Genomic DNA, 57,671 nt, shown 5'->3' on the forward strand with positions numbered 1-57,671 from the left:
CGCGTGCACCTTCCTTCTTCCACCTTATGGATAACCAACAGGTGTGATGTTTTTTTAAAATATATAGTAGTGGTCAATACTTTTGAGTATAATGAGGAATAAAATAAATAGAAGAGAAACAAGAGGTGTGTACATATTGCAACGTGTCATGTCTGTGCTGCAAAGCGTTAGTGACTATCCAGGGATACGTCGTGCTCTGTTTATTATACTGTTTATATGCTTTGGCGCCACTGTGTGGAATATTTCTACTGTTGAGAATTGGATCATCTTCAATTGGCTATTTCTAGGGCTTTTGTTACTGGATTTCAATAAAGATCAAAAGGACGTACCCTGGCTCTCTTTTCTTCCGAAAGGCGTCTTTTTGTTGTTCATATTATATTATATTTACCGAAATGCGCCACATATCTGGTATGTGCTTGCCTCCTATGAAAAGGACCATATTAACCATTGGTTTAACTGGAATAACCTGTTCCGTAATATTCCGTTTAATGATGCCGCTATCTTCCGCCTCTACCAGCCGGAATGGTTTACCATTTTCTTACGCTGGGTGTATGGATATGGCTTCTCACTCGCACTCTGGGTAGCTGTTATTCGCAGCTTTTTGGCACGAGATGCGGCTAAAATGCTACGTTATGTCCTGTCCAGTCACACATTTCAGCTTCCAATTATTGTACCATTTTATGCCACTGTCCTGCTACAGGAAGTATGGTACGTGCTCGGCCATCCTGACGGCATGGCACGCAATTTTACACCCGAGCAGGCAGCAGTATGGTCATTGAATTGCTTTCCTAGCATGCATACGTCTGTTTCCTTCGCAATTTTACTGCTTGCACTACGGGAAAAGGGAAAAATTTTCCGCCGTATCATGGTTACGTATTGTTCATTGGTTATTTTCTCGACAATGTACCTGGAAATCCACTGGATTATCGATGTTATCGCTGGTATGGCGCTGGGATATGCAACCGTTAAGCTTGTAGATAAGCTATATGAAAAGCTGGAGAAGATGATGGCAAAAAAACAGCTTCAAGCACAAGCCCGCGCCTCAAAATAATAAAAAGCCTGCAATCTTCAAAAGGTTGCAGGCTTTTTGATGTCAGTTCACTTTTATGAATCAGAAAGTAGAACATCTGCGGATACGCTTCCCGCTTTGCGATTATTTATATCGGCTCCAAAATCGCAACAACAAACGGAAGGGCCAGGGAATCCACCAGCCGGCGCGTTCAGACTGCTTTAAAAAATTGACAAAAGCCGCCCCCACTCTCCGCTGCTCCTTCAATTTTTCCTCATCTCCTCGAACAGTGAACCTGTATCCATCTTTTAGGCCTTCCACCTTGAACTCGAAACGGCCACGTCTTTCCGTTGCCTGTTTGTATACTTTTTCCTCTCCATTTTCTTGATTCATCTTCCCTCACCTCTGTTCCATGTTTTTCCTTCCTGCTCTTTCAGCAATTTGCCCGCTTTGCGGTACGATAGAAACCATTGCTGCAATGCGAGCGCTGTTACCCCCAGACTGACATATGTCTCCAACGGATGACCCGTTATCCATAAAACTAGTGCACCACCCCATCCCGCCAGCGTAAAGGCAAGTGTGGCAAGCTGCTTGTTGCGATAATGCACAAGCCATTGCTTCGTTTCGCTTATACGTCGTTCCCTATATTCTTTTTCAACAGACATATCGATGAAACGGTTTACCTGGCGGGGCAAAGTCGCCATTTCCCGGGCAGCGTCCCGCAGCAATTGAACAGCCAACCGACGATTGTTCTGCTTGTTCTCCTGCTGATTCAACCATTCCGAGACAACGGGCCGTCCCACTTCAAGAAAGTCTACATCCGGCTTAATGGTCGTCACCACACCAACAACCGTACTGACTGCACGCCCGAGAAAAGCATATTCGGCTGGAAGCTGAATCGGTTGTGCCCGCACAAAGTCCTGAATTTGCAATTGTATTTCTTCAAGCATTTCATCATCAAGCGCTTCAAAGGCCCGATTTAAATACATCTCCAATCCAACTTGTAACGCTATTTTAACCTGCTCTCGATCGGCCTGTGGCGTCAAAAAACAAAGAGCATCCAATGCTTGCACCATTAAATCATAGTCTTTCAGTACAACCGCCTGAATGAGCGTCTGAATATGACGGCGTGCTGCCTGTTTAATTTCTCCAACCATACCGAAATCCAATAACACAATAGTTCCGCTGGAACGAATAAAAATATTTCCCGGGTGCAAATCCGCATGAAAAAATCCATGGAGAAGTACCTGCTGCAAAAACAAGTTGGTTAGCCGTTGCACTAAAACATCGCGATCGATATGATGAGCCTCCAAAAAGCTATGATCGGTTACTTTGGCACCTTCTATCCATTCCATGACCAGAATCCGGCGCGTCATCCACTCCTCATAATACCGTGGCACTTCTACTGTTGTGCTACCTTCATACATCTGGGCAAAGCGTTTAGCATGCGCGTATTCCTTGCGAAAATCCAGTTCACGTGAAATCGTACGTTCCAGTTCACGATATAAGGCATCTAAATCCATCGTTTTACCGAAGCGGGTAAAGCGCTTGGCAAGCCGCACAACGACACGTGTCGCCGCAAAATCAGCATCAATGATTTTTTCAATGCCCTTACGCTGTACCTTCAGTGCAATTTTTTCGCCGTTTTTCAAATACCCTTTATACACCTCACCGATAGAGGCAGAAGCGATAGGTTCTTTTGACAGCGAAACAAAAACATTTTCAACAGGCTGGTTCAATTCTTGTTCAATAATGGCCTTGCTCTTCTCCCAGGGGACGGAAGGAACACGATCTGTCAAATCTGACAGTTCAGATGTAAACGCACGCGGCATAATATCCGCACGCGTGCTGAGAAACTGGCCCATCTTAATTAAAAGCCCACCTAGCTTCAACGCCGTATGCTTATATTCTCGGGCCTGTTTTTCGACAAGAGCTTCCCACTGTTCCTGAACATCTGTTCTGCTGGCACCTCGATGTGTACGATGAAACCACCAGACCTGAAGGAAAAAGCGTACCGTCATGGAAACAATAGCAAAGATGCGATAATAACGGTTATGAATCATACTCCATCTCCTGTTTTTATCATATACTTACATTATATATACCAACATATATACTTTTCCACGCTTCACAGTCCATTATATCAACGAAATGACAACAAAAAAGAACCGCATAGACTTTTCTACACGGTTCTTCATACAAATTGCAGAATAGGTTTACTTTTCAATGATGTCTTTTTCCATTGGAAGAAGCTTTTCGGCAATAGCCTGAATATCTTCATCTGTTACATTGAATTCCTTCAATGCCGCAACCAGATGATTTACAATGGCCATAAAATCCTCATGCTTAATATTCATACCTTCGTGCGCTTTTGTCATAGCTTTTCCCGTATATTTATGCGGACCGCCGACCGCAAAAGAGATGAACATCGTTTGGTGCCGACGCTGTTTTTCCATGTCAGTATTTTTGAAGAAATGATTTACCGTATCGTCTGCCAAAATTCGATCATAGAACACATCCACTACCTTAGCGATGCCTTCCTGTTCACCCAAACGTTCGTATAAACTTTGCTGTGTTGTGTTCATATATATTCTCTCCTTTTTTGTTTCGGTTTTCTTCACATACCTAGTATAAACTGAAAGGAAAGTTAGAGATATGACATTTATCACTGACAATAACTTTTTTATATAGTATACCCTAATAACTATTACATTTAAAAAATAAAAACAGGGTGAAGATTAATATCCTTCTCCCTGTTTTGTATTTCTTTACTGTCTTTTTATTTTTGAAATAGCGCTTGCAGATTGTCTGTATACGGTGCGCGTACAATTCCTTTTTCCGTAATAATCGCCGTTACATATTCATGTGGTGTTACATCAAATGCCGGGTTGTATACTTTAATGTCGGCTGGAGCCACTTGACGGCCCAGCCCCCGAATAATCTCATCTGCTTCCCGTTCTTCAATCGGAATTTCCTTCCCGGTAGGTGTCTTTATATCAATGGAGGACAATGGAGCTGCGACATAGAACGGAATATTGTGAGCGCGTGCCAGTACAGCTAGCCCGTATGTGCCGATTTTATTGGCGACGTCACCGTTGGCCGCAACGCGATCCGTACCGACAATGACTGCTTGCACCCAACCGTTTGACATAACTTTTGCAGCCATGTTATCGCAAATAAGCGTTACATCAATACCTGCCTGCTGCAATTCATATGCGGTAAGGCGGGCTCCCTGTAGAACCGGCCGCGTCTCATCGGCGAACACTTTAATATTCCAGCCTTTCTCGTGCGCCAAATACATCGGGGCTGTTGCTGTGCCGTATTTGGCAGTAGCGAGTCCGCCTGCATTGCAATGTGTCAGCAAACCTATGCCATCCGAGAACAAAGTCAACGCATGCTCTCCAATTGCGCGACATACAGCCTCGTCCTCCGCTTGAATATCTTGCGCTTCACTCAATAATATCTGCTTTATCCCTGTCATGGATTCACCTTGCACGGCAGCAGCTTTTGCTCGACGCACCATCCGATCCAGCGCCCAGAATAAGTTTACCGCTGTCGGGCGCGAAGTTGCCAGATAATCTGCCTGCTTTTGCACTTCGACCAACAGTTCATCTACTGTAGCGGCCGCAAAATCACGTATTGCGACATACACGCCATAGGCAGCGGTTATGCCGATAGCTGGCGCTCCCCGGACCTTCAATCGTTCAATCGCATCCCATACTTGTTGTACATCCTGCAGGATTAGGAACTCGGTCTGCTCCGGTAACCTGGTCTGATCAAGAAGAATAAGCTCATCATTATCCCAGCGTACGGATTGAAGTGGTTCATACGTTTTCGTCACTTTTTCTCCCCCTTATTATGACGTTGTTGAATAATCTTCTTACCCGGATGCGCTCCTTGAAGTCCGTAAAACGAACGGGCTTCCACCAGTTTATCCACCTGTTCATCCGGCAGTTCGCGCACACTTCCCAGCATGCGTGCCGTAAACAAAATCTTGGCACACATCTCTACTGACTCCATCTTAAATAGCGCTTCTGTCAAGGTCCGTCCCATCGTCACAGCACCATGATTAGCCAACAGAATCGCATCATGCTCTTCATAAAAAGGACGCAACGCCTCCGGCAATTCATCCGTTCCTGGGGTGCCGTATGGCGCAAGTGGAATCGTTCCCATCGCAACGATCAATTCTGGCATGGCCAGCTGATCAAGCGGAATCCCCGCCACTGCAAAACCTGTCGCAGTCGGAGGATGGGCATGTACAATCGCCTGAACATCCGGCCGATGCTTATAAATATCAAAATGCATAGCTCCTTCTGTAGATGGACGTCCTGCTCCGTCAACAACTTGTCCTGAAGCGAGATGTATGAGCAGCATAGAATCAGCTTCCATAAAACCTTTACTAACTCCACTTGGCGTAATCATTACGTGTTCTTCATCGACACGTGCACTAATGTTGCCATCATTTGCAGCAACGAAGCCGCTCTGGTATATACGCCTCCCCACTTCTACAATCTCATGGGCCAAGGTAATTTTGTTCATAAATCGTTCCCCCTCCAAACGGACATGCACAAATTTGTAAAACAGGGAATAAATTCGATGATATTGGGTAAACTAATAAAAGAGGTAAGTGAAAAATTCACCTATCTGAAAAAGTACGCTACTAATATACTTCCTACAGTTTACTCATTGAGTATACGTTGATATAATCCAAACTGCAAGAAAGGAGCGGGAACAATGGAGCAATCTGAATGGAGTGAGTGGGAGTTTCCGAGCGTATATGAGATTACCCGATTAATTACCGAAGCCAAAGAACAAGCTTAATCTTCTCAATGATAGAGGCTGTCCCCAAAAGCAGAATTTTGGAGACAGCCTCTTACTTGATGGCTATAGAGATAGCCCCTTATTCTTCCTGTTTCTCATCCTTTGCTTCAAAACAAGGAAAACACAAAAGATTACCTGCTTCTAGTACAACCCCGCCAATAAACCCATCATGACAGTATACTTGCGCTCCACATTCCATACATGTTCCAACGTATTCGCGCATCGTAATCTCACTCCTCGTTATAACGCAAATTTCTCACCTTGACGGACAATAGAATCAGCCAATCCATGCAATTCATCCGCACTGTTTGCAATATTCTGCAAAGCCATAGCCTGCTGTTCACTTGCACTGGCTAATTGAGCCGTTGATTCTGCCATCTCCCTAGAAGACAGGCTAATATCTTCAATATAGTGTAGCAATTGCATTTTTTGTGTGTTCATCTTTTCCACCAGTTCACCGGTTTTCTCTGTAAACGCTTCTATCAATAGCATCCCTGCTTGCGTAGCATCGAATACCTGCCGCGTACTAAGCTGTTCTTTCTTCTGCTGTTCGAATTGGCTCTCGGCCGCCTGTACTGAATTGACCGCATCCGTTACTTGTTTCTTCATCTCTTCGATGAAATGCTGAATTTCAAGCGCAGAATGCTGGGATTGTTCCGCCAGCTTACGTACTTCTTCCGCTACCACACTGAATCCTTTTCCTGCTTCGCCTGCACGTGCTGCCTCGATGGATGCGTTTAATGCCAGCAGATTGGTCTGCTCAGCAATTCCGCTAATAACGCTAGTAATTTTCTCTATATTACGCGACTTACAAGCCAATTCCTCTACTACGTCTTCAATTGTTTGGAACAAGGCATAGCTTCTATCTGTGGCTGCAGCCAGATTGCCGAGTGCCTGTACCCCCCGTTTTGTAATCTCTCCCTGCTCCTTGACCTTCTCATCCGTCTGTTCTGTCTGAACTGTAATCTCATCCATATCCTGCTGCCATTCTTGCATCAGTGTAGCAAATTGACGACTGATATCTTTCTGATCGGCTGCGTGACGTGCAATCGAATCGATGCTGACAGCCGTTTCCTGACTTTGCGATGAGAAATGCTGAAACACTGTTGTTAAATTAGTCGAGGATTGATTCACCACCTGTGCATCTTGATTCAACGACTCAATGATGCTTCGCAGCGCTCGGCGTACATCATCAAATGCTGCAGCCAGACGTCCAAGCTCGTCGCCGGAATACCTCCCGCTTTCCCCTCGCAAGTCACCTTGCTTTAATCGTTCAGCAAGCTGCAATAACAGCTGGATCGAATTCTGAATTCCCCGATTAATATAGAGCATAAAAAGGACAGTAAAAAGAACAATGAGACCCGTTACCACGGGCGGCAGCCACTTCATCACCATGATAGCCGCTTTCTCCCTGTTTTCCGCTGCCTCGTAACTGTTCTGTGCAGTTTTTTGAATAGAGCTGGCAAGTGGCCCCATCTTATTAGCTGCATCATGGTACATTGCAATCATAACTTTCTCATTTTCCACTGTATAAACCAGCTTCTCATACGCTTGCTCGTACTGCTCTATCTGTGGGGCAAGCTCAGGTGCCGCTTGCTTCATCTCTGCCAGCGCTGCTTTCATTTGCACCGTATTCTTCTCTTCCTGTTGATACAAATAATCGCTCTCTAGTTTCTTTATGGCCAACAAAGGACGTACTGCCGGCTGGTTCTTTGTCTGAATGATTTTTCTTCGATTTGCATAAGCAGCGTCTGATAGACGGGTTTATTTTTTGTCTCCCCGACTTTCCCTAGGCTCTCCTCAATTTGATAGACACCGCTAAAAAAACTTTTGTACGTTTCTATTAATGCTAGAACTTCTTTCAACACTTTTTGTTCGTCTGGGCTTTTCGCCTCTTTCTGTATGTTCACAAGCGTTTGGCGTGCTTTGTCTACTTGCTCCATGACTTTATCTGCTTTTTTACTGTCAGGAGCTAACAATGTCTCAGAGGCACTGCGCTGCGCTTCCGCCATTTCCAGCACGACTGTTTGCGTCATTCTGATTTTCTGACTAGCATGGTCCTTTTCCGCCGAAGCGGACAACAACTGACTTTTTGACCATTCATTGAGTAGGAGCAACAACGCAAACCCGCACACCACTACAAACAAAACGGAGAACAGCTTTCGTTTCACAGACCAATTATTCATTCTGTACATTCCTTTCTCCTAACAAACATCTCCCTAAGGCCTATATCAACCAGTTCGACGAATAAGAATATTTTCCTGCTCTCTTCGTTTTCGTTTTCATTTTTGTCAAATTGGGGTACTTCATACATAACAATAACCGATAGGGGGAACTACTGATGAGCAACAACACAAGCAATACATCCGCTAATAGCTACAACCGGTGTGAGGACGCTTCCGTCGAACGTGTCGAACGCACCGGGATGGCAGAAGATGCACGTAGTACAGATTGGACACAGGCAGAAAAACGAACAGTAAAAAAATCAATGAACAAGCTTATCTGGGGAACTGTAGCCGGTGGAGTACTTGGTGCCACAGCGATTATTCTTGCAGACAAAACAACACGCGAAGATGTTTTCCGAAGTACGGCAAAGGCTAAAGACAAAACAATAGAATTCATGTCTTCCAATCGTGTAATGGAAATAGTGGAAGATGCGAAAGAAAGCATGCGCAATGCAACATCAGAAACTTCAGATGAAGGGCGAAACTGCATCCACTACGACAATTAATTATATGGACGATAACATCACTTCTGATCGTTATACAAATTAAATGAATAGGGTAACACAACACCTGTTGATTATCTATAAGGTGGAAGAAAGAAGGTGCACGCGTCGGCGTGTTCCCTCGTCTTTCTCACGAGGAAGAGACACGGCCGCTTTGTGGCGCCAGGGCCGGACCGGCAAAACATCTGGGTATTACGGGGCGGGAGACGAACCGACGCCCGTTTGGGGCACGGTGTGATGACGATCCTCTCTGGATCATATTGGATAATCAACACCCTTGGGGTAACACATCAAAAATGGAGTAGCGTGCCGCTACTCCATTTTCATTACCATTGCTTCTCCTTCAACAACTACCTTTTGTTGTTGATTCACGAGATTGGTACGCAATTTAATAAGTTTCTTATCGTCTCTTTTTTCTACCACTTCAGCGATTGCAGTAATCGTATCCCCGATTTTGACCGGAGCTTTAAATTTTAGGTTTTGTGACAGATAAATTGTATTGGTACCAGGTAATTGAGTACCTAATACAGTGGATATGAAGCTGGCAGTCAACATTCCATGGGCAATTCTTTCTTTAAAAAACGTCTTCTTCGCAAACTCATTATCCAGATGAATCGGATTAACATCACCGGTAAGCTGAGCGAATGCCACAATATCCTCATCCGTAATCGTTTTTACTACCTCAGCGGTATCTCCAACATGAATATCAGCGTACGAGCGCTCAACTACGTGCTTGGATTTTTCATATATATCCATTTCTATATTCCTCTTTCTTTTTTAACTTGATTTCTTGACATTTTTCGACAAAATAAGCAAGGAAAAGCCCCCTGGCTATCAGGGGGAGGTGTTTACTTTAACAAGCTTATCGTGTTATTCTTATTCGCTTCAAAAGAATCAACTACGCCTTTCTGTGTTGCTTTTACCTGTTGCAAAAAATTATCCATCAGCGATTGTACTTCTTCCCGAGTTCTTTGCTGCTGGGCAATTACGTTTTTAAGAGACGCTTCAAGCTGCTCTTGGGACTTATTAACTACATTCATATTAGCTTTACCCGGTGTCCACGTTAGTTGTTGAATCCGTGCCGCAATCTCTTCAAGGCGTTGAGTCCATTCTTCGAAGGTCTTGCTTATTTGCTCGCCGCCAATATTTTTTACGTTGTTTTGATAATTAACTTTAATGTCTTCGAGGAATTTTTTCATCTCCTCTTCCATTTTATCCATATTTTCTGTTGTTTTAGCCCAGATTTCTTTTTGGCGTTCAAGAGTCTGTAACGTCAAATTCTCCATTTCACGCTGATAGGCGTACATCATCTTAACACCGTTCATCCAGCCGTCCCACACAGCATCGATTACGCTTGAAGCCGCACTCCCCTGGCTTTGCGCCTGCACAATCGTCGACTCTTTTTCGTTTTTCTTGTTAATAGCCATCTGCTCAATTCCTCCTTATAAACATGTGTAAAAGAAAAATGTTTATGGTAAGTGCAGCATGCTGCAGTACCGCCATAAAAGGCTACTTTTCTTCTTTTTTTTCCTTGTCCGTCCGGTACATATCCATTGACGAAGGCATAAAAAATCCCGTATACATCGTGAAGAATCTATCCAGCATCGATTGGTATTGCTCAAGCGAGGAAGCCCATGACTTCAAATACTGTTCCCCGGCGTCCGTAAGCGAATAAATCCGTTTGGCAGGTCCGCCGGTTGAAGTATCCCACTCTGATTTCACCATATTATCTTTTTCTAGCTGTCGAAGCGTTCGATATACGTTTCCCTGATCGATAGAGGGAAATCCGAATTTAATAAGTTGCTGTATTAGCTCATACCCATGGACATTCCAGCCTCGCAAACTCAGAAGCAAAAAAGGAACCATTAAATTTTTGGGCGCTCCGCCTATCGTTTTTTCGTCTTTTGATTGAGCGCCTGAGCGAGAATTTTCTTCACTCGCAGACATGTGCATCACCTACAAATCTGTAAATATCTCTTATGTGTAATTTACACCTATAAAATCTTTTTGTCAAACCTTTCCTCTTAAAATTTTTCCAAATCATTTTTCTGACCGTAATCCCTTCTTATGCATTCTGTCAATAGTTGGCAGGCAATAAAATACCTATCTTCACTTAAACTTCATAAAACCTTAAAAAAAATGACGTAATTTATCGAATCTTTTTATTTGAGTTCCTTTGTTTTGTTGACTATACTTTTACATGAACTACCTTTTACATACATAATTTTCTCCCAGGCCCATATATTGGTGAGGTGGAAAAAAACAAAAAAGGAGATGAACCAGTGAGTAAGCAAAATCCGTTCGACCCTTTTTCAATGTGGAAAGACGTATACGACAAAACCGAGTCCCACTGGAGTAAAATGTTTAATGAATCGATGAGCAAAGAGGATTTTTCGGCGTGGATGGGACAATTTCTAAATGTATATTTGCAGTATCAGAGCATGATACAGCAATCGACAGAGAAGTATCTGGCCCAGGCAAACATGCCTTCCCGCACCGATCTTTCCAATCTGGCCTCTCTGCTCGTCAACCTTGAGGCTAAAGTCGATAATCTGGAAGAAATGATCGAAGAAGATCTTTCTCATCAGATTAACAGTCTAAATGTCAGCCGCGAAGTCAACAAACTAAAATCCGATATGAAAAATCTTGATAAAAAACTTGATCAAATCTTGGATGTACTAAAAAAACAGGCAGAAACGAAAGAAGCATCCGTCAAAGAGGTAGCTGCTGCCAAGGAGAACGAACAAAGCAAAGAAACAGAGCAAAAAGACGCATAAGCTTGTTTATCCGTGCTATTACAAGAGATTTCTAGGTATGATTTCGATTCATCATTTTCTTGATAAAAATTGATGTCAGCTAAGGGGTGTTATTGTTTATGGTGAATGTAAACGGTAGAGTAGCGATTGTAACAGGCGGGTCTCGTGGAATTGGCGCAGCAATTGCAAAGGAACTGGCAGCAAACGGTGTAAAAGTGGCCATCAACTATAACAGCAACAGCGAAGCCGCAGATGCTGTCGTTCAAGAAATTGAACAAGCGGGTGGCGAAGCATTTGCAGCACAGGCAGACGTATCCGATCCGGCGCAGGCACGCGTGCTGGTAGAAGAAACCATCAATAAATATGGCAAACTGGATATCCTAGTAAACAATGCCGGCATTACCCGTGATCGCACTTTCCGCAAAATCACCGAGGAAGATTGGACAAATGTTATTGATGTCAACTTAAACAGTGTCTATAACATGTCAACAGCAGCACTTTCCCACATTCAATCATCGGACGCAGGGCGCATCATCAACATCTCCTCTATCATCGGTCAAGCGGGCGGCTTCGGACAAACGAATTACGCTGCAGCTAAGGCCGGTATGATCGGCTTCACCAAATCCCTCGCGCTCGAACTTGCAAAGACAGGGACAACCGTGAATGCAATCTGCCCCGGATTTATCGATACAGAAATGGTGCAGGCGATTCCAGATGAGATTCGTGCTCAAATCGTAGCAAAAGTCCCTGCACGTCGCTTCGGGCTTCCAGAGGAAGTTGCACGTGGTGTTCTCTACTTGTGCCAGGACGGCGAATATATTACAGGGCAACAATTAAATATAAACGGCGGGCTTTATATGTAAATACATATGAACAACGTATTTACGAAATATTTTATGTGTATCACTCTGCTCTATATAAATTACACTTGATATTTTGACAAAGTAGCGTGGTTGGAAGTAGGAGATTCGTAAAAGAGAAGAGGTTGGATGCGCCCTGCGCTCCGGCTCCCGCCCACCGCCCTTCCTTTCTTCTTACCTCCCACCACAAAAATGTGTCGATTTATCAAATCTGATGTATATAGTTGTATAAAGAGAACATTTATTTATGTTGGAGGGGAAATTGATTATGTCAGCTCCAGTGACCAAAAGTTTGGAAGATTTGCTTGACTCTATGCCCCAAGAAATGCAGCGCACATACCGACGCTTCAAAAAGGCTTCAGAAGTATTAACTACGGAAGCGGAACCGGAAGTCGGCTTGACGCCGAAAGAAGTAATCTGGACAAAAAATAAAACAAAGCTGTACCGTTATCAGCCAGCACTGCCGAAAAAACATCGTATTCCATTGCTAATGGTATATGCCCTCATTAATAAGCCTTATATTCTCGATCTTGCCCCTGGTAATAGCCTTATCGAATACCTGGTGAATCGCGGATTTGATGTATATTTGCTCGATTGGGGTACACCTGCACTCGAAGATCGGCATATGAAGCTTGACGACTATATTATGGACTATATTCCACGTGCTGTACGCAAAGTGCTCAGAACCTCGGGGGCTGAAGAAATCTCTCTGCTTGGCTACTGCATGGGGGGTACAATGACTTCCATTTTCGCCGCGCTGCATCCGCAGTTGCCGATTCGTAACATTATTTTCATGACGAGCCCGTTTGATTTTGCCGATGCTGGCCTGTTCACAAACTGGCTCGACGAGAAATATTTTAATTTGGATAAGATGGTTGATACAATGGGAGTCGTTCCGCCAGAAATGATCGATTTCGGCAATAAAATGCTGAAACCGATTGTCAACTTCTACGGTCCTTATATAAATCTTGTAGATCGGGCGGAGAACGAAAACTTTGTAAACGGATGGAAGCTGATGCAGAAATGGGTCAATGACGGCATCCCATTCCCTGGTGAGGCATTCCGACAATGGATTCGTGAATTCTATCAGCACAACAAACTGCTCAAGGGTGAACTATATATTCGAGGACGACAAGTTGACTTGAGCAATATTAAAGCCAATGTATTGAACATCGCCGCTGAGCGAGATCATATTGCGATTCCGCATCAAGTAGAAGCCCTGATGCCGATTATCTCCAGCAAGGATAAAACTTATATGGAGATGCCAACCGGACATGTATCGGTATGCTTTGGCCGCCAGGCGATTAACAAAACATATCCTTCCGTAGGCGATTGGCTGGAGCAGCGTTCAAAATAATCGTATAGATATAAATAAAAATAGAGCGGCATCCCGCTCTATTTTTATTTATCCAATCTTGTTTCTTCCTTCAATTTAGAAGAAATCCTGATGCTCCGGTTCTTCAGCCACCGGATCAATCCAGATACTCTCCACTGCAGCAACGGCCTCATCCACGAGTCGTTCCACATCTAACACTTGTTCAAATTTTTCTGCTACTTCAGGCTTTGGACGTGTGACTGGTGATTTCGGAACAAATACCGTACAGCAATCCTCATACGGAAGAATGGATGTTTCATACGTCTCAATTTGCCTAGAAATCGTCATAATCTCTTCTTTATCCATCGCTACCACCGGTCGCAGAACAGGTGTATTGATCACATGATTGATAGTATACATGCTTTCCATTGTCTGTGAAGCGACCTGACCCAGGCTTTCCCCTGTAGCAATCGCAAGCGCACCGTGCTTTTGTGCCAAACGTTCTGTAATCCGCATCATAAAGCGGCGCATAATCGTAATCGTATAATGCTCCGGACAATGCTGTCGTATCTGAGTCTGAATCTCTGTAAAAGGCACGATATGCAATTTCATTCCACCGCTGTACTGTGTCAGAATACGCGCCAAATCGATAACCTTCTGCTTGGCCCGCTCTGAAGTAAATGGATAACTATGAAAATGTACACCTTCAATGCGAACACCACGCTTCATTGTCATCCATCCAGCGACAGGACTATCAATCCCTCCTGAGAGCATAAGCATCGCTTTACCGCTGCTTCCAGTTGGAAGCCCTCCCATACCGCGAACGGTACGACACGAAATAAAGACACCTTCAACACGAATTTCTACTCTGACTTCCACATCGGGTTTGTGAACATCGACTTTTAGATCGTCTGTATTACGTAGTATATATCCCCCTATAAGATGGTTCATCTCTTGTGAACGATGTGGAAACTGCTTATTGGGCCGCTTTACAATTGCCTTGAATGTACGTGGTGCCGGCTCTACGTCTAACACGGCTTCAAGGGCCGCGTGCTGAATTGCTTCCAGGTCAAACGTCTGTAAGAAACGCGTTGGACTGAATGAATGGATACCAAACACCTTTTTTAGCTTAGCTTCTACCTGCTCATACGGTTCTCCGTTTAATACAAGATACATCCTACCGTATACACGCTCTACCTGCACCTTCGGATGTGCTTTTAAGCTTTTTTTGATATTGCGGACAAGCTGCGACTCGAATTCTCCTCGATTACGCTTCTTAAGCGCTAACTCACCATAACGAATTAAAATATGCTCATACTGCATAATGTTTACACCCTCATTATCTTCACTAGATTTGGCACAATTTCTTCGATCGCACGCACAAACGCATCGACCTCTTCTTCCGAATTATCAGCAGAAAAACTGACGCGCAATGCGCTTTTGGCTCGTTCTTCCTCCACTCCCGCGGCCAGCAGCACACGGGACGGCTTATCCGTCTTAGATGAACAGGCGGAACGGGTTGAGACGTATATATCTTTCTTCTCAAGCGCGTGCACGACCACTTCTGCTTTCACCCCAGGAAACGAGAAATTAACGATGTGTGGCGCCGCGCACTCGTCATCTTTACTAGGGCCATTCAGCTTGCAGTATGCAAGCGGCGATAATGCATCTATTAAACGATTCCGCAACCTTTTCATGTGTGAACGGCTCGCCTCCAGGCTGTCCCGCTGTATGCGCATCGCCTTGGCCATAGCGACGAAGCCAGGTACGTTTTCTGTTCCGGAACGGTAGCCGGACTCCTGTCCTCCACCTATAATAAGTGGAGCTAACATTACACCACGACGGACATATAGAAGTCCGCAGCCACGCAATCCATGAAACTTATGTGCAGATAGAGATAGTAAATCCACGCCCCATTTACCTGGAAGGAGCGGTAGCTTACCGAATCCCTGTACGGCATCAACATGAAAGTACACTTTCGGATAATCAGCAAGCAGACGACCAATCTCTTCAATCGGTTGTACAGTTCCCAGCTCGCTGTTAACATACATAACTGATACAAGGATTGTATCATCGCGTAGAGCACGTTGAACATCCTCAACACGTACCCGGCCTTTCTCATCAGTCGGCAGATACGAAACCGAATATCCCTGCTCTTCCAATTGTCTGCATGTTTCATAGACAGATGCATGCTCTACACTGCTCGTAATAATATGTTTTCCACGCGACAGATGCTGCTGTGCCACACCTTTTAGAGCGGCATTATTACTCTCGGTACCGCCGGACGTAAATACGATTTCACTTGATCGTACTCCAAGGCAATCAGCCGCAACTTTATGCGCCTGTTCGAGCAGCTGAGCCGCTCTTCCTCCTAGATGGTGAAGCGAAGAGGGATTGCCAAAATACTGAGCCGCCACGTCACCAAACGTCTTCAGCACATCAGGATACGGACGCGTCGTTGCACTATTGTCAAAATAAATCATGCTTTTCCCTTCTTTACCCTACAAATTCTTTACCATAGTATTACCCGTACAAGTAGAAAAAAGTTCAAATTTTATCATAGCATATTTGTTTTCATTTCGAAAATAGTAATCTTTCGTGAACAAATTATAACATTCTAAAATTTCCTTCTACTTGAAAACGATTACATTCGAAAACCCTATTTACAAATAAAATAGGGCCTGTTATTATAGTTTTCAATAAATTAAAAATACGTCGACAACTAAGCAAATTGTATAGAACAATGAGCGTTCAAAGTCGAATGTTAATTTTTCAGAATATTAAAACAAAAGGAGAGATTAACATGACTGTGACAGTAAAGGTAGAGAAACTTCAAAAGATGGAGGCAGAAATCGCCAGGCTACAGCGTGAATTGTATGCCCTGCAAGCAAAGTCAACACAGGGCTTTGAACATCTTGATACGGATATCTTCTTGACTGAGGTATATAACGGATAAATATACGAATAAAAATAAAGAGAATAAGATGGAGAGATAAAAGGCCGACACTTCTGCAAATGCAAGAGTGCCGGCTTTTTGTTTATGTCATGCTACCCAAAAATCGTTTTGCTTTTTCGCCGAAAAAGGACGAACGAAGAAGCACATGATTTTTTCCTAATTTTCCTATCCCGCAAGCGGAATTTGTGGCATTTGAACGGACGTATAAACCATAAGAAGCCCTAGCGTAATTGCAAGTCCGAAATATGCCAGGCCATACACCCAACGGGTACGTGGCGATACCTCATAGTACTTGTCGTCTCGAATCATCCCTTGTTCTTCTTCATACGGCTCCACTTTCATTTCTACGGACATCTTCACTTGTTCTCCGACAACTTCCGTCATGACAAGCTGTACATCATGCACAAGTCCGCTAGTGTAGTTAAATGTTTTTGTCTCTTCAATTCCGGGATAGCCAATTATTAGCATATCCTGCTTTTTCTCTACGTCACCAACATGCATAAACGGCAAAGCACGACGATGTTCCGTGGCCGGAATAAATAATCCTTTCTCCTCGAATGATCGCACAGGTACCCATAATAAAGCATGCTCCATCTTCAAGCGAGAACCATCTTTATCCTTCTTCTTTTTCCGAACATATTTACTGTATAATTCCCATGCGAATATGCCCCAGAAAATGAGAAAAATAATCGCTTTAAGATATACAATAACGACTAAGCCGCCGATTAAACCAACCAACCATAACCAACGGGAGATGGCGGTAACGATGCGGCCTCCATCCAATGGATGAATCGGCAGCAGATTAATTAAATTAAGAAAAAAACCAATCATAGCGATAGCATACAGTACCGGATAACCAGTCATAATGCCGAGCAACAGCACTACAACCGCTCCCAGCGTACCCAACAGCGGTCCTCCCAATGCCACATAGGCTTCTGTTTCCGCATCTTTCGGCTGTTTTTTCATCATAATCAATGCGCCAAGAAACGGAAGAAAGGCTGGAGCGGAAACGGGAAGGTTTTTGCGCTTCGCGGCCCACACATGCCCCATCTCATGGATGAATAGCATCATAACAAGACCAAGCGCGAATGTCCATGGATATATCAACATATATGCCCCTATCGATAATACCATTGTCCAAATGGTCGCACCGAATTTTCCCATTTTCAATAAGGGAAGCAGAAATTTCAGCTTACCGCCGAAGAGAGCGAGAAATCCTAGCAATCCTCCGGCCGCGCCCCAGCCGCGTTTTTTCTTCTTTATTTCAGCCAACGGTTGTTGCCTCCTTATTTGTAATATCTTTACTTTATGCTTATACGGGAAAGCTTGAAGGAAGTTTCAATATTTCTATTGTATGGTTTGCCACAACAGCACAGCTACAATTCCACCCAATACGACAATCATAACATTAAAGTGGGGCAGACTATGGAAGAGCGCAACCGGTTCTCATCTATCCTTCCCTAGCCATAGAAAAAAGCCGGATGCTTATCCGGCTTTCGCGGCCAAAATGAGGGGTACAGCAAGGCCGCTCAATTAATAGAAAGGACGCAGCAGCAAGGTGAGAATCACCGCAACGGTGGACAGCCCCATCGCCCATCGCCCGGCCTTCGAACCCCGTGCAGCTGCAATATATCCGGCAATAAAACCGGAGATACCAAGCACGATTGGCATCATAAAAAAAGCCAGGATAGCCATTATTAGCCCAAGGATGCCGAGCCCTATTCCGCCCTCTTTCTTCCGCTCGTTCGCCTCCTGATACTCCTGCTTGTTCCGTCGTTTTTGAATAATATACCGACGCAGTGGAGTCTGTGCATGTGCTTCGCTTGCAAATTCTTCCCGAAACGGAAATGGAATGACTTTGCCTGATTGCTTTGGCTTTTTCATACCGGTTCATCCCTCATCTCCGTAAAAGTATGGTTCGGGTTATCCTCTGTTCTTCGATTTGAACGTATGACAGCATGTCTGACCCGAATTGGAAGCCTGTTCTTGGCGATCAGAAGAGATGCCAATTTCTCCGATTTCTTCTTTATAATTAGTATTGGCATGCTGATCCACATCAACCATGATTACTTGTGCGCTACAGTTATTTCCCACTGCATAGTATACACAGTTCGATACACTGCATTTTACACCTTGCGGCACAAAAAAGCCCCCCCTTTGATTTGCTTAAGAAGGGCCGCTGTATAAAAGCAGCCCGCCCTTCCCTGCTATATAGGGTCTACGCTGCTGCTTGCACGTATTCGTCTATTTTTTTTCCAAACGACTCGCACGTGTTACCGTTGCTGTTCCAAATATTCAAGCGCAATGCCAGCCAATAACTTACTACCAACAGGGAGCATCTTCTCGTCAATCGTAAAGCGAGGGTGGTGATGACTGTAGATTGCTTGTTCATTACGAATGCCAAGGAAGAAATATGCACCCGGCACACGTTGCAAATAATAGGAGAAATCTTCTCCTGCCATGCTCGGCACAGCCGGTCTTACATTCTCTTTACCCAAAACCTTACATCCTACTTGTTCCACAATCGAATTCATACGTGAATCATTGACAACAGAAGGGTCTCCTTTTACATATTCGAACGTGGACACGGCTCCAAATGATGCGCACACTCCATTTGCCAAACGCTCAATAAGCGGGGGAACCTCATCCTGTACATCCGGATGAAAATAGCGGACCGTGCCCTGCAACTGTGCTGTGTCAGGGATAATATTGTATGTATCACCCGAGTAGATTTGCCCTACACTGATGACTGCCGGATATAACGGATTAAGCGAACGACTCACTACTGTTTGCAATTGCGTTACAAGATGGGATGCGATAACGATCGGATCGATAGTGAGATGCGGCATTGAACCGTGCCCGCCTCTCCCCTGAATCTTAATAGTAAAAGAATCGGAACCAGCCATAATCGGACCGGCGCAAGTCTCTAAAAGCCCACTATCTACATTCTGCCACAGATGCAGGCCAAAAATGGCATCCACATCGTCGAGCGCGCCAGCTTCCACCAGTTCATTTGCTCCGCCCGGTACAACTTCTTCGGCATGTTGAAAAATCAGTTTAATTTTGCCGGAAAAAGGCATGTTTGCACTTACAAGCGCCCGAGCCGCCCCGAGTAAAATTGCCGTATGACCATCATGTCCGCAAGCATGCATAACGCCTGGATTTTGTGAAGCAAAAGGTAATTCAGTCTCTTCCTGAATCGGCAGCGCATCAATATCGGCACGCAACGCAACCGTTTTACCCGCTTCAGTTCCTTCTATATAGGCTACAACATCTTTTCCAGTATAAGAGCGGGTGGCAAGCCCCATATTTTCCAACTGTTCTCGAATATAGCCTACAGTCTTCATCTCATGATGTGACAATTCCGGATTTTGATGAAGATGGCGACGTGCTTCCACTATCCATCCTGTATATTCGTCCACGAGCGGGTTTATCCTTGCTTGCTTGTCCGCATGATTATGCGCATGGTTTACGAGCTTGCTATCCATGTAAAATCCCCTCCGCTTCCTTCTTGTTATTATATATAGTAGAAGATGGAGAGGATTTTGAAAAGACAAAATTATAATGTAAGTCCGCCATCCACCGACAAAACGGCTCCATTAATATAAGAAGACTGCGGGGAAGCGAGGAACACATAGGCTCGTGCGATGTCTTCCGCTTCACCTATACGTAGAACCGGAACTTTTTGGCGCATCATTTCCAAAATTTTTTCCGGCACAGCATCTAGCATGGGTGTGCGGATGAAGCCAGGTGCTACTGCATTCACCGTAATACCTTTTGCGCCAAGTTCCTTAGCCCACGTTTTCGTCAAGCCAATAACCCCGGCTTTGGCAGCGGCGTAATTCGTTTGACCGATGTTACCATAGAGCCCGACTACTGAGGATGTATTGATGATGCGTCCGTATCCGTTTTCCAGCATAAGAGGGATCGCTGCTTTCGTACATACATATACACCGGTCAAGTTAATAGCAATAACTTGATCCCATTTTTCTTTTCCCATCTTATGCAACATGCCGTCACGGGTAATGCCGGCGTTATTGATAAGGATATCAAGCCGTCCGATCTTCTGCCTAATCCCTTCTATTAGTGTCTGTACAGATGCTTCATCAGCTACATTCACCTGAATGAAATCCGCTTTTCCACCGTTTTCTCGCAATTCAGTGACCGTCTGTATACCCTTTTCTTCATTCACATCGGCAACAATTACATGGACGCCTCTTTCGCAGAACAGTTGTGCTGCTTTTCTCCCTAAACCGCTCGCTCCACCAGTAATCAGCGCGCTCTGCTTCTCGAATTCCATCCAAACCCCTCCTGAAGATGGCTTTCTACAGTTTATTCGCCTATAGGCGAAATGTGACACGTATTGTCAAATGCACAATAAAGTATTTTTTCACTTAGCAGAGAGCAGGGATTGGGCTTATTCTGTCAAACCTAATGAACAGGAGGTGAATGGATGAAAAAGCTTCAAGATAAAATTATTGCTATTACTGGTGCTTCCAGCGGAATCGGAAAATCGTGTGCCCTGCTTGCAGCAAAGCTCGGAGCTACCCCTATACTATTGGCCCGTTCTGAAGATTCACTGCGTGCAATTGTGGAGGAGATTAAACATAAAACGTCAAATATAGGCTTTCATTCATTAGATGTAACAAACATGGAACAAATTGATGACGTTGTGGCAAATATTCATGCCCAATACGGACGGATTGATATGTGGATTAACAATGCAGGCTACGGAATATTTTCATCATTTACCGATACGACACTGGAAGATATACAAGGAATGATGAATGTAAATTACCTTGGCACCGTTCGTTGCACAAGAGCCGTATTACCCTATATGCTGAAACAAAAAAGTGGACATATCGTTAACGTCGCTTCGGTTGCCGGCAAGCTGGCTACTCCGAAATCAAGCGGCTACTCCGCCAGTAAATTTGCCGTTATCGGCTTCACACAAAGTTTGCGTCAGGAATTGAAAGGCAGCGGCGTATCCGTCTCGTCTGTAAATCCTGGACCTGTATGTACTCCCTTCTTTGATCACGCCGATCCTGCGGGCGACTACCGACGCAGCGTAGAAAAATTCATGGTAACACCGGAATCTGTAGCACAGGCAATTCTGCACACTATCCATACCCGACAAGGAGACATCACCATTCCCCGCTATATGCAGATTGGGGTCGTTTTGTCTCACCTGTTTCCACGCTTTTTCGAACGGCTTATCGCTCCACTTTTAAACAAAAAATAATGAACGCTTTCTGGGTGTTTTCTCCTTTCTGATTATCCATAATGAAAATGGACATAATGAAAATACAGGTCTAGAAAGGAGATGAAGAAAGCATGGATCGCTTAGCTCTCATTCTTGTTATCGTCGGGGCCATCAACTGGCTACTGGTAGGCTTGTTTCAATGGGACCTTGTAGCAGCGTTGTTTAACGGTGAAAGCTCGTTCTTAAGCCGTATTGTATATTCTCTCATCGGCTTAGCGGGACTATACTCCATCAGTTTGTTGTTCCGTGAACGCCGAACGGCTTCCTGAACCAATACAAGAAAATAAACAGTCCTTAACAAAAAAGCACCGAATCGAACTTCATTCGGTGCTTTTCCTTATAATTTCTTTCCATATAGGCTTATTGAGTTCGTTTCGCAGTTCGTCTATGGTTTTATCCAGCTTCATTTCCCGCTTCTTATTATCCAAGTCCTGCATCTTATCCGGGTATTTATCCACGTGCGAATCACTCCTTGGCACTAGTATACCCGGATATTATGAATTTGAAACCAAAAAGTAAAGTGCTTAGCAGGTTTTATATACGATGAGAATACAACTAACCAGCTCGCTATAAATATTATATTTTATGTCGACAAGCTGAGCCTCCTCCAATCCGGCCAAAAACTCGTTTATCCGCCGCTCTGCATCTCCGCCACGCGCATACATAAACTCTTTGACCTGAATCATTCGGCTTTATCCCCTTTTCTTTTTATATTATGCATACACCAAACAAGTCAGACTTATAAATTTATGTGTAGCCCACCCTAAAAACGGGGTAAAGAATAAAAAACAAATCCAGGCTATCACGGCTAGCTTTCCTGCGTATGCCGTCGACACAGCGAAGGAAACGGAGAGGATATTCAATATGAACCCCGTAAAAAAGAAACGTTTTTTTCAGAAGGCATGGTTCTGGATTCTTCTATTTATTATCGCATTCTGGCTAATTGTTCGTGAGATGTCTCAACCAACAATGTAACTATATAGAATTTACTTGATGTATTAACAAATGCTTGTGGTTAAAGATAGAAGAGTCAGGGAAAGTAAAGGCTGGATGCATCTGCGCTCCAGCAGAAGAAAGGCAAATGTGCCTTTTCCCAGCCGCTCCTTTCCACTGCAAGCATTTGTCGATTGAGTAAATCAGATATATATATTTCGATGGCACACACATCTGTCAAAAAATAAAATAGCCGCTATTCATTAAACATAGAATAGCAGCTATCCAAGCTCGCAATCGTTTACCATGGGAATTTACTATGGAAGCTTTGGCGGTTCCACAACTGGCACCTCACCGCTTAACGCCTCCAAGAAAGCGACCAATGCATCAATCTCCTGATCGTTTAAGTTAATAGGCTGCATTAAGGGGTCTTTGTTCGGATGGGCACCTCCTCCTTTGTTGTAATACTCAATGACCTCACGCAGTGTCTTTATGCTGCCGTCATGCATATATGGAGCAGTATGGGCAATACCTCGTAAAGCTGGTGTTCTGAACTTCCCTTTATCCGCCTCCTGTTTTGTCACACCGTAGCGCCCATCATCTCCTTCTATGCCAATGTTATGGAAACTTTGATCCGAAAGCGTCGGTCCTGCGTGGCACGACATACAATTTGCTTTCCCGGCAAACAGCTTCATCCCTTCAATCTGTTGCTCCGTTAATGCTCCTTTATCGCCCTTTAAAAAACGGTCAAACTTTGTATCGTTAATTACAATTGTTCTTTCAAATGTCGCAAGCGCCTTCGCAATATTTTTAGCGTTAATCTCATCATTGAAAACTGCTTTAAATTCATCTACATAAGCAGGAACAGATTTTAGTTCTTTCACTAATACATCAAGATTTTGATTCATTTCTGCCTCGGATTGAATCGGACCTAGTGCTTGCTCTTCAAGACTAGCTGCACGCCCGTCCCAGAAGTTAGACGTATAATAACCAGCATTGATAATGGTTGGACTGTTACGCGCTCCTTTAAATCCTTCAAAGCCTACAAATGTAGGCAAGTTATCGCCATAACCTGCACCCGGAACATGACATGACATACAGCTTGATTTATTATTGCCGGATAATCTCGGATCAAAATATAATTTTTTACCTAACTCTACTTTGTTTGCACTCATTGGATTGTCTGCCGGAACCGGCATTTCGCCCAACGGCTGGAATTTTGCCAGCAAAGCCTGCAATTCCGCATCTTCCTTAGACGCTTGTTTTACTTGTTTATCCTGTTCGATTTTAGTCGACGCTTCCCCTTCAGCATTATTAACAGGGGTATTATTGCACCCCGCCAATAATACAGTTACCAAGACTCCTACTCCTATGGCTTTTAGCTTCTTCATTACCTCATCTCCTTAACAATCGTTATGAAAATGCATTCCTTCCATTTTTTCTAGTATTTGTATTACCTTATATTAATTATATATTTAAAACAGTTACAATAAGCTGAACGAGTTTGAATATATTGTGAAATATTTCCAATATATCATATACACCGTTTTTAATATAAAAAAATTATTCATTATAAAGCAAAGAGGTTGCTGATAATCAGCAACCTCCTTTCAGACCCACTTCTTTTCCCCACCCCTTTATCTCGTTCACTCCTAATGAAATAAGAATAAGTAAAAGTGCGGCAATGTCACTCCATTTCAAATGTTCATCTAAAAATACAGTTCCAAGTATGACACCGAACAATGGAACAAGATAATTAGTTAGGGAAGCAAATGTGGCCCCTGTACGATTAATCAAAATATAATAAAGCATATAGACGATTCCAGCCTGCACGGTTCCTAATACAATAACCGCAATAGTTTGTTGCAATGTCAATCTTATTGTCCATGGTGCATCGAATATGAGAGACAGAGGGATAAGAATAATCGTAGCGATAAATAACACATTACGCATAGCTAAGACGGAGGAGATCGGTGGTAGCCGCTTAATCAAGATAAGTGAAGCCGCAAAGCTAAGTGCCGCTCCCAAAATTGCTGCGTCTCCAAGTAAACTATTATGCAAACTGACTGAAGTAATCCCGGGACCTATAAGAATACTGAGTCCAATAAAACCAATAATGATGCTAAACAGATTTTTTATATTTAGTTTTTCATCGGGAACAAAGAGTCTAACCAGAATAATGGTGAAGATTGGGGTTGTTCCTATTAGAATTGCTGAGATACTGCTAATAATTCGTTGATATAATATATGTTAAAATCTTACACAAACTTACACGATACCAAATTTAACATATAATTCATTGTTTATCGATCCATTTTTGCATATGATTGGTTTTGTATTGACTATTATAATTCGTGAAAACGAACGGCATGAAAACAGCAGGATGCTTCCTTTCTTCTAATCGTTTTCACCAAAAAGGAGTGGAGTAACTGTGAAAATTCCTGTAGGGATTTCGAATCGACATGTCCATTTGTCACGTGAACACCTTGATATTTTGTTCGGTAAAGGTTATGAATTAACGAAAATAAAGGATTTACGGCAAAAAGGACAATTTGCTGCTGAGGAAACAATTGATATAGAAGGACCAAAGGGGAAAATTAGCCATGTACGCATCCTCGGTCCTGAGCGTAACAAAACCCAAGTTGAAATTTCAAAAACGGATGGCTACGTTCTTGGGGTAAACCCTCCAATGCGGGATTCTGGCGATTTAGCAGAAACACCTGGTATAACCATCATTGGCCCCAGAGGACAAGTAATGCTTCAAGAAGGATTAATTATAGCAGCACGCCATATTCATATGAACGAAACCGATGCTGCAAAAATCGGTGTAAAAGACAATGAACATGTAAGTGTACGTGTAGATGGTGAACGCTCCTTAATTCTTGAAAAAGTACTTTGTCGGGTGCATCCTAGCTTTGTGCTTGAGTTCCACATCGATACGGACGAAGGGAATGCAGCCGGGCTAAAAAACAGTGATGTAGTTGAAATTATTCAGGTTGACTCCTATCATCAGCTTGAAGTGGTGGAAGAAAGACAAATTCTTCTCTTCAACTGCGGCAGTTCATCTATTAAGTACAAACTATACCGTATGCCAAACAAGCAGTTGCTAGCTTCCGGTGTTATCGAACATATCAAGAAAGAGGAGTATGGACAACATCTACTCCAAATTGCACAAGATATGCAGCTATACCGCATTGATGCAATTGCTCACCGCATCGTGCATGGGGGAGAAGAATTTGCGCAATCTATCATCATTGACGAACGTGTAAAAGCCGCTATTAAAAAGCTGACTCCGTTTGCACCGCTCCATAATCCGGTAAACTTGCTAGGTATTGAATGGACGGAAAAGCTGTTTCCCAACTTGCCTCAAGTGGCTATTTTCGATACCGCGTTCCACCAGACGATGCCGCCTTCTTCGTTTATTTACCCAATTCCGTATGAATACTATACGAACTATAAAATTCGCAAATACGGCTTCCATGGTTCCAGCCATCGGTATGTCATGGAGCGAGCAGAAGTCATGCTAGAAATGCCAAAAGAAAAATTGCGTCTCATTAGCTGCCATATCGGAAACGGTGTATCCCTTACCGCGATCCGGTACGGAATCTCCTACGATACAACGATGGGCTTCACTCCAATTTCTGGCGTCAGTATGGGCACACGTAGCGGAAATATCGATCCGGGTATCATTCCTTATCTAGCGGAGATTGAAGGGACGGATGTTCATGGGGTCGTAGAAAACATTTTAAACAAAAAAAGCGGATTACTTGGCATTTCTGGAAAATCAAACGACATCCGGGATATTCTTCAGGGCATCCGAGAAGGGGATGAACGTTGCAAGCTAGCCATTGACGTGTTTACGAAACGAATCCAGGCGTATATCGGGCAATATTTAGCTAGACTCCATGGAGTAGACGGCATTATTTTCACTGCCGGAATTGGCGAAAATAGCGCTGAAATCCGTGAAAGAATTTGTGCTGGATTTGAACACGCAGGTGTTGTCATCGATCAACATGCCAACCACCGTGCTACAGGAGAGCGTTTCATCAGTACTCCTTTCTCTCCAGTTAAAGTCATGGTTATCCCAACGAACGAGGAACTGATTATGGCTCGCGATGCTTATCAGCTCGTAACACAAATGATCAGTGTGTAAAAACTCAACAATCGAATAGGATTGCTCCCGTACCTTTTACATCTCTGTATATACCAATTGATGTACGGCGATTCGGCTCATAATAAATAAGCCGCCAAGGACACGACTCCCTGGCGGCATTTTAATAAAGACGGATAGAACCTATATAAGCTACACTCGGTATTTTGACAGGGGAGTGTGGCTGGAAGGAGGAGATTCGGAAAAAGAAGAGGGTGGATGCCCCTGCTCTCCGGCAGAAGAAGGGCCAGCGTGTGTTTTTCCGACCGCTCCCGTCCACCGTCCTTCCTTCTTCTCTTACCTCCCACCACCAAAATGTGTTGATGTATCAAATCAGATGTATATATAATGCTTTAGCTTACTGATTTGTAGGCTAAGCTAGACGAAACACAATCCCATGCCCGCCCTTTGGATACTCCCACTTAATATTCTGATACGGACAGCCAATGCGGCAGCTTCCGCACTCATGACAGCCCTCGTAGCCAACCGCCATCCGCATCCCTTCCCACTTATATACCTCAGCCGGACAAAATACCGTGCAAAGCTTATCCGGACAATTCGTAGCACACACATCATGATCTAACACATGCAGATGCGACTTTGTATCCGCCCTGAACCGAACCAAATACTGCTTCTCTTCAATCGTATTCGTATGTGGTACAAGAGTCATTATTTCATCACCTTCCATGCGCGATAAATGTCTTGAACCATGCCCAGCTTACTTTTACCTTCCGTTAACCTTTTGAAGATTTTTTTCTGTTTCTCCCGTTTCGGTATACCATCCACTGTGAAGAATTGACTGGCCGCTTGATTAATCATTGGAATATATTCTTTAAAATACTGTGGATACGATTCAAATGTATGTGTAGCATCTTTGTATTTTTTCAAATCCTGGCCGACAAAACTCTCAAGCAACCGGATACGATACGTATCAAGCATGTTTGCAGAGAAGTCGTTCGCCTCTTTTGCAAGTACAATCGTTTCGGCTGCCAGACGACCGGACGTCATCGCCATATTGCTTCCTTCACGGTGAATGCTATTAACCATCTGACCTGCATCGCCTACGACTACGACTCCATTACCTACGATTTTTGGCATCGAATGGAAGCCCCCTTCCGGAATGAGATGCGCCGCATATTCCATCGGCTCACCTCCACCTATTAATGGGCGTACAATCGGATGGTTCTTCAAATAATCGAGAAGGTCATACGGACGAAGCTTAAGCTTAATCATCCCAGATAATGTCGTCCCAACACCAATATTAATGCTTGTTTTATTTGTATAAATAAATCCGGTCCCGAGAGCTCCTTTAGTCGCATCACCGAAAATTTCAATTGTTGTGCCCTGATTCGGCTCCAAATTGAAACGGTCTTCAATTTTCTCCGCTGGAAGATTAATAACCTCCATGACAGCGAGAGCTACTTCCTCTGGTTTGAACTCTTTATGGAAGCCAAGTGATTTGGCAAGCAACGAGTTCACACCATCTGCCAGTACGACAACATCGGCGTATACATCACCATCCGGGCGGTCTGTACGTACGCCGATCACCCTGTTATCTTCGACAATACATTCAGTAACAACGGTTTCGTTAATTAGAAGCGCTCCGACTTCCACAGCCTTACTGGCATACCACTGATCGAATTTGGCACGCAGCACCGTAAAATTATTGTATGGTTCCTTCGCCCACTCCAATCCCTTATAGCCGCTCGTAAATACCGAATCCTCACCCAGCATCCAGAAACGCTGCTCCACTACAGGGCGTTCAACAGGGGCTTCCTTGTAAAACTCCGGGATCATCTCCTCCATCTGATGACGGTACAATACTCCGCCCATTACGTTCTTAGCCCCGGGATATTCTCCTCTTTCGATTAGCAATACATTCAAACCGGCTTTTGCCATAGTATATGCGGCTGATGTGCCCGCAGGACCTGCACCGACAACAATTGCATCAAATTTCTCAGACATGGACCGCTTCACCGCCTTGTGTGACTTTTTTGAACGCTTCAATAAGCTTAGGCACCACTTCAAAGGCGTCACCAACAATGCTGTAGGTGGCAACACTATGAATCGGTGCATCTGGATCTTTATTAATCGCAATAATAAATTCGGAATTTTGCATACCAACAATATGCTGGACAGCGCCTGAAATGGCGATGGCAAAATAAATCTTCGGCGTCACCGTCACACCTGTCTGCCCAATCTGATAGTGATGGTCGATCCAGCCCGCCTCCACCGCATCCCGGCTTGCACCCACGCTCGCGCCCAGCACCTCGGCCAGGTCGTAACAAATCTGAAATCCTTTCGCATCACCTAACCCTTTGCCGCCAGCGACGATAATATGCGCTTCGTCCAGCTTAACCTTATTTCCTGTCTCGCGTACAATTTTCAGCACTTTCGTCTGCAAATCATCCTCATGTATACCGAGCGGCTCATGAATTAACATTCCCTGACGGCCTGGTTGTGGCTCCAGCGTTTTCATTACTTTCGAGCGGACCGTCGCCATCTGCGGACGATGATTTTTACAGAGGATCGTCGCCATAATATTCCCCCCAAATGCGGGACGACTCGCTTCAAGCAAACGCTTTTCAGGATCCACGTCCAGCATCGTACAATCCGCGGTCAAACCTGTTGCAAGATCCGTAGCTACAGCACTCGCCAGGTCTTTGCCATTAGTGGTTGCGCCATACAGAATGATTTCCGGCTTGTATTTATTACAAAGATCGGCAGTTCCCTTCATATATGTTTCAGAACGATAGTTCTTTAATACCGGATCATCAATCATATAAACAATATCAGCACCGTATTCAAAACAGGTCTGAGATAGCGGCTCGATTTGGTATCCAAGCATAAATCCGGCAAGCGGCACGTTCAACTTATCGGCAAGGCGGCGGCCCGCTCCCAGCAACTCAAGCGATACGCTTGCAATCCTGCCGTCCGTTTGATCAATGAATACCCATACCCCTTCATGGTCAGCGAATTCGTCTGTGCGAACACCCGACCTCGGCTTTGCTTCGATTTTCGCTTCAATCGCCTCATTTGAAGCGACAGCAGGCGTTTTCGCCTCTTCTTTCTTCGGTTCAGAAACGGCGGGAGCAGGCGGTGGTGGAGCCGATTTTGCTTTCGTTGGGTTTGGCAGACTAATTGCCTCTGTTGGACAAACTGGAATGCATTCCTGACATTCCTCGCATTTTGCCGTGTCTACTTCACATTTGTCAGGCCCAAGGTACAGTGCACTGACGGGACAAGTATCTACACATGTGCCACAGGAAATACAAGCGGCAGAAATCGTAACGGCCATGTTATTTGCCTCCCTGTACAAGTAATTCGCGCTTTTCTTTTAGCAAAACTTCGACCAGTTGGCTCACCTGTTGCTCTGCTGTACCTGTAAGGCGTTTTCCTCCCTCCGGTTTCGGAGGGCTGAACATCTTGCCCACGATAGTAGGTGAACCTTTTAGACCGAGCTGACTACGGTCCACATCTTCTAGATCATTAACTGTCCAGACGGTGGGCTGATAGCGAGCCGCACGGATCATATTGGGGAGCGGTGAATAGGGAACTTCGTTAATTTCCTTCTCTACCGTTAGCAGGCAGGGCAACGGAGAAGTCAGTACTTCATAGCCGTCTTCGAGTTTACGATGCACAATAATTTTTTGGTTTGCCTCATCCACTTCCTCCACTTTTTTCACACCTGTGAGGGGAGGAATGTTCATACGCCGTGCAATGCCAGGACCTACCTGTCCGGTATCTCCGTCAATGGCCATTTTTCCACATATGACAAGATCGATTGGCTCTTCTTTCATAATACGGTTAATTGCCCGTGACAACGCATAGCTGGTCGCCAACGTATCCGCACCAGCAAATGCGCGGTCGGAGATTAAGTAACCCTCATCCGCACCGATTTCCACGCACTTTTTAAGCGCAGCTACGGCCTGCGGCGGCCCCATGGATAGAATGGATACTTTGCCGCCATATCGGGCACGCAGGCGTACTGCTTCCTCAACAGCATGTGTATCGTACGGATTCAAAATAGCCGGTACACCTCGCCTGTCAAGCGTGTTTGTTTTTGGATCGATTTTAATAATTTTTGTATCCGGTACTTGCTTAACGCAAACCAGAATGTGCATAAAAAAGCCTCCTTGTGCAAAATGAATGTATTGTGAAAAAAATTACATACACAGGATGATCATGGTGAATAAACTAGGCGGAATGAAAAAGAATCTGAAAATAAACTGAGATGTATCTTGGAAGAAAGAAGGCGGAATGTTCTGATTTTAATTACTATATTAATAGTATTTATGGTGAAAGTGATGGGAATATGTATCTGTGAAGTTTGTTTCATTTTATTATATACTTGGTATTCGTCATCCCTCAAAAGATTCCTGCTTTCTTTTTAGAAAAATCACAGGAAAGAGACAAAACGGCAAATTTTCATCGAACTGCCGCTTTGCTGCATTTTTTCTATACAACTCCTGCACTGCGCAACTGATGAATATCTTCTGGTGTATATATCTCCGTATGCTCCCCCAATCCGGGTGCCGGATTTTCAACGCATCCGGGCGTGGACCGGCCGATACCCTCGCTAAATCCAAGATCCGAATCCCTTCCAATGCCTTCATCTTTTTATCTGGTGATATTTAATTAAAAAAATTCTCAAATAAAAAAAGGCTTCCCAAAATGGGTAGCCCTCTGTATTTTTGACTCATCAATATAAAATTTACTTTACGCCTGCATGTTCATCAAGCGCCCAATAAATTTTTTTAATTTCATCGGTACGTTCTTTTGACGAAAGACTGGCATCAAACGTAATCTGTCGAATTAATTCAAGGACAAAATGTTGCATGTTGCCATTTTTTTGTTCATTTTCAGACAACAATTTCAAGTATCTTTCCATGGGTGACTCCCTCCCATAACGCTAATAATACATCAAAATGGTTCTTTTATTATTATACCATTGTTCAAAGAGAAAGTGGGAAGGATTTCCTGATATACTACACTACCTGCAATGCGATTTTTGCGCTTGTTTTTCTTATTCTTTCCACATATCGTTTAGCTTTTCATACGTAGCAGGATATTTGGCCTGATACTGTAAAAAGCTCGGAATTGGATATCTCACTCCACCTTTATGTGTGCCAGCAAATCCCTCTATCACATTGTCTGCTATACGGTACGGGAAAGAAAAAGCCATTTCATGATCATATGTCTGACCGAACACTCGGTCACCATAGCACGGCAAAATAACCTGCGGACTATCCATCTGTATTGTACGAATGATAATATCCGCACAATCCGCTCTGGCTGAAAACTCTGAGGAAATAGAGCCTCCTGTTTTAAATAACGTCGCAGCAACCATACGCATAACCTGAGCCGAATTGCCATATACCACTACTACGTCCGGCTCGAATGTCGCACGGCTCAGCGGACTGACAACAATCGTCCCGCTCTCTTCTTTACTGAACTTCGGTACCTCTTCCTCCGTTAGTTGCGCACAGGCCAATGTCTCCGCATACATACCGTGTGCCAGATTTCCTTCCGTATAGAACGAAACCGGCTCTTCAAAGTGAAATGCCGCTTTTGCGATTGGACAGGATAAGTCTTCCCCGCCCATCGCAATAGCCCAGCCATAGCGACGTGACATCGTTATTCCCTGACAGATACTTACCTGCACTTGCAAATCATGTACAGGGCGCTTCGCTTTAGGTGGTATCTCCTCTCCCGGACGTAACACCCGAATTGCCAAGGGAAATGTATCGGGTCTCACATGTTTTTCGATTTCGCGATTCAGCAACGCAAGCTTATCATTACGCAGCAACTGTTTTGTCTCACTCATATTTTTCATCCTTTCTCATATAAGTTTGAATATTTATTATATTCTTCCTAATTCTTCTTTTCCCTTTTCAGATTGCAACTTTTTTATGTTTAAGTTGCAATCTTTGAAGCTGCCTGTCAAAAATAATAGAGAAGGATGGTGGTTTCATGTCAAATTGGGATGTTATCGTTATCGGCGGAGGACCTGCAGGCTTGATGGCCTCTGTAGCTGCCGCTACGAACGGTGCTAAAGTAATGTTAATTGATAAAGGCAATAAATTGGGGCGAAAATTAATGATTTCCGGTGGTGGGCGTTGTAATGTTACAAATGCTAAACCGTTGGAAGAACTCATAAAGAACGTTCCAGGTAATGGGAAGTTCCTTTTCAGTGCACTTCATAGTTTCGGCAATCGTGAAATTATCGATTTTTTTACCGGACTTGGCATTGCATTAAAAGAAGAGGACCGGGGACGTATGTTTCCTGCTAGTGACAAAGCAAAAACAGTGGTGGACGCACTGCTTAATGAAGTGAGACGACTCGGTGTTCTCCTTCGTGTAAACGAACCTGTCAAACAATTGCTATACAGTGAAACTGATATGGAAGGTGTCGAGCTTTCATCCGGCGAAATCATTCACTGTCGGCATGTTATCATCGCGACAGGAGGCTGCTCCGTACCGACTACCGGTTCTACCGGCGATGCTTATCCGTGGGCGCGTGACGCTGGACATACTGTAACCGAGCTGTTTCCTACTGCTGTACCGCTTAATGCAAACGATGCCTATATTAAAAAGGCTAAGCTGCAAGGCTTGTCATTGAGGGATGTTACCCTCTCTTTATGGAGTCCGAAAGGTAAAAAAGTATGCACTGAAGAAGGGGATATGCTATTTACACATTTCGGTATTTCGGGGCCTGCCGTCCTGCGTGTCAGCCACTATGTATCTGTAACACAGCGTAAATTCGGCCCTGCACCTCTCCTGCTTACCGTTGACATATTGCCTGATAAAACGACGGATAATATTGAGCGCGAAACACAGAACATGATGAAAAAGGAACCAAAAAAAGCGGTTAAAAATGTGTTGCGCACGTATATACCGGAAAGGTTACTCCATCTTATCCTGGAGATGGCCGATATAGAAGAGAATACGACATACGCTCATATTTCACACACCAAATGGCGGGAAATGGCACAGCTTATGAAACAATTTCCTGTAACAATAACCGGTACGCTCCCGCTCGAACAAGCCACAGTGACAGGAGGTGGTATTACCGTCAAAGAAGTTGATCCGAAAAGCATGCAATCGAAAGTAAAACGCGGCCTTTTTTTCGCCGGTGAGGTACTCGATGTACATGCGCACACAGGGGGCTATAACATCACTGTCGCTTTTACAACCGGTCATGCTGCCGGATCGGCCGCTGCCAGACAAGCCCTTGGAATAGAAGAAAGTTTTATTCCGTTAAAACAAAAAAACAAGGGGCGATAAAGGATGCAGGAAAGAGTAAAAGAAATGATTCAACAAAACGAGTTGTTTCGCTCGCTGCCGAAGGAAGCTATCGAGGAAATTCTTACGTCCTCTACTGTGGCCGATTATCCAAAGCACCATTTTGTTATCCATGAGCGTGAACAGGAAAATCATTTACTTTTCTTATTAGAGGGCATGGCTAAGAGTATCATTCTGACAGATGAAGGTGAAGAAATCACAATACGCTTTTATCATCCCGGAGAGTTGGCCGGATTGATTAATACCCTTGCAGAAGATGCGTCTCGTTTTTCCGTACAAACGTTAGAAAACTCCCGTTTTTTGATTATCAAAAAATCGCTGTTTAACCGATTGGTGCATGACTATGCTTCATTTGCCGAACAGTTGACCCATGATATCAGCAAGCGTCTACAACATATGTATCGCACGCTTGCTACGGAATCCTCCGTACGCCATCATGGATTCGAGACGTATCCATATCGTAAAAAAGTAGGCGAATTAATGGAAACAGACATCGTTTCTCTTCCTCCTCATGCATCAGCAGTCGGGGTCGCCTCTGCTATGCTGCGTGAGCAGGTCAGTTCTGTATTAATTATAGAAGACGATGCATTGCGCGGTATTGTAACGGAACGTGATTTGATCGCCCTCCTGCCTAAACACGAGATCATCGCTTCTCTTTCCGTTGACAGTATTATGAGCCGGGATGTTATTACCATACCGGAAAGCGCATATTTTTATGAAGCAATGCTAGCAATGATGAAGCATCAGGTGAAACATCTACCCGTTCTTTCGCACGGAAAAGTGACGGGCATTGTAACGCTCAAAAAGCTAACAGACTTCCGCAGCCATTCCGTGCTTGGCATCGTAAAAGATATAGACTCAGCACATACTGTCGAAGAATTAGCCAAGCAGCATAAAAAAGTGATAGCATTTATTGACGGGATGATGAATGACGGGGCAGCAGCACATGAAATCTGCTCTATTATTACCGAATTCAACGATCGAATGTTACGCCGGATTATTGCGTTATCCGAACGGGCAATGATCGCTGAAGGTAAGGGGGCCCCTCCTACGGATTATTGTTGGATTACAATGGGGAGCGAAGGGCGTAAGGAACAAACATTGAGCACGGATCAGGATAATGGTATTATTTATCCTGATATTGAAAATGAGGCACACCATGCCGAGGTCGATGATTATTTTGCTACATTAGCAGAGAAAATTGTTGCCGGGCTTGAAGCATGTGGATTTCCACGCTGCAAAGGCGATGTAATGGCGACCAATTCAAAATGGCGAAAGTCGCTTTCTGATTGGAAACGCATGATAAACGCCTGGTTCTCCCATATGCAAGGAGAAGAGATCCGTATGTTCACAATTTTTCTCGACTTCCGCCCTGTCTACGGACAGACGGCATTAGCCCACGAACTCAGGCACTATTTTTTGACACGGAAAAAAGATTTTCCGTTTATCTACAATTTGCTGGCGGAAGATGATGCTTCATGCAGCGTTCCGCTCGGTATGTTTGGCCGCATCATTTATGATAAAAAAATCAAGGATGGAATTGATATCAAAGGCGGGGCACTTGTCCATTTTGTTAATGCGATGCGCATACTATCCATTTTCGAAGGCATCGAGGCAGTCCCCACACTGGAGCGCCTTGAACAGCTTACAGAACGACGCGTATTTACTCGGGAAGAAGATGATGAAATCAAAGATTCATTCAACACATTGCTTCACTTCCGGATTCGTGAACATATGAAGCAAGCAAAGCAAAAACAGCCTCTTTCCAACGAGCTTCATGTAGCAAATCTGCCAAAAGAGGAGCAATTGCAAATAAAAAAAGCTCTTTATACAGCTAAGTGGCTTCAACAAAAATTAATTCGCCAGTTTCAAGTACAAGGTATACGCATCTAGCCTTTCTCTTTCTTATGTCGACAAAAATGTTCAAACATAGCCACGCTGTTAGACAGTATGTTTCTGCTGCTCTGTATAAATGCAAAAGAAACATACTGTCTTTTTATGCTCATAATATAGAAAATTAAGAAAAGAGTCCATCGCTTATATGTCGAAAAAAGTCGAATAAATACAGTTTTCAAATTTTTATAAATATTTTAATATTAAAAAGGAGTTGTGAACGCGCTTTCAGGGTGAAGGCAACTTCGAAAATATTTCGTGTCAGGGAGGTGACTAAATTTTATCAACTAGACATAGACAAAAAATATAAAATAACGATTGGAGTGAACCTGGAATGGCAAATCTTGCAGAAAACAAGCCTTCTGGTACTGGAGGAAAACGGGGACAGAGCATTGACTATACGGCCATTGCTCGCAGTCAGAAATTTAAGACATTAATGCAGAAGAAAAGAAGCTTCATTGTTCCCATGTGCATCTTTTTCCTCATTTTTTACTATACACTACCAATTATGACTTCCTACAGCAATGTATTGAATACACCGGCAATTGGTGCGATCACATGGGCCTGGATATATGCTTTCGGACAATTTATTATGACCTGGGCATTATGCATGATTTATTCCCGCAAAGCGGCTTCCTTTGATCAGATCTCTGATGAAATCATTGAAGAGCATCAAAAAGGAGGCGCATAAATTATGGCATTTACTTTCTTTGTTCTTATTGTAGCAGCGACGCTTATTATCACATACTATGCTTCTAAAAAAACGAATACAACAAGCGAATTTTATACAGCAGGCGGAGGCCTGACGGGCTGGCAGAACGGACTAGCCATCGCCGGTGATTACATGTCTGCTGCTTCTTTCCTTGGTATTGCAGGCTCTATTGCCCTTACCGGATTTGACGGTTTCTTCTTCAGTATCGGTTATCTGGTAGCCTATCTCGTCGTATTGTATATCGTGGCCGAGCCACTGCGTAACCTCGGTAAATATACGATGGCCGACATGATCGCAGCTCGCTTTAATACTGCTAAGGTTCGCGGCGTAGCAGCACTTAACACGATTACAATTTCCACTTTTTACATGATTGCCCAACTTGTGGGGGCTGGTGCTCTCATTAAACTTCTGCTTGGGCTGGATTATACCACTTCTGTGCTCATCGTCGGCACGCTGATGACCATATATGTTATTTTCGGAGGTATGACGGCGACCAGCTGGGTTCAGATTGTTAAAGCAGTTTTATTGATGGTAGGTACTTTTATCATCTCTGTTATGGTTTTTGCAAAGTTTAACTTCAGCTTTACCGAAATGTTCAATCACATGAAGACTGCTACACCGCTTGGTGACACATACTTAAATCCTGGAGTCAAATACAAAAATGGGTTGGATACCATTTCTCTTAATATTGCCCTCGTGCTCGGCACAGCCGGTCTACCTCATATCCTTATCCGTTTCTTCACGGTAAAGGATGCGCAAACAGCGCGTAAATCAGTCGTATACGCAACATGGCTGATTGGTATTTTCTATATTCTGACCATTTTCCTCGGCTTTGGTGCAGCCGCTTTTGTAGGTAGCGACACAATTATAGAAGCAAACGCAGCGGGCAACATGGCCGCTCCATTGTTAGCACAAGTGCTAGGCGGTGACTTGCTGATGGCATTCGTTGCGGCAGTGGCCTTCGCTACGATTCTGGCAGTAGTAGCTGGTCTTGTACTAGCTGCCGCTTCCGCATTTGCCCATGATTTCTACAGCCATATTATTCGTAAAGGCAAAGCAACTGAAAAAGAGCAAATGGTAGCGGCACGCTACGCTTCTATCGGGGTAGCTGTCATTTCTGTTATCCTGGCACTGTTCGCACAAAAAATGAATGTTGCTTTCCTTGTATCTCTTGCATTCTGCGTAGCAGCCAGCGCCAACCTACCGGTTATTATTTACACAATTTTCTGGCGCCGCTTCAATACGGCAGGTGCTATTACCGGCATGCTGGTCGGTCTCTTTACAGCACTTATTCTCGTAGTTGTAAGCCCGAATGTTCTAGACCCTACGCCAGGCAAAGCCATCTTTACTGGCACACCGCTTATTAGCCTGACAAATCCGGCTCTCATCTCGGTACCTGTTGGTTTTCTTTCTGCTTATCTGGGCGCTCTTCTTTTCGGACGTCCAGAGAGCGATGCAAAGTTTGACGAAGTGCTCGTAAAAGCAAATACAGGTATTCGCGATTCAGCATAATAATAGTTTATAAGATAAAAGGCTGCTCTGAAGAGCAGTCTTTTTCGCTCGCTAAAAAAATATTTTATTTGCGTGGATGTTTAAAACTAGAACAAGCGGGGAAATATAGTAATGAACCTACTCCCCTTTGAAATTGCAACTGACTCTCACACCTCTACTCCCTTATTTGGACACATCAAATTCGATGTGTCCCTTTTTATGCATAAAAAAGAGAGGGCATCCCCTCTCTAGTTTTGTTCAATCGCATATTTTTCTTGTGCCAAACGGAAAGCTTGATCAGCCGCTTCATGTGCCTCCCGGTAATCACCGTTATGAAACGACGCTTCTGCCGTCTGTAACAGCGCGGCAATTTCCTTATCATAGCGACGGAAGCGATTTGTGCGCTGGATTTTATCCTCTGTAAGCCGAATATCGCGGATCATCTCGGCCCCATCCTCAAGCAAAGTCGACACCTGTTCTTTCGCTTCTTTCAATAAATGATCGACTTTTTGCATTTTCAATGGAACTTCCTCTAACGCCTCTTCTACCGTACTAACAGCCTGACGACATAGCTCTATATTACTAGTAATACCATAAGGCATCTTTGGCAAATGCAGACGCTTTAATTGCTGTTCAACACGGGCAAGGCTGCTACGCAAGTCATGCACATCTTCATGAGCTGCCCGTTCTCCCCGACGAAAATCCTTCAATTCTTTCATGACGAATTCACGTCGCTCCATCATCTGTGTAACACGATCCGTCACCTGGGTAAGCGTCTCACCATGCCGTTCATAGTCTTCCTTTACATCACTTCCGTGAATCTGTTCAAGCGTATTTTCAATATCAGCAACAACCTCAGGAATCTGCTGGTAGTAATGAAAAGCTTCTCCATCCTCTACTTGATAACGCTGAGACAAATCGCTAAGCTCGTTGGAAAGATAATCTTGATCCTGTTTTAATACATTAAGATAATATGGAAGTTCGGTCACATATTGCCGATACTGATGCCTATTTGTCACAATTTCTTCCATCGTCTGATACATTGCTTCTATATCTTCACGAACCTCAAGAATGAGATTCTCCACTTCCATCACTTTTCCCTCATCGAACATTATAGGTAATTTCTCTACTTTACCCCGAATTTTCACAAGACGTGCTGTGAAAAACTCTTCTCCATTCGTATATCCGCCGTCTACCATTTCTTTGGCGTCTTCATCCAGCTGACGAACTTCTTGATCCAATTCCTTCACGATAGTTTGACGTACAAGCGGGACTTTCTGCAATAGCTCCATTAGGTTCTGCTGTCCGTCTGCTAATGATTGCAGATGAGTGTGCGCTTCTTCGAAGTTACCCTTCTCTTCTGCTTGCCTTATGGACTGTGATTCCCTGTCGAATTGATTTATCTGCTCCTTCAGTGCATGGAATGATACACCGTATTGAATACGAAGCTCGTCTAACCTACGCTCGTTTTTCTGATGTAATTGAGCTGTCTCTTCTTTCAAAGAGGCGACATCCTTTAACGTTTCACGAAGCTTGTCCAGCCGGATATGTAAATTGCGGTATTCTTCTTCAATGCGGAATAATTTTTCTTTGGCTTCTTGAATAATTTCCCGGCCTCTTTTAAAACGGAATTTCATTAAGTTTTCTTCTGCATCAACCAGAATAAGCTCTACATCGGCAATCGCATCTTTCTTCAAATCATCTAATGAGGTAAGAATAGCTAAATATTTCTCCTTAACCCGTCCCGGTTCCTTTTTCCATGAAGAATCAATTTCAAAAGCGTTAAGCTGGTCTGTTATCTTAGTACGCCACTCGTCCGCTTCGTCAACCTCTTTTAGCACACGACTGCGCTTGGTATATGCCAATGCTGCTCCTCCCAAAGCCACAGCAATGACCACCAATCCAATGAGTAGCCAAATAGGCCAGGAAGTCACATTATTCGCTACTGCTGGGACTGGGGCAGGCGCCGCTCCTGCCAGAACTACCTGATTCTCGTTTCCCTGCTTTTGGCCTTGTGCCTGGAGTTCGTCATTCACAGCTCCTACAAATGACATCACTCCAGTCATTAAAGTTCCCTGATTAGCATACGGTTCAAAAAAATATTCCATTTTACGCTGTAAAACTTCCTGTGTAATACCATGTTCATGGAAATACTTTCCGCTTAAAATAACCATATTCTTGTCTTCTACAGAAAGGACAATGACCATTGTCTCATCTTCTATTTTGAACTTATTCTTTACTTCTTGCGCATACTGCTCAAGCGTCGCTGGCTTAGTTTTAGCAATCACTATAAGCTTGTACTTTTGCTTCATACCAGAAGTCAAATTCGTAAATTCTTTCTCTTCATTCTTTTTAAGAATATTATCAACATCGGTTACGGATTTATTTAAAGAGGCCGGTAGCGAAGCTGCTAAAGCATAATAAGGACTTGCCAAAGCGGCAAGCATCATTGTACATACTATAAAAAAACGGGATACCCGTTGTATTCTGATATATGTCATCGTGCCGTACTCCTTTAGGAAAAGTCAATCTATCTTATTATAATAATTATGTATGCAATAAGGAAGTTCCTGCTTTCAAGTATGCTTTCTAAATAAAAAACTTAGCGAACCATGTTGATAGGTGTCAGCATATGCCGTAAAAAGTCAGACGTATAGCATACCATTTGTTCTACAAATCTTTCATCAAGCGGTTCCAGATAGAATACTTCACGAATAATCTGTGGATATGAATACGGAAAGTTAATAATAGCTAGCAACTGAATGACGATTCCATTCACCTCTAACACAGGAAATTCCTCTTCTGCAATTCCTTCTTCAATAATTGCGGTAAAATAATGCTTAAGACGGGCCAAATACGTACTCATAATCTCTCTTCCAAGCATGGATTCCACTGATAGTTCCCGCTGAATCAGTCTGGTCACCCGGTGGGACTCACACTGGAAGCGAACCATGTTCTCCACCATACTATGTAATAGTTCAGACAGAGATTCCCATTCACTATCATAGCGACAGGCATCTAATCTGTGAAACATATTTTCATAGTAATCTACCATTACCCACTCCAGTAGACCTTTTTTATTTTTGAAATAATAGGAAATCAATGCCACGTTCACTCCTGCTTTGCACGCGATTTGCCGTACCGTTGTACCGTCGAATCCTTGAGAATCAAACAATTCGACTGCAGCTCCGACAATTTTTTGTTTCGTTAGCTTCGGTGAACGTTTCACGGCCTGTCCCCCCCAAAAAAACCTTGCTTTATGAGAGCAAGGTTGATTTTTTCTTCTTCACATAATTGATTCCTAGCATAAATAGGCACAGGCCGAGCGCAATAAGAAGAAGCTTGCCTTTATGCTGCTCCCAGTGAATTAAATAATGGCCGAGAACAGATTGAAATAAAACAGCAGGACCCTTGCCCAGCAAAGTGGCAAACAAAAACATCTTAAATGGAACCTTTGAAATACCGGCAGCTGTATTAATTGCACTGGAAGGAAAAATCGGTATCCAGCGGGCAAACAGGATCACAATAAATCCTTTTGTTTCGGCATGCCGGTTTAAATTTTTCACAAATGAATGATGTCCTATCTTCTTCTCTGCCCAGTCCCTGCCTACATACCGGGCAAGAAGAAAGTTTACCAGCGCTGCCGATATAGCACCGATCCAACTGATTGCAAATCCAAGCCAAAGACCAAAGGCAATAACATTTGCTCCCGCCAAAAGCACAAAAGGCACAATTGGAAAAAATGTTTGCACTACAATAGCTACGATGGAAATAAGAAAAGCAATCCAACCGTATGATTGAATGTATGCAGCAATTTGTTCTAAGTTTCCTGTACGAACTAAATGGCCAAATTCAGTCTGCATGACCAGACAGATCATCACAGTCAGAAAGAGGGCGGAAACTAATAAACGTTTCAATCTACCGCCTCCCTATTCTAATGCATATTACTCAATTTAATTATACCATTAAAAACATAAAAAAACCTCTCTTTCCTTGAGAGGTTTTGCCAAAAGAAACAAATCATGCTGTTCCTACTTATACCTGTCGATAACGGTATATGTTCTCATCTTTTATCCATATAGGCTTTACTCGACCATGTTCTTCCAGCAAATCCAGGTGCCCCAGTGTCTCAGAAAAAGTTAGCGGCAGTTCCTTAAGGTAAATGGAAGGAAAAAGCTCTGCTGAAAGCTCGAATACCGTTTTGCCTGTACCTTCTAGCAAACCGTATATTTTTTCTGCACGCTCATCGTTGCGCCGTAAACGATGTGCGATAAGTTCGGCATGGTTTTCTATGCTCTCTCCATGCGCCGAGAGCATACGACGAATTGGCATTTTTGCTATTTTATTCATTGCCTGACGATACACCAGCAAGGGCTTTGCACGCTCCAATCCCGGGCGCGCTGGCGGCTCTACGAATGCGTTGGAAGAAATCTCTTTAATTAAAAAATCACCGGATAGCATAACCCCGTCCCGTTTCCTGAACAAAGCAAGGTGATTTTGTGTATGCCCGGGAGTAAATATGCTTACCCACTCTTCATTCCCTTCCAGCACCTCTCCACCTGTTATAGTCTTATGAACAGGCGCCGGTTCGCTGTACGCTTCCATCATCTTCCTGAAACGTTCCACATACCCTAGTAATTTTTCCGGCACGCCATTCTCCCTGTATAACGTATGGAAGAAATGATCATGATGGTGCATAAACTCTGCATCTAACGTTATATAAGGTACAGCATCAGGATGTGCAAGAACCTTGGCATCGGTGCGTTCCACTATTTCAGCCGTTAAGCCAACATGATCCACATGCTGATGAGTAAGAAATATGCGATCAATGTCACACCAGACCAGACCATTTTCCTTAATGAAGCTTTCTATTAATTCAAACGCCTCTTTTGTCTTCGGCCCCACATCTACTAGTGTACACGTTTCTCCTTTTAACAAAAAAATGTTAATCGGTCCTACACTAAACGGTGTAGGGATACGCAGTTGGCGTACTTCTGTGCTGTTATTATGCTCCATATGTACCTCCTGTATGTGACTGATTGTTCATTCATAATGTAGAGGGAAAGAAAGCCTCATATTAAATGAAGCTCTCTTCCCGGATTCTTCACTTTATTATGCAAATTCCGCCATACGAACCTGATTGCGTCCGGCACGCTTTGCTTGATACAATGCTTCATCAGCCCGCTGAAACAACTGCTCCACACTCAAAATTCCATCTTCTTTTGTCCAGGTAGCTATGCCACTTGAGATCGTAACGGTAGGATGTGTTTTTCTCATCACATTCAGTCGGAGACGTTCTGCTACCTGCTGTGCAATATCCGACTGTACCTTTGGCAAATATACAGCCATTTCCTCTCCGCCCCAGCGAGCAGCAATATCCGAAGTACGGATAGATACCGTCAGTTCATTCGCCACCTGAACAAGAATCTCGTCCCCGATATGGTGTCCATACGTGTCATTAACGTTCTTAAAATGATCCACATCAATTAAAATAAGCGAACCACAAACATCTCTTTTCTGAGATTGACGAATGCTGTCATACAAATACTTACGGTTGTATAATCCGGTTAAATTATCAGTGACCACCATCCGTTCCACCTCGGCATGTAATGAAGCATTCGTAACAGCTACCTTTACATGCCGCGCCAGCATTTCTAATCGTTTAAAATCATCAAACGTATAACGATGCGGTTTAGAATCAAGCAGCATAATAGCCCCATTCACTTCTTCTTTTTCCAACAGCGGCACCGCCATTAATGACTTGTATGAAAAAGAAGGAACGCCTATCTCTGCATCTGCTCCATCTGCCAGCAAAATCGATTCTTTTCTGACAAATAAGTCATACAATTTCCCGGCAGTCGGTACCGGCAATGCAAACTCCTTTATTTCTTTCTGTGTAGAGGCTCGCATCATAAAAGCGTTCTTCTCATCCGACCATGAAAAAATACAGCAGTGCTCTGTACGGAATGACTCGGTTAGCTTCCGCATAATAAATTCCAATAAGTCATGAAGCTTAATATTCTTATTTAATTGACGCGTCATTTCATCAATCAGCAGCAGTTCTTTAATTAGACGGTTTGATTGCTCGTATAGCTGTGCATTTTCAAAGGCGTTTCCTGCCGTATCAGCCAACATTGTAATATATTCCACTTCGCGAGACGGAAGAGAAATTGGTTTATCACTGTACAATTCAAGTACACCGTACACCCCTTGTTTGCCACGAAGTGGCGCAGCCAGAGTAAGGCTGCGCTCACCGTCTGAAGGAATGATAACGGTCCTCGCTTCCATAAATGCCTGAGCACTTACGCTATTTCCGTCAATAGAATAGGAGAACTGCTTGACTGGCAGTGTGGTAGAAAACGAGTCATGCGATAGCCACAAATCAACAGACATGTCTGGATAAAGCTTCCTCGTATTCTCAATAACAGCTTGCAGCACATTATCTACATTTATAGAGGAGTGAAACTTCTTCGTAATTTCAAATAACATCGCCTGCTTCTGTTCATCACGCTGGGTGCGCATATAAACTGTGGAATTATGAACAGCCAAGCTTAAATCTTTGGTGAAGCGACATACAAATTTTTGCTCTTGGGTCGTAAACGGGTGCTCGGTGTCACGCATCAGCAACAGGAATCCGATAATCTTGCCATTGTATCGAAAGGGAGCGATTAACCACCGCTCTGAAAAAGTGTTTTCGCTTCCTAACAGCTCTTCAAGATTTGCATTGTCATTGTGGAGGACCCTTCGTTTGGCAGAGAAACGTGCCACGATGTTTTCATATATTTTCTTTGGATTGTTCAGAATTTTTGTCTGCCATTGCAATAGCTTCTGTTCGCTCGAGGACCAACGTGGAAGCATAACGCTTTGCTCCTCATCGAACACAACAGCGATACAATCACTCAAGGTGAGATTAAGTGTAATACGATGTACAATGGTCTGCATCACACTATCCAAATGAAGATCCTGATTTACCGCCCTAATGCAGTAAGCGATTTCCTTTGCAATCGACTGTTCCTGCATAAGGCAAAATACGTTCACAAATCCTTGCAGGAAGGCGGAAACCTGCTTCTCATCGACAGAAAGCGGAAGAACCATTCCTATGAAGCCCGGAAACCAGGTATCCCCTAGAATTGGAAGATACATAACTTTGCTGGTCATGTCATTCTGGCTGTGTTCGTCCATTTCCTGTATTGGGTAGAAAGGCTTTATTTCGAATTCCGGAGCACCGACTTTTTCAAAAGCAAGTACGTTCCCCGATTTATCCGAGATAAATATCCAGCCTTTGTTCAATAAAAAGGATGGAGAAGAAATGAACCGGAAGCTTTTTCGAAATACGTTTATAATCTGAGCCGAATAATAATCGGCTAAAAAAGTTTCTTTCCGGTTCTGGTTAATCATGCGCTTTTTCACAATCCCCGCCTTCTTTCTCTACTATAACCGCTCTTTTTTATATACTTCAGCTTTCACATAGTGACATTGCTGATCGATTTAGACTCCTTATCGTACTCCTTCTGTCGCAGCGGTCAAGCGCCATCCAGATGCGTTCCATCGTTTACATTATGAACTATCCACATTTCTTCCTGATATTGAATATGGCTTAACGATGTATTGACCAATTTTGTTTTACCGGTGCCATGTAGTCCATTGCTCATACGATGCAACACAGCATTAATCAGACCGCCATGGCTAACTACAAGAACATGTTCGGCGTTACTCCCTCGAACAATGTTAGTTAAACATGCGATGCCTCGTTGCTGCATGTCAGAGTATGTTTCTATATTATATTTACTCTCCGTATCCGTCCATGGATCAAAGTCGGGATATTGCTCACGAATACTTCGAAAATCCTTTCCCTCCCAATCACCATAATAGCGCTCCCTAAGCTCGACATGCTGACAAACAGGAAGACCAAGAGCATCAGCTACTGCAGAGGCGGTATGAATGGCGCGTTGCAAATCGCTAGAACAAACCTGTGTAATCGGAATTTCCTTCAAACGTATAGCCAATCGTCTTGCTTGCTCTATCCCCCGTATATTCAACGGAATATCGCTATGTCCCTGAATTAAACGCTGTGCATTCCAATCAGTCTCCCCGTGGCGAACAAGATACACATGTTTTATAGTGTTAATAGAATATTCCATCCTTTCTTACACCGTGTTATTATCTATAATTATACGAAATATCAAACAATGTTTCACGCATTATTTCTATACATTTCCATTTTGCAATCCGAAGGGTCTCCGCATCAAAAAAAGCCTGAAATCAAGCGTTCAGGCTTTGTCTTGCTTATTTTGCATTATGCATCATATCGAATACTTGCTGTACATCCTTATCTCCGCGACCGGACAAGTTCACAATAATGGACTGCTCCGCAGACAAAGAAGAGGCGAGCTTTATGGCATATGCTACCGCATGGGAGCTTTCGATTGCTGGGATAATCCCTTCTGTCCTTGATAGCATATGAAATGCCTCTATTGCTTCTTCATCACTTATCGTTACATACTCGGCACGACCGATTGCTTTGTAATAGCTATGCTCCGGTCCGACCCCAGGATAATCCAGCCCAGCAGCGACCGAGTGAGTAGATGCCGGCTCTCCGTCTTCGTCTTTCATCATATAGCATTTGAATCCGTGGATGATCCCCGGCTCTCCTGCTGTGAGCGGTGCAGCGTGCTGTCCTGCCACAAGCCCTTTTCCCCCCGGCTCTACGCCAACAATGCGCACTTCTTCATCGTCGAAGAACGGCGCGAATAGACCAATGGCATTGCTGCCACCACCGACACAAGCAATAATATAATCCGGCAGTCGGTTCTCTTTCTCTATATGCTGTACACGAGCTTCCCTGCCGATAACGGATTGGAAGTGGCGCACAATGGTCGGATATGGATGAGGGCCAACCGCCGAGCCTAGCAGATAAAATGTATTCTCATAATTTTGTGCATAGTCCATAAGCGCCGCGTCAACCGCTTCTTTAAGTGTACGCGCACCGTCTTTTACTGCTACAACTTTTGCGCCAAGCAGCTCCATCCTGAATACATTTAATGCTTGGCGACGGGTGTCTTCTTCACCCATATAGATGACGCATTCCATACCAAACATTGCGCATGCAGTTGCCGTGGCAACTCCATGTTGACCTGCCCCTGTCTCAGCGATTACCCGCTTAACGCCCATTCGCTTCGCCAGTAGAACCTGTCCCATTACATTATTAATTTTATGAGCTCCCGTATGGTTCAAATCCTCACGTTTCAGGTATACCTTTGCTCCACCAAGCTTCTCAGTCAATCGCTGTGCAAAATAAAGGGGATTCGGGCGTCCTACATATTCCTTCAAATAGTATTCCAGTTCTTTGTTGAATTCCGGCTCTTCCCTATACTGTTCAAAGGCCTGCTCTAAATAATCAAGCGCAGCCTGCAACGGCTCTGGCACGAAACTCCCGCCAAATTCCCCGAAGTATCCTTTTTTTGTATCTACTTTGCTCATCTTCCCTAACTCCTCTCAACTTTGCTTTATTTATTGAACAGTTCTTCACGTACTTTGCTTGATATTGTACTATAACTATGTTCACTTTTCACCCATTTCTTTATATTTTTGAAATTGTTCATTTTATTTTTCGAAAGAAGGCGGATACAGTATTGAATACAGAAAAAATTTTTACCCATCGAGCAGGCATCGTAGCAGTTGCAGTAGTTGTCTGTTTTTTATGGGGAAGTGCATTTCCCTTTATCAAGCTAAGCTATGAACTGTTGGATATTCAACAAGGGGAAGTCTATAAACAAGTGCTCTTCGCTGGCTATCGATTCTTCCTCGCTTCGTTGATGCTAGCTGCTTTTCTGGTCATAAAAGAACGGCGTATCGCATTTACTAAAGGTTCACTACCGGCACTACTTCAGGTTGGCTTCTTTCAAACAACATTGCAATATGTCTTGTTTTACATTGGCTTAAGCTATAGCACAGGTATTCAAGGTTCCATCATTACCGGTTCTAGTACGTTTTTTTCCATTATTCTTGCTCACTATATGTACAACAATGATCGAATAAACAAACGACGCTTGATAGGGCTTTTACTTGGCTTTACAGGTGTAATGCTGGCAAGCAGCACAAAAGGGGCTCTACGCTTCTCCTTCGGACTCGGTGAACTGGTACTGCTTCTTTCTGCCTTTTCTAATTCATTAGGAGGAATTCTTGCCAAAAATCGTGCGTCTGCCATGGATACCGTCTATCTTACTTCCTATCAGATGATGCTCGGCTCCTTTGTTCTTTTACTACTTGGTGCAAGCGGTGCTGGCTGGAAACCGTTTCACTTTACTGGACTTTCGTTGCTGTATCTCATCTACCTTGCGTTTCTGTCAGCTGCAGGATTCGCGCTGTGGAATACGCTGTTAAAGTACAACAAGGTCGGTAAAGTGTCCATGTACTTCTTCCTCGTACCGGTATTCGGTGTACTACTGTCCGCTATGTTACTGCATGAAACGCTGCATAGCATTGTATTCGCTGCACTTTTGTTTGTAGTTATCGGAATCATCGTTGTGAATCAGGAAAAAAGTTGACTTTTATCTCCAAACGGATATAATATTGTTTATGTGCTTTGCAAAGGGTAGCAATGATTTTAGGTAAAAACGTCTGGTCATGTCATTAGTTTCGTCCCTTAAGGGCTGCGGCTGTTTGTCCCTTAACGGAGCATGCGGCGGAAACGCTACCGTCCGAAGAGCATGTAGCAGAGTAAGGAACTAGCCAGGCGGAAGTAAACACCTAATTAATCTTATCGTAAAGGGGAACGAATATTTATGGCACGTTATACTGGCCCTCGTCACAAACTTGCTCGTCGTCTGGGTATTTCTCTGGACGGAACCGGCAAAGATATCAAACGTAACTTCCCGCCGGGACAACATGGACATGGACGTCGTAAAATGAGCGAATATGCACTTCAGTTAACTGAAAAGCAAAAACTTCGCCATATGTACGGCATGATGGAAAAACAATTCCGTAAAACATTCGATCAAGCGAACAAAATGTCCGGCGTTGTCGGCGAAAACTTCATGAAGCTTCTCGAATCTCGTCTGGATAACCTGGTATACCGTCTTGGCTTCGCAACGACTCGTCCGGCTGCTCGCCAATTGACAACTCACGGTCATATCACTGTAAACGGCAAGAAAGTGAACATCCCTTCTTACCGTGTAAAACCAGGCGATGTTATCGGATTACGTGAAAAAAGCCGCAACCTGCAAATCGTAAAGGAATCTCTGGAAGCTCGTGCATACCTGCCGAACTACCTGAGCTTTGATGAAACGAAACTGGAAGGAACGTACACTCGTCTTCCAGAACGTGAAGAAATGCCGGCTGAAATTAACGAAAAACTAATCGTCGAGTTCTATTCCCGCTAATCGGAAGGACTACAGACAAAAACCATCGACAATCCTGTCGATGGTTTTTTATTTAAAGAAAAAACCCTACTGATTGAAGTTTCACTTTATCGTTACTTTGGCAAATTTACGCTTGCCGACTTGAACAATCATACCTTCTTCCACTGTAATATGCTCATCTACGGAAGCAACTTTTTCTTCATTAATTTTAACAGCACCTTGCTGAACCATTCGACGCGCCTCCCCATTAGATGGAACAAGGCCGAGAACAGAAAGAAGTTTCACAATCCACATTTTCCCATCTTCAAGCTCGGCAGTCGCTACTTCTTTTTCAGGTATATCCGTCGGCAGCGCCCGTTGCTGGAACACCGTTTTGAAATGGTTTTCCGCTTCCTCTGCGGCCGCATCTCCCCAGTACATCTGTACAAAAGTACGGGCAAGGCGCATCTTAGCATCACGCGGATGAACGGTTCCGTTTTCCAGACCTTTCTCTAAATTTTTTAGCTCTTCAAGAGAGATATCTGTAGCCAGTTCATAGTACTTGAGCATAAGCTCATCTGGAATGGACATCGCTTTGCCGTAGATTTCGTTAGGCGGCTCGCTGATCCCAATGTAGTTACCCAGGCTTTTGCTCATCTTCTGTACGCCATCCAATCCCTCAATAATTGGCATTGTCAACGCACATTGCTGTTCTTGCCCGTATTCTTTCTGCAATTGCCGCCCCATTAGCAGATTGAACTTCTGATCGGTTCCACCAAGCTCCACATCGCTCTCTAATGCTACAGAATCGTATCCCTGCATGAGTGGGTAAAAAAATTCGTGGATGCTGATCGGTAAGTTGTTGCTATAACGTTTTTCGAAATCATCACGTTCTAGCATTCGGGCCACTGTCATTTTTGCAGCCAATTCGACAACATCAGCGAAGTTCATCCGTGAAAGCCATGTACTATTGTAATGCACTTGAATTTTATCGGCATCAAGAATTTTTGCGAATTGCTCTACATACGTTGCCGCATTCGCTTTTACTTGCTCTTCTGTTAATGGTTTCCGGGTTTCTGATTTCCCTGACGGGTCACCGATACGCCCTGTGAAATCCCCGATAACCAACTGCACGACATGTCCAAGTTCCTGAAATTGCCGAAGTTTATGCAATACGACTGTATGCCCCACATGAATATCCGGTGCAGAAGGATCCAGCCCCAGCTTTATATTTAACGGCTTGCCGGTAACAATCGAACGTTCTACCTTTCTTTTCATCTCTTCTTCCGGAACAATTTCCGCAACTCCACGGCGGATGATGTTCATCTGTCGTTCAACTTCGCGTGCTTGTTCTTCTGTCAGATTGATTGTCTTTTGTTCACTCATTTGTGCTGCCTCCATTTTAAATTGGTGAAAAAATAAAAAAACCCGCCCCAAAAAGGGACGAGTTTGCTCGCGGTACCACCCTTAGTTAAGGACTAAAGTCCTTCACTCATACGGATAACGGCCTATGGCTGCCCATATGCCGTCCGCCCACAACTAAGACAAGATGCGGTGCGGATTCACTCCTACGCTGTATTTCATCGCTTGACTGGGCCGATTTACACCTTCCACCGACTCTCTGTTATTTCCAGTACTCAAGCCACTACTATTACGTATTCATTGCGAATACAATGATATTGTTTTGTTGTTATTCTCATAATAACTAAAAATAGTGCAAAAATGCAACATTTATCCTCTACCACCGTCTTTATGATATAATGTTGCTGTTATGTGTAAGGGGGAGTAATATGGAAAAACAAAACGGTTCCGCCAATACGTCGGACAAGCCGAGACGAAAGAAAAGCTTCTGGCATACTCTTCTCGCCACTTTTCAGGTCTTAGCTATTCTGTTCTTTATGGGCGTATTGTTTGCGGGCGGTACCGCTGCCGGCTACGTGGCTTCGCTTGTCAAATCCGATCCGGTACGTAGTTATAATGAGATTTATCAGAAAATCTCCGCAAACAACCTCACCGGATTTGCGTATTTCAAAGACAAGACGATGATTGGCCAATTAGTTACACAAGAGGACCGGCGTCTCGTATCGCATAAAGAAGTGTCGCCTCACTTGATCGATGCCATCATTTCCACCGAAGATAAATATTTCTATGAACATAATGGAATTGTGCCAACAGCAATTGCCCGGGCTGCTATCCAGCAAGCAACAAACTCATCCGTGCAAACTGGAGGAAGTACGCTGACACAGCAGCTTATTAAACAAACCATTCTCTCTCCGAAGGTAACTCCGGAAAGAAAATTCAAGGAAATCTTCCTTGCTCTTCGTATGGAACGAATGTTTAGCAAAGATCAAATTCTTGATGCCTATATCAATCGAATGTACTTTGGTAAAAATGCCAATGACTCTAAGGTATATGGGGTACAGGCGGCAGCCAAGGGCATTTTTGGCGTAGATGCCAAAAACCTAAACATTGCACAATCTGCCTATCTGGCCGGTATGCTACAAGCTCCGTCTTCGTATATCCCGTTTAAGGAGAAAGGGCTAAAACTCGGAAAAGAACGACAAAAAGTCGTTCTTGGTCGAATGCTCGAAAACGGAAAAATTAACAAGCAGCAATATGATGAGGCACTCGCTTATGATATTAAAGCCCATCTTGCCAAACCATCTCCAAAAGCATTCGAGAAATATCCATACCTTATGATGGAAATCGAAGAGAGAGCCGCAAAAATTCTGCTCGATCAGGATTTCGAAAAAAACCCAGAGCTAAAAAATGATTCGTACTCCAAGCTATTGGAAGAAAAACGAATCGCCGTGCGTCAAGGTGGCTATCATATCCACACAACAATCGATAAAAAAATCTATGAAGAAATGCAAAAAATCGCAGCCGATCCTAATAACTTCGGACCGGAAAAACCGCCGATTAATGGCAAACGTATGCCTGAGCAAGTCGGAGCTATCCTAATCCAAAACAAAACCGGCGCTATTCTGGGAATGATGGAAGGACGCAGCTTCAAAATCGAGAATACGAGCCATGTGACTGCTCCGCGTCAACCGGGTTCATCCATTAAACCAATCGGCGTATATGCTCCGGCAATTGAGGAAAAAATTATTTCACCAAACTCTACAGTTGTTGATGAAGAAACTGTGTTCCCCGGCAACTGGACACCTAAAAACTATGGCGGAAGCTTTAAGGGGCCAATGTCGGTACGCAGCGCTCTTGCTCAATCCCGCAACATCCCGGCGGTAAAGATCTATTACGAAACTGGCGTTCGTAAATCTCTCGCATACGTCAAAAAAATGGGCGTAAGCACGATTGAGGATAATGACTATTATCTGCCGACAGCATTAGGTGGATTTACCAGAGGTATTTCGGTGGAGGAAATAACTAATGCCTATGCTACGTTCGCAAATAGCGGGAATTTCATCGATGCCTATTTAATCGAACGGATCGATAATAGCGAAGGGGAAACCATTTACCAGCACCAAGTAAAACCGACCCCTGTGTTCTCTCCGCAAACGGCATGGATGATGACCGATATGATGCGTGATGTCGTAACCGGAGGTACAGCCAGAAAGGTCGCTCGCTATACGATGGGTCGGGATGTAGCCGGTAAAACAGGAACAACCCAGGAAGACGGTGACAAATGGTTTGTCGGCTATACGCCAGATATTTCACTTGGCGTATGGGTCGGTTATGATAAGAAATATAAACTCTCTAGAGGTTCACATGACAACGCAATGAACATCTGGGGCAAAACATTCTCATCCGTGCTGAAAATCAACCCGGATCTTTCTCCGGCAGGAAATTATATGAAGCGCCCGCCTGATACGTCGACGGCTGCTATCTATAATGCCAATCTGGCGGCCTCTAAAAATCCGGCATCTTATGGAAAAGTAGAGGAGAAGAAACCAGCGGAAACTACTACGAAAAAAGAAGACACGACAGAAACAGAACAGACGGATGACAAAAAGACAGAAGAAGACGGCAAAAAACAAGAACAGGGTACAGAAACTTCTGGTGATAAGAAAGAGCCAGACAAACCAGACGAAAAGAAAGATACTAATAAAGACAACAGTAAAGATAGCAAGAAAGATAATAAAAAGGACAATAGCAAAGACACCGCAGATAATCCTGACAGGAAAACAACCAAATCCTCAGAAGGAACATCAAAAGAAACTAAAGATAAAAAATCAGACAAGAAGCCAGATCATAGTATAGGTAAGAAAGATGAGAAAAAAGGAGAGGGATAGCCCCTCTCCTTTTTTAATGAATAAGAAAATTAGTCTTCCATTGTGGACAAATCGCCTGTTGGCAAGCCCAATTCCCATGCCTTCAGAACACGGCGCATAATCTTACCGGAACGTGTCTTCGGCAGTTTGTCACGCACTTCAATTTCACGCGGTGCAGCATGTGCAGCAAACCCTTCTTTTACAAACTTCCTGATTTCTTCAATCAATTCATCCGAAGCCTCATATCCGTCACGAAGCGCAATGAACGCTTTAATAATCTCACCACGTACCGGGTCCGGTTTACCGATAACACCGGCTTCAGCAACTGCCGGATGTTCTACGAGCTTGCTTTCGACTTCAAATGGACCGACACGCTCACCTGCGGTCATAATGACATCATCAACACGTCCTTGGAACCAGAAATAGCCCTCTTCATCCATATAAGCTGAATCGCCTGACACGTACCAGCCTTCAAAACGAAAATATTCTTCATATTTGGAAGGATTATTCCAAATCTTGCGCATCATGGATGGCCATCCTGCCTTAATAGCCAAGTTCCCCATCCGGTTCGGTGGCAATTCATTGCCTTCATCATCCAGAATTGCTGCCACAGTACCTGGAAACGGCTTGCCCATCGAGCCTGGCTTAATCGGCATACTCGGATAATTACAAATCAATTGACCGCCCGTCTCGGTCATCCACCATGTATCATGAATACGCTTATCAAATACTTTCATTCCCCAATATACTACTTCCGGATTTAATGGCTCTCCTACACTTAAAACGTGGCGCAGGCTGGACAAATTATACTGCTTTATCACTTCATCGCCTGCACCCATCAGCATCCGGAATGAGGTCGGTGCGCTGTACCAGACCGTTACTTTGTATTTTTCAATCGTCAAATACCAATCCTCCAGACTGAAACGGCCTCCGCGAACAACGTTCGTTGCTCCGTTCAACCATGGACTGAAAATGCCATACGCTGTTCCCGTGACCCAGCCTGGATCAGCCGTGCACCAATACACATCATCTTCCTGTAAATCCAGCACCCACTTACCTGTCTGATAGTGCTGAACCATGGCATTGTGTACATGCAGCACGCCTTTGGGCTTGCCGGTGGAACCGGATGTATAGTGAAGAATAAGCCCATCTTCCCGGTCTACCCATTCAATTTCAAAATCAGCAGAAGCTTGTTCCATCTCTTTCTCATAGCTTATCTGACCTGCTTCGAGAGCACCATCACCGCCAACAACAATAACATGCTTAAGAGCAGGCAAATCTCCAACTGGTATACGAGGCAGAAGGTCCGGTGTCGTAACAATCGCTACGGCTTCACTGTCTTCCAGCCTGTCACGTACAGCCCCCTCCATGAACGCCTCAAACAATGGGCCGACAATAGCGCCAACTTTAATGATACCAAGAAGACTTACGTATAGTTCGGGGCTACGCGGCATAAAAATAAATACGCGTTCACCTTTTGTAATTCCCAGCTTGCGCAGTACGTTTCCGAATTTATCAGAAAGCGTTTTCATATCTGCAAATGTATACTTTTCATCACGTGTCGCATTCCTATAGTAAAGCGCCACTTTATTTTCACGGGGAGTACCTATGTGCCGGTCAATGGCTTCATATGCCATATTAACTTTTCCCGTTTCATGCCAGGTAAATTGCTTCTCTACATCTTCCCAGCTGAATGTATTGTATACCTCTTTATAGGAAGGCATATTATAGCCGCTTCCTACGACGGGAAGCATTTTCTTGTTCATCATTTCTTTCATAACGATAACTCCTCTCCCACTAAATTTAATCAAACCTGCCTGAATGTATATTCTATTTCAATCTTGAAAACCCTCTCTCAAATTCGATTATATCAAATAATCTGTTAATTTACCAATTCTAATCGTTCACACCTTTTTCAAATTTATCATTGGCAAGCGCATCAAAAATATAAGATAATTTTTGCAAAAGAAAAAATAACCCAACAAGAGTAAGATAAGGTGAATAGGATGAAACATCGCAAAACATTTTTCAGCCAAAAGATAAAGAAATCGGCCGGTCTCCTACAGTTTGAAGGCCCTGTGCACCCTGAACGCATTGCCTCCCTGTATATGGACGAAGGTTTAACGGCATTTCGCAGGCCCTCTCAACAACAAAAAGCGCTTGAGGGCATCGCGGAGCTGCCGGAAGGTCGCGTTATTCTGGCAATACATGAGCATACGATTATAGGATATGTGACATTTCTTTATCCTGATCCGATGGAAAGATGGTCAGAGGCAAAAATGGATGATTTACTGGAACTCGGGGCAATCGAAGTAACGAAACGGTTCCGCCATCAACATGTAGCAGAAAATATGCTTGAATTGGCATTCCGTGATGATGCTATGGAAGATTATATCATTTTTACTACAGAGTATTACTGGCACTGGGATTTGAAAGGAACCGGCCTCGATGTATGGGCATATAGAAAAATAATGGAGAAAGTGATGGCCTCTGTTGGGCTTGAATGGTTTGCTACCGATGATCCGGAAATTTGCTCGCATCCGGCTAACTGCATGATGGCGCGTATCGGTAAGCGTGTGACACTGGAATCCATACAGGCATTCGATCGTATTCGCTTTCAAAATCGATTCATTTTTTAAAAATTTTTTTACTATTTACAAGGAAAATGGAATAAAATGATAGATAAAAAGAAGAACTAGGGGGGAGACTGCACGATGCTTGTGGAAGATATTATGAAGCGGGACGTAGTCACTGTTGAGCCGACAGAATCGATTCGGCTTGCGCTATTGAAAGTTCATCAGTACCGGATTCGTCATTTACCTGTTGTCCTGCAAGGCAAACTAGTGGGCATTATTTCTGATCGAGATGTGCGAGACGCCTGTCCTTCCATTATTGGCATGCCGCGCGAAGATGATGAGCATGTTCTCAATACCCCCGTTTCTTCCATCATGCGCAAAGATGTAATTTGTGCTCATCCGCTCGACTTCGTGGAGGAAGCTGCTCGCGCCCTGTATGATAATCGCATCGGTTGCCTCCCGGTGGTAGTCGATGACGAATTGAAGGGCATTATTACGGAAACGGACATCTTGCACACTCTTGTCGAACTCATGGGCGTACACTATCCAAGCTCCCATATTGAAGTGGAAGTGGATGATCGGACAGGATTGCTCGCCGATGTCGCGGAGATTTTCAAGGAAGCGAAATGCAATGTTACCAGTGTACTGGTCATGCCAGGCAAACACTTAGGGAAGAAAAACCTCGTGTTCCGGGTACAGACAATCGATCCGCGCCATCTTGTTTCTAAAATTGAAGAGGCTGGCTACCGTATTGTATGGCCCAGAGAATCAGAGGGGTTAGTATGAAAATTAAAACTGCATTTATGTATAGTGATGAATATTTAACATATTTTTTCAACGATGATCATCCGTTTAATCAGAAGAGGCTACGCATGACAATGGATCTTCTGCGTATGATGAATCTGCTTGATGATAGTGACATTGTGCCACCACGTACAGCAACGGACGATGAGCTGGCACTGATTCATGACCGACAGTACATCGATATCGTTAAAGAATGCGGCCATACGCAACAGGAAATCGCTATTGCCGCAAGCTTTGGCCTAGGTACCGAAGATTGCCCAATTTTTACGAATATGCATGAAGCTACGGCTCTTGCCGTAGGTGGCACGCTGCTCGCCGCAGAATTGGTTATGTCTGGAGAATACCGCCATGCTGTTAATCTGGCGGGCGGACTCCATCACGGGTTCCGCGGCCGGGCATCCGGCTTCTGCATCTACAACGACTGCTCCGTCGCTATTGCCTATCTGCGTCAAAAATATGATGCACGTGTCCTTTATATCGATACGGATGCGCATCATGGCGATGGAGTACAGTGGGCATTTTATGACGATC

At 43.9% G+C, this 57,671-nt stretch carries 56 protein-coding genes, 1 pseudogene and 1 other annotated feature (1 of these 58 running past the window's edge); of the genes and pseudogenes, 19 read left to right on the forward strand and 38 right to left on the reverse strand.

Features of this window, described 5'->3' with window-relative positions; genetic code table 11:
• Positions 1-136 precede the first annotated feature (136 nt).
• Positions 137-1,051, forward strand: coding sequence for a phosphatase PAP2 family protein (locus HMPREF0083_RS05385; protein WP_051354544.1), 915 nt, complete (start codon positions 137-139; stop codon positions 1,049-1,051).
• 102 nt (positions 1,052-1,153) lie between these two features.
• On the opposite strand, the gene HMPREF0083_RS05390 is transcribed toward HMPREF0083_RS05385, so the two are convergent.
• The 8 genes from HMPREF0083_RS05390 to HMPREF0083_RS05420 all read right to left on the reverse strand — a co-directional run bounded on the left by HMPREF0083_RS05390 (position 1,154) and on the right by HMPREF0083_RS05420 (position 8,025).
• Positions 1,154-1,402, reverse strand: a complete 249-nt coding sequence (locus tag HMPREF0083_RS05390; RefSeq protein WP_021620105.1) for a hypothetical protein — start codon at positions 1,400-1,402, stop codon at positions 1,154-1,156.
• Entirely contained in the window at positions 1,399-3,072 is a 1,674-nt protein-coding gene (locus HMPREF0083_RS05395) for an ABC1 kinase family protein (protein WP_051354545.1), read from the reverse strand. The genes HMPREF0083_RS05390 and HMPREF0083_RS05395 overlap by 4 nt, the downstream gene beginning before the upstream one ends.
• Positions 3,073-3,225: 153 nt before the next feature.
• Positions 3,226-3,594 (reverse strand): group I truncated hemoglobin, encoded by a 369-nt coding sequence (locus tag HMPREF0083_RS05400; RefSeq protein ID WP_040301588.1) that lies wholly within the window; start codon positions 3,592-3,594, stop codon positions 3,226-3,228.
• Between the two features lie 194 nt (positions 3,595-3,788).
• Positions 3,789-4,850, reverse strand: a complete 1,062-nt coding sequence (mtnA, locus tag HMPREF0083_RS05405) for an S-methyl-5-thioribose-1-phosphate isomerase (RefSeq protein ID WP_021620108.1) — start codon at positions 4,848-4,850, stop codon at positions 3,789-3,791.
• Positions 4,847-5,548 (reverse strand): class II aldolase/adducin family protein, encoded by a 702-nt coding sequence (locus tag HMPREF0083_RS05410; RefSeq protein WP_021620109.1) that lies wholly within the window; start codon positions 5,546-5,548, stop codon positions 4,847-4,849. The genes mtnA and HMPREF0083_RS05410 overlap by 4 nt, the downstream gene beginning before the upstream one ends.
• 361 nt (positions 5,549-5,909) lie before the next feature.
• A complete protein-coding gene (locus HMPREF0083_RS28660) occupies positions 5,910-6,053 on the reverse strand; it encodes a hypothetical protein (protein ID WP_167331542.1) in 144 nt (47 codons plus the stop codon).
• A 17-nt stretch (positions 6,054-6,070) separates the two neighbouring features.
• Positions 6,071-7,519 carry a methyl-accepting chemotaxis protein gene (locus HMPREF0083_RS05415; RefSeq protein WP_148315877.1) on the reverse strand — a complete coding sequence of 483 codons (1,449 nt, stop codon included), beginning with the start codon at positions 7,517-7,519 and terminating at the stop codon, positions 6,071-6,073.
• A complete protein-coding gene (locus tag HMPREF0083_RS05420) occupies positions 7,507-8,025 on the reverse strand; it encodes a CHASE3 domain-containing protein (protein ID WP_040301590.1) in 519 nt (172 codons plus the stop codon). Before HMPREF0083_RS05420 ends, HMPREF0083_RS05415 begins: the two co-directional genes overlap by 13 nt.
• 146 nt (positions 8,026-8,171) lie before the next feature.
• Between HMPREF0083_RS05420 and HMPREF0083_RS05425 the strand changes: the two genes are divergently transcribed.
• Positions 8,172-8,561: a YtxH domain-containing protein gene (locus HMPREF0083_RS05425; RefSeq protein WP_021620114.1), complete on the forward strand. Its 390-nt coding sequence runs from the start codon at positions 8,172-8,174 to the stop codon at positions 8,559-8,561.
• A 309-nt stretch (positions 8,562-8,870) separates the two neighbouring features.
• On the opposite strand, the gene HMPREF0083_RS05430 is transcribed toward HMPREF0083_RS05425, so the two are convergent.
• From HMPREF0083_RS05430 to phaQ, 3 genes are all read right to left on the reverse strand, one after another.
• The gene (locus HMPREF0083_RS05430) at positions 8,871-9,314 is read right to left on the reverse strand and encodes a MaoC family dehydratase (protein ID WP_021620116.1); all 444 of its coding nucleotides are present in this window, start codon (positions 9,312-9,314) and stop codon (positions 8,871-8,873) included.
• A 92-nt stretch (positions 9,315-9,406) separates the two neighbouring features.
• Complete coding sequence (gene phaP, locus HMPREF0083_RS05435) at positions 9,407-9,985, reverse strand: polyhydroxyalkanoic acid inclusion protein PhaP (protein WP_021620117.1); 579 nt, start codon at positions 9,983-9,985, stop codon at positions 9,407-9,409.
• A gap of 82 nt (positions 9,986-10,067) precedes the next feature.
• On the reverse strand, positions 10,068-10,505 hold the full coding sequence (gene phaQ / locus HMPREF0083_RS05440; protein ID WP_040301592.1) for a poly-beta-hydroxybutyrate-responsive repressor: 438 nt from the start codon (positions 10,503-10,505) through the stop codon (positions 10,068-10,070).
• A 335-nt stretch (positions 10,506-10,840) separates the two neighbouring features.
• Here phaQ and phaR point away from each other — a divergent pair, with 335 nt between their 5' ends.
• The 3 genes from phaR (at position 10,841) to phaC (ending at position 13,531) form a co-directional block, all read left to right on the forward strand.
• Positions 10,841-11,335 carry a polyhydroxyalkanoic acid synthase subunit PhaR gene (gene phaR / locus HMPREF0083_RS05445; protein WP_051354546.1) on the forward strand — a complete coding sequence of 165 codons (495 nt, stop codon included), beginning with the start codon at positions 10,841-10,843 and terminating at the stop codon, positions 11,333-11,335.
• A 98-nt stretch (positions 11,336-11,433) separates the two neighbouring features.
• Complete coding sequence (locus HMPREF0083_RS05450; RefSeq protein ID WP_021620120.1) at positions 11,434-12,177, forward strand: 3-oxoacyl-ACP reductase; 744 nt, start codon at positions 11,434-11,436, stop codon at positions 12,175-12,177.
• A 310-nt stretch (positions 12,178-12,487) separates the two neighbouring features.
• Positions 12,488-13,531: a class III poly(R)-hydroxyalkanoic acid synthase subunit PhaC gene (gene phaC / locus HMPREF0083_RS05455; RefSeq protein ID WP_370952495.1), complete on the forward strand. Its 1,044-nt coding sequence runs from the start codon at positions 12,488-12,490 to the stop codon at positions 13,529-13,531.
• A 75-nt stretch (positions 13,532-13,606) separates the two neighbouring features.
• Here the strand turns inward: phaC and thiI are convergent, their stop codons facing one another.
• A complete protein-coding gene (gene thiI, locus HMPREF0083_RS05460; protein ID WP_021620123.1) occupies positions 13,607-14,812 on the reverse strand; it encodes a tRNA uracil 4-sulfurtransferase ThiI in 1,206 nt (401 codons plus the stop codon).
• Between the two features lie 5 nt (positions 14,813-14,817).
• Entirely contained in the window at positions 14,818-15,972 is a 1,155-nt protein-coding gene (locus tag HMPREF0083_RS05465) for a cysteine desulfurase family protein (RefSeq protein WP_021620124.1), read from the reverse strand.
• A gap of 320 nt (positions 15,973-16,292) precedes the next feature.
• Between HMPREF0083_RS05465 and HMPREF0083_RS27890 the strand changes: the two genes are divergently transcribed.
• Positions 16,293-16,445: a hypothetical protein gene (locus HMPREF0083_RS27890; protein ID WP_155847224.1), complete on the forward strand. Its 153-nt coding sequence runs from the start codon at positions 16,293-16,295 to the stop codon at positions 16,443-16,445.
• A 165-nt stretch (positions 16,446-16,610) separates the two neighbouring features.
• Here the strand turns inward: HMPREF0083_RS27890 and HMPREF0083_RS05470 are convergent, their stop codons facing one another.
• The 5 genes from HMPREF0083_RS05470 to fabG form a co-directional block, all read right to left on the reverse strand.
• The gene (locus HMPREF0083_RS05470; RefSeq protein ID WP_021620126.1) at positions 16,611-17,717 is read right to left on the reverse strand and encodes a site-2 protease family protein; all 1,107 of its coding nucleotides are present in this window, start codon (positions 17,715-17,717) and stop codon (positions 16,611-16,613) included.
• Positions 17,718-17,978: 261 nt separating this feature from the next.
• Positions 17,979-18,329 (reverse strand): hypothetical protein, encoded by a 351-nt coding sequence (locus HMPREF0083_RS26200; RefSeq protein ID WP_021620128.1) that lies wholly within the window; start codon positions 18,327-18,329, stop codon positions 17,979-17,981.
• A 39-nt stretch (positions 18,330-18,368) separates the two neighbouring features.
• Complete coding sequence (locus HMPREF0083_RS05480; protein WP_040301594.1) at positions 18,369-18,587, reverse strand: DUF1540 domain-containing protein; 219 nt, start codon at positions 18,585-18,587, stop codon at positions 18,369-18,371.
• A gap of 131 nt (positions 18,588-18,718) precedes the next feature.
• Complete coding sequence (locus tag HMPREF0083_RS05485) at positions 18,719-19,933, reverse strand: M20 metallopeptidase family protein (protein ID WP_021620130.1); 1,215 nt, start codon at positions 19,931-19,933, stop codon at positions 18,719-18,721.
• A gap of 71 nt (positions 19,934-20,004) precedes the next feature.
• On the reverse strand, positions 20,005-20,745 hold the full coding sequence (fabG, locus tag HMPREF0083_RS05490; protein ID WP_021620131.1) for a 3-oxoacyl-ACP reductase FabG: 741 nt from the start codon (positions 20,743-20,745) through the stop codon (positions 20,005-20,007).
• 153 nt (positions 20,746-20,898) lie between these two features.
• Here fabG and HMPREF0083_RS05495 point away from each other — a divergent pair, with 153 nt between their 5' ends.
• Entirely contained in the window at positions 20,899-21,687 is a 789-nt protein-coding gene (locus HMPREF0083_RS05495) for an SDR family oxidoreductase (RefSeq protein ID WP_021620132.1), read from the forward strand.
• A 92-nt stretch (positions 21,688-21,779) separates the two neighbouring features.
• Complete coding sequence (locus tag HMPREF0083_RS05500) at positions 21,780-21,977, forward strand: DUF378 domain-containing protein (RefSeq protein WP_021620133.1); 198 nt, start codon at positions 21,780-21,782, stop codon at positions 21,975-21,977.
• Positions 21,978-22,028: 51 nt separating this feature from the next.
• Here the strand turns inward: HMPREF0083_RS05500 and HMPREF0083_RS27895 are convergent, their stop codons facing one another.
• The 4 genes from HMPREF0083_RS27895 to HMPREF0083_RS26205 form a co-directional block, all read right to left on the reverse strand.
• Positions 22,029-22,166 (reverse strand): hypothetical protein, encoded by a 138-nt coding sequence (locus tag HMPREF0083_RS27895; RefSeq protein WP_021620134.1) that lies wholly within the window; start codon positions 22,164-22,166, stop codon positions 22,029-22,031.
• A 66-nt stretch (positions 22,167-22,232) separates the two neighbouring features.
• On the reverse strand, positions 22,233-22,394 hold the full coding sequence (locus tag HMPREF0083_RS27020; RefSeq protein WP_021620135.1) for a sporulation protein Cse60: 162 nt from the start codon (positions 22,392-22,394) through the stop codon (positions 22,233-22,235).
• A gap of 564 nt (positions 22,395-22,958) precedes the next feature.
• Positions 22,959-24,032 (reverse strand): cytochrome-c peroxidase, encoded by a 1,074-nt coding sequence (locus HMPREF0083_RS05505; RefSeq protein ID WP_021620137.1) that lies wholly within the window; start codon positions 24,030-24,032, stop codon positions 22,959-22,961.
• A gap of 205 nt (positions 24,033-24,237) precedes the next feature.
• Positions 24,238-24,888, reverse strand: coding sequence for a DMT family transporter (locus HMPREF0083_RS26205; RefSeq protein WP_081696008.1), 651 nt, complete (start codon positions 24,886-24,888; stop codon positions 24,238-24,240).
• Positions 24,889-25,072: 184 nt separating this feature from the next.
• On the opposite strand from HMPREF0083_RS26205, the gene HMPREF0083_RS29315 reads away from it, so the two are divergent.
• Positions 25,073-26,794 (forward strand): acetate/propionate family kinase, encoded by a 1,722-nt coding sequence (locus HMPREF0083_RS29315; RefSeq protein ID WP_021620140.1) that lies wholly within the window; start codon positions 25,073-25,075, stop codon positions 26,792-26,794.
• A 370-nt stretch (positions 26,795-27,164) separates the two neighbouring features.
• Here the strand turns inward: HMPREF0083_RS29315 and HMPREF0083_RS05520 are convergent, their stop codons facing one another.
• From HMPREF0083_RS05520 to HMPREF0083_RS05545, 7 genes and pseudogenes are all read right to left on the reverse strand, one after another.
• Positions 27,165-27,479 (reverse strand): ferredoxin family protein, encoded by a 315-nt coding sequence (locus HMPREF0083_RS05520; protein ID WP_021620142.1) that lies wholly within the window; start codon positions 27,477-27,479, stop codon positions 27,165-27,167.
• Complete coding sequence (locus HMPREF0083_RS30310) at positions 27,461-28,756, reverse strand: FAD-dependent oxidoreductase (RefSeq protein ID WP_021620143.1); 1,296 nt, start codon at positions 28,754-28,756, stop codon at positions 27,461-27,463. The genes HMPREF0083_RS05520 and HMPREF0083_RS30310 overlap by 19 nt, the downstream gene beginning before the upstream one ends.
• Entirely contained in the window at positions 28,749-29,807 is a 1,059-nt protein-coding gene (locus tag HMPREF0083_RS05530; RefSeq protein WP_051354550.1) for an electron transfer flavoprotein subunit alpha/FixB family protein, read from the reverse strand. The genes HMPREF0083_RS30310 and HMPREF0083_RS05530 overlap by 8 nt, the downstream gene beginning before the upstream one ends.
• Positions 29,808-29,945: 138 nt before the next feature.
• Positions 29,946-30,089 (reverse strand): annotated as a pseudogene (locus HMPREF0083_RS29320) (DUF362 domain-containing protein); the annotation flags it as partial.
• Between the two features lies 1 nt (position 30,090).
• Positions 30,091-30,915, reverse strand: a complete 825-nt coding sequence (locus tag HMPREF0083_RS05535; protein ID WP_021620145.1) for an electron transfer flavoprotein subunit beta/FixA family protein — start codon at positions 30,913-30,915, stop codon at positions 30,091-30,093.
• Between the two features lie 590 nt (positions 30,916-31,505).
• Entirely contained in the window at positions 31,506-31,682 is a 177-nt protein-coding gene (locus HMPREF0083_RS27900) for a hypothetical protein (RefSeq protein WP_021620147.1), read from the reverse strand.
• A gap of 135 nt (positions 31,683-31,817) precedes the next feature.
• Positions 31,818-32,618, reverse strand: a complete 801-nt coding sequence (locus HMPREF0083_RS05545) for a DUF169 domain-containing protein (RefSeq protein WP_051354548.1) — start codon at positions 32,616-32,618, stop codon at positions 31,818-31,820.
• Positions 32,619-32,764: 146 nt separating this feature from the next.
• Between HMPREF0083_RS05545 and HMPREF0083_RS05550 the strand changes: the two genes are divergently transcribed.
• The 4 genes from HMPREF0083_RS05550 to HMPREF0083_RS05565 all read left to right on the forward strand — a co-directional run bounded on the left by HMPREF0083_RS05550 (position 32,765) and on the right by HMPREF0083_RS05565 (position 38,213).
• Entirely contained in the window at positions 32,765-34,078 is a 1,314-nt protein-coding gene (locus HMPREF0083_RS05550; protein ID WP_021620149.1) for a BaiN/RdsA family NAD(P)/FAD-dependent oxidoreductase, read from the forward strand.
• Positions 34,079-34,081: 3 nt separating this feature from the next.
• Positions 34,082-35,989: a DUF294 nucleotidyltransferase-like domain-containing protein gene (locus HMPREF0083_RS05555; RefSeq protein WP_021620150.1), complete on the forward strand. Its 1,908-nt coding sequence runs from the start codon at positions 34,082-34,084 to the stop codon at positions 35,987-35,989.
• A gap of 334 nt (positions 35,990-36,323) precedes the next feature.
• Positions 36,324-36,680 (forward strand): DUF485 domain-containing protein, encoded by a 357-nt coding sequence (locus HMPREF0083_RS05560; RefSeq protein ID WP_021620151.1) that lies wholly within the window; start codon positions 36,324-36,326, stop codon positions 36,678-36,680.
• Between the two features lie 3 nt (positions 36,681-36,683).
• Positions 36,684-38,213, forward strand: coding sequence for a solute symporter family protein (locus HMPREF0083_RS05565; protein WP_021620152.1), 1,530 nt, complete (start codon positions 36,684-36,686; stop codon positions 38,211-38,213).
• Positions 38,214-38,440: 227 nt separating this feature from the next.
• Here the strand turns inward: HMPREF0083_RS05565 and HMPREF0083_RS05570 are convergent, their stop codons facing one another.
• From HMPREF0083_RS05570 to trpB, 7 genes are all read right to left on the reverse strand, one after another.
• On the reverse strand, positions 38,441-40,693 hold the full coding sequence (locus tag HMPREF0083_RS05570) for a septation ring formation regulator EzrA (protein WP_040301600.1): 2,253 nt from the start codon (positions 40,691-40,693) through the stop codon (positions 38,441-38,443).
• Between the two features lie 101 nt (positions 40,694-40,794).
• On the reverse strand, positions 40,795-41,421 hold the full coding sequence (refZ, locus tag HMPREF0083_RS05575) for a forespore capture DNA-binding protein RefZ (RefSeq protein ID WP_021620154.1): 627 nt from the start codon (positions 41,419-41,421) through the stop codon (positions 40,795-40,797).
• Between the two features lie 28 nt (positions 41,422-41,449).
• Positions 41,450-42,109 carry a TVP38/TMEM64 family protein gene (locus HMPREF0083_RS05580; protein WP_040301602.1) on the reverse strand — a complete coding sequence of 220 codons (660 nt, stop codon included), beginning with the start codon at positions 42,107-42,109 and terminating at the stop codon, positions 41,450-41,452.
• Between the two features lie 118 nt (positions 42,110-42,227).
• Entirely contained in the window at positions 42,228-43,208 is a 981-nt protein-coding gene (locus HMPREF0083_RS05585) for an MBL fold metallo-hydrolase (protein ID WP_021620156.1), read from the reverse strand.
• A 96-nt stretch (positions 43,209-43,304) separates the two neighbouring features.
• The gene (locus HMPREF0083_RS26210) at positions 43,305-45,602 is read right to left on the reverse strand and encodes a sensor domain-containing diguanylate cyclase (RefSeq protein WP_051354549.1); all 2,298 of its coding nucleotides are present in this window, start codon (positions 45,600-45,602) and stop codon (positions 43,305-43,307) included.
• Positions 45,603-45,715: 113 nt separating this feature from the next.
• Positions 45,716-46,333, reverse strand: coding sequence for a histidine phosphatase family protein (locus HMPREF0083_RS05595; RefSeq protein ID WP_021620158.1), 618 nt, complete (start codon positions 46,331-46,333; stop codon positions 45,716-45,718).
• A gap of 145 nt (positions 46,334-46,478) precedes the next feature.
• Positions 46,479-47,672, reverse strand: a complete 1,194-nt coding sequence (gene trpB / locus HMPREF0083_RS05600; protein ID WP_021620159.1) for a tryptophan synthase subunit beta — start codon at positions 47,670-47,672, stop codon at positions 46,479-46,481.
• 152 nt (positions 47,673-47,824) lie between these two features.
• Between trpB and HMPREF0083_RS05605 the strand changes: the two genes are divergently transcribed.
• Both HMPREF0083_RS05605 and rpsD read left to right on the forward strand, forming a co-directional pair.
• On the forward strand, positions 47,825-48,739 hold the full coding sequence (locus HMPREF0083_RS05605; protein WP_040301604.1) for a DMT family transporter: 915 nt from the start codon (positions 47,825-47,827) through the stop codon (positions 48,737-48,739).
• Positions 48,740-48,976: 237 nt separating this feature from the next.
• On the forward strand, positions 48,977-49,573 hold the full coding sequence (rpsD, locus tag HMPREF0083_RS05610; RefSeq protein WP_021620161.1) for a 30S ribosomal protein S4: 597 nt from the start codon (positions 48,977-48,979) through the stop codon (positions 49,571-49,573).
• Positions 49,574-49,654: 81 nt separating this feature from the next.
• Here rpsD and tyrS read toward each other — a convergent pair whose 3' ends face one another.
• On the reverse strand, positions 49,655-50,917 hold the full coding sequence (gene tyrS, locus HMPREF0083_RS05615; RefSeq protein ID WP_040301605.1) for a tyrosine--tRNA ligase: 1,263 nt from the start codon (positions 50,915-50,917) through the stop codon (positions 49,655-49,657).
• A gap of 50 nt (positions 50,918-50,967) precedes the next feature.
• Positions 50,968-51,203 (reverse strand) — a binding site (T-box leader).
• Between the two features lie 118 nt (positions 51,204-51,321).
• Between tyrS and HMPREF0083_RS05620 the strand changes: the two genes are divergently transcribed.
• On the forward strand, positions 51,322-53,781 hold the full coding sequence (locus HMPREF0083_RS05620) for a transglycosylase domain-containing protein (RefSeq protein ID WP_021620163.1): 2,460 nt from the start codon (positions 51,322-51,324) through the stop codon (positions 53,779-53,781).
• 29 nt (positions 53,782-53,810) lie between these two features.
• Here HMPREF0083_RS05620 and acsA read toward each other — a convergent pair whose 3' ends face one another.
• Positions 53,811-55,514 carry an acetate--CoA ligase gene (acsA, locus tag HMPREF0083_RS05625; protein WP_412674513.1) on the reverse strand — a complete coding sequence of 568 codons (1,704 nt, stop codon included), beginning with the start codon at positions 55,512-55,514 and terminating at the stop codon, positions 53,811-53,813.
• 252 nt (positions 55,515-55,766) lie between these two features.
• On the opposite strand from acsA, the gene HMPREF0083_RS05630 reads away from it, so the two are divergent.
• The 3 genes from HMPREF0083_RS05630 to HMPREF0083_RS05640 form a co-directional block, all read left to right on the forward strand.
• Positions 55,767-56,399 (forward strand): hypothetical protein, encoded by a 633-nt coding sequence (locus tag HMPREF0083_RS05630; RefSeq protein WP_021620166.1) that lies wholly within the window; start codon positions 55,767-55,769, stop codon positions 56,397-56,399.
• A gap of 75 nt (positions 56,400-56,474) precedes the next feature.
• Entirely contained in the window at positions 56,475-57,122 is a 648-nt protein-coding gene (locus tag HMPREF0083_RS05635) for a CBS and ACT domain-containing protein (protein ID WP_021620167.1), read from the forward strand.
• On the forward strand, positions 57,119-57,671 hold the 5' end (the start) of the coding sequence (locus tag HMPREF0083_RS05640) for an acetoin utilization protein AcuC (RefSeq protein ID WP_021620168.1). It continues 605 nt past the right edge of the window; only the first 553 of its 1,158 coding nucleotides appear in the window; its start codon is at positions 57,119-57,121; the stop codon falls past the right edge of the window. The genes HMPREF0083_RS05635 and HMPREF0083_RS05640 overlap by 4 nt, the downstream gene beginning before the upstream one ends.

The sequence above is a fragment of the Aneurinibacillus aneurinilyticus ATCC 12856 genome, assembly GCF_000466385.1.
Lineage (GTDB): Bacteria > Bacillota > Bacilli > Aneurinibacillales > Aneurinibacillaceae > Aneurinibacillus > Aneurinibacillus aneurinilyticus.

Excerpts from the sequence above, each read along its gene's own strand:
- HMPREF0083_RS05390 (WP_021620105.1), bottom strand. The coding sequence starts at position 1,402 with ATGAATCAAGAAAATGGAGAGGAAAAAGTATACAAACAGGCAACGGAA.
- HMPREF0083_RS05395 (WP_051354545.1), bottom strand. The coding sequence starts at position 3,072 with ATGATTCATAACCGTTATTATCGCATCTTTGCTATTGTTTCCATGACG.
- HMPREF0083_RS05400 (WP_040301588.1), bottom strand. The coding sequence starts at position 3,594 with ATGAACACAACACAGCAAAGTTTATACGAACGTTTGGGTGAACAGGAA.
- HMPREF0083_RS05410 (WP_021620109.1), bottom strand. The coding sequence starts at position 5,548 with ATGAACAAAATTACCTTGGCCCATGAGATTGTAGAAGTGGGGAGGCGT.
- HMPREF0083_RS28660 (WP_167331542.1), bottom strand. The coding sequence starts at position 6,053 with ATGCGCGAATACGTTGGAACATGTATGGAATGTGGAGCGCAAGTATAC.
- HMPREF0083_RS05420 (WP_040301590.1), bottom strand. The coding sequence starts at position 8,025 with ATGTACAGAATGAATAATTGGTCTGTGAAACGAAAGCTGTTCTCCGTT.
- HMPREF0083_RS05425 (WP_021620114.1), top strand. The coding sequence starts at position 8,172 with ATGAGCAACAACACAAGCAATACATCCGCTAATAGCTACAACCGGTGT.
- HMPREF0083_RS05430 (WP_021620116.1), bottom strand. The coding sequence starts at position 9,314 with ATGGATATATATGAAAAATCCAAGCACGTAGTTGAGCGCTCGTACGCT.
- phaP (WP_021620117.1), bottom strand. The coding sequence starts at position 9,985 with ATGGCTATTAACAAGAAAAACGAAAAAGAGTCGACGATTGTGCAGGCG.
- phaQ (WP_040301592.1), bottom strand. The coding sequence starts at position 10,505 with ATGTCTGCGAGTGAAGAAAATTCTCGCTCAGGCGCTCAATCAAAAGAC.
- HMPREF0083_RS05450 (WP_021620120.1), top strand. The coding sequence starts at position 11,434 with ATGGTGAATGTAAACGGTAGAGTAGCGATTGTAACAGGCGGGTCTCGT.
- phaC (WP_370952495.1), top strand. The coding sequence starts at position 12,488 with ATGCCCCAAGAAATGCAGCGCACATACCGACGCTTCAAAAAGGCTTCA.
- thiI (WP_021620123.1), bottom strand. The coding sequence starts at position 14,812 with ATGCAGTATGAGCATATTTTAATTCGTTATGGTGAGTTAGCGCTTAAG.
- HMPREF0083_RS05465 (WP_021620124.1), bottom strand. The coding sequence starts at position 15,972 with ATGATTTATTTTGACAATAGTGCAACGACGCGTCCGTATCCTGATGTG.
- HMPREF0083_RS27890 (WP_155847224.1), top strand. The coding sequence starts at position 16,293 with ATGACTGTGACAGTAAAGGTAGAGAAACTTCAAAAGATGGAGGCAGAA.
- HMPREF0083_RS26200 (WP_021620128.1), bottom strand. The coding sequence starts at position 18,329 with ATGAAAAAGCCAAAGCAATCAGGCAAAGTCATTCCATTTCCGTTTCGG.
- HMPREF0083_RS05485 (WP_021620130.1), bottom strand. The coding sequence starts at position 19,933 with ATGGATAGCAAGCTCGTAAACCATGCGCATAATCATGCGGACAAGCAA.
- fabG (WP_021620131.1), bottom strand. The coding sequence starts at position 20,745 with ATGGAATTCGAGAAGCAGAGCGCGCTGATTACTGGTGGAGCGAGCGGT.
- HMPREF0083_RS05495 (WP_021620132.1), top strand. The coding sequence starts at position 20,899 with ATGAAAAAGCTTCAAGATAAAATTATTGCTATTACTGGTGCTTCCAGC.
- HMPREF0083_RS05500 (WP_021620133.1), top strand. The coding sequence starts at position 21,780 with ATGGATCGCTTAGCTCTCATTCTTGTTATCGTCGGGGCCATCAACTGG.
- HMPREF0083_RS27020 (WP_021620135.1), bottom strand. The coding sequence starts at position 22,394 with ATGATTCAGGTCAAAGAGTTTATGTATGCGCGTGGCGGAGATGCAGAG.
- HMPREF0083_RS05505 (WP_021620137.1), bottom strand. The coding sequence starts at position 24,032 with ATGAAGAAGCTAAAAGCCATAGGAGTAGGAGTCTTGGTAACTGTATTA.
- HMPREF0083_RS05520 (WP_021620142.1), bottom strand. The coding sequence starts at position 27,479 with ATGGAAGGTGATGAAATAATGACTCTTGTACCACATACGAATACGATT.
- HMPREF0083_RS30310 (WP_021620143.1), bottom strand. The coding sequence starts at position 28,756 with ATGTCTGAGAAATTTGATGCAATTGTTGTCGGTGCAGGTCCTGCGGGC.
- HMPREF0083_RS05535 (WP_021620145.1), bottom strand. The coding sequence starts at position 30,915 with ATGCACATTCTGGTTTGCGTTAAGCAAGTACCGGATACAAAAATTATT.
- HMPREF0083_RS27900 (WP_021620147.1), bottom strand. The coding sequence starts at position 31,682 with ATGGAAAGATACTTGAAATTGTTGTCTGAAAATGAACAAAAAAATGGC.
- HMPREF0083_RS05545 (WP_051354548.1), bottom strand. The coding sequence starts at position 32,618 with ATGAGTGAGACAAAACAGTTGCTGCGTAATGATAAGCTTGCGTTGCTG.
- HMPREF0083_RS05550 (WP_021620149.1), top strand. The coding sequence starts at position 32,765 with ATGTCAAATTGGGATGTTATCGTTATCGGCGGAGGACCTGCAGGCTTG.
- HMPREF0083_RS05555 (WP_021620150.1), top strand. The coding sequence starts at position 34,082 with ATGCAGGAAAGAGTAAAAGAAATGATTCAACAAAACGAGTTGTTTCGC.
- HMPREF0083_RS05560 (WP_021620151.1), top strand. The coding sequence starts at position 36,324 with ATGGCAAATCTTGCAGAAAACAAGCCTTCTGGTACTGGAGGAAAACGG.
- HMPREF0083_RS05565 (WP_021620152.1), top strand. The coding sequence starts at position 36,684 with ATGGCATTTACTTTCTTTGTTCTTATTGTAGCAGCGACGCTTATTATC.
- HMPREF0083_RS05570 (WP_040301600.1), bottom strand. The coding sequence starts at position 40,693 with ATGACATATATCAGAATACAACGGGTATCCCGTTTTTTTATAGTATGT.
- HMPREF0083_RS05585 (WP_021620156.1), bottom strand. The coding sequence starts at position 43,208 with ATGGAGCATAATAACAGCACAGAAGTACGCCAACTGCGTATCCCTACA.
- HMPREF0083_RS05595 (WP_021620158.1), bottom strand. The coding sequence starts at position 46,333 with ATGGAATATTCTATTAACACTATAAAACATGTGTATCTTGTTCGCCAC.
- trpB (WP_021620159.1), bottom strand. The coding sequence starts at position 47,672 with ATGAGCAAAGTAGATACAAAAAAAGGATACTTCGGGGAATTTGGCGGG.
- rpsD (WP_021620161.1), top strand. The coding sequence starts at position 48,977 with ATGGCACGTTATACTGGCCCTCGTCACAAACTTGCTCGTCGTCTGGGT.
- tyrS (WP_040301605.1), bottom strand. The coding sequence starts at position 50,917 with ATGAGTGAACAAAAGACAATCAATCTGACAGAAGAACAAGCACGCGAA.
- HMPREF0083_RS05620 (WP_021620163.1), top strand. The coding sequence starts at position 51,322 with ATGGAAAAACAAAACGGTTCCGCCAATACGTCGGACAAGCCGAGACGA.
- acsA (WP_412674513.1), bottom strand. The coding sequence starts at position 55,514 with ATGCTTCCCGTCGTAGGAAGCGGCTATAATATGCCTTCCTATAAAGAG.
- HMPREF0083_RS05630 (WP_021620166.1), top strand. The coding sequence starts at position 55,767 with ATGAAACATCGCAAAACATTTTTCAGCCAAAAGATAAAGAAATCGGCC.
- HMPREF0083_RS05635 (WP_021620167.1), top strand. The coding sequence starts at position 56,475 with ATGCTTGTGGAAGATATTATGAAGCGGGACGTAGTCACTGTTGAGCCG.